The 57,547-nt window shown below is 68.7% G+C and carries 54 protein-coding genes and 2 riboswitches (2 of these 56 running past the window's edge); of the genes, 34 read left to right on the forward strand and 20 right to left on the reverse strand.

Annotated features, from left to right (window positions below; genetic code table 11):
• The 3 genes in view from GOALK_RS00545 to GOALK_RS00555 are tightly spaced (at most 25 nt apart) and all read right to left on the reverse strand, a layout consistent with a single transcriptional unit that may run on beyond the window.
• Positions 1-58: the 5' end (the start) of an adenosylcobinamide-GDP ribazoletransferase gene (locus GOALK_RS00545; protein WP_040003902.1), read on the reverse strand. The gene continues 728 nt to the left of window position 1, outside the view; only the first 58 of its 786 coding nucleotides appear in the window; it begins with the start codon at positions 56-58; its stop codon lies beyond the left edge, outside the window.
• Positions 59-83: 25 nt separating this feature from the next.
• Positions 84-1,862 (reverse strand): nicotinate-nucleotide--dimethylbenzimidazole phosphoribosyltransferase, encoded by a 1,779-nt coding sequence (gene cobT / locus GOALK_RS00550; RefSeq protein ID WP_006356825.1) that lies wholly within the window; start codon positions 1,860-1,862, stop codon positions 84-86.
• Between the two features lie 3 nt (positions 1,863-1,865).
• Positions 1,866-2,549, reverse strand: a complete 684-nt coding sequence (locus tag GOALK_RS00555) for a DUF3043 domain-containing protein (RefSeq protein WP_006356826.1) — start codon at positions 2,547-2,549, stop codon at positions 1,866-1,868.
• Between the two features lie 149 nt (positions 2,550-2,698).
• Here GOALK_RS00555 and GOALK_RS00560 point away from each other — a divergent pair, with 149 nt between their 5' ends.
• The 4 genes from GOALK_RS00560 (at position 2,699) to GOALK_RS00575 (ending at position 5,947) form a co-directional block, all read left to right on the forward strand.
• Positions 2,699-3,769 (forward strand): glycerate kinase family protein, encoded by a 1,071-nt coding sequence (locus GOALK_RS00560; RefSeq protein WP_006356827.1) that lies wholly within the window; start codon positions 2,699-2,701, stop codon positions 3,767-3,769.
• Between the two features lie 220 nt (positions 3,770-3,989).
• A complete protein-coding gene (locus tag GOALK_RS00565) occupies positions 3,990-4,343 on the forward strand; it encodes a HesB/IscA family protein (protein WP_006356828.1) in 354 nt (117 codons plus the stop codon).
• 121 nt (positions 4,344-4,464) lie between these two features.
• Entirely contained in the window at positions 4,465-5,436 is a 972-nt protein-coding gene (locus GOALK_RS00570; protein WP_187346541.1) for a carbohydrate kinase family protein, read from the forward strand.
• A 117-nt stretch (positions 5,437-5,553) separates the two neighbouring features.
• Positions 5,554-5,621: riboswitch (guanidine-III (ykkC-III) riboswitch) on the forward strand.
• Positions 5,622-5,632: 11 nt separating this feature from the next.
• Positions 5,633-5,947 (forward strand): DMT family transporter, encoded by a 315-nt coding sequence (locus GOALK_RS00575; RefSeq protein ID WP_035752779.1) that lies wholly within the window; start codon positions 5,633-5,635, stop codon positions 5,945-5,947.
• Positions 5,948-5,983: 36 nt separating this feature from the next.
• Here the strand turns inward: GOALK_RS00575 and asnB are convergent, their stop codons facing one another.
• On the reverse strand, positions 5,984-7,909 hold the full coding sequence (gene asnB, locus GOALK_RS00580) for an asparagine synthase (glutamine-hydrolyzing) (protein ID WP_006356831.1): 1,926 nt from the start codon (positions 7,907-7,909) through the stop codon (positions 5,984-5,986).
• A gap of 332 nt (positions 7,910-8,241) precedes the next feature.
• On the opposite strand from asnB, the gene ctaC reads away from it, so the two are divergent.
• Entirely contained in the window at positions 8,242-9,330 is a 1,089-nt protein-coding gene (ctaC, locus tag GOALK_RS00585; RefSeq protein WP_006356832.1) for an aa3-type cytochrome oxidase subunit II, read from the forward strand.
• Between the two features lie 2 nt (positions 9,331-9,332).
• A complete protein-coding gene (locus GOALK_RS00590) occupies positions 9,333-9,749 on the forward strand; it encodes a cytochrome c oxidase subunit 4 (RefSeq protein ID WP_005200127.1) in 417 nt (138 codons plus the stop codon).
• A gap of 66 nt (positions 9,750-9,815) precedes the next feature.
• Here GOALK_RS00590 and GOALK_RS00595 read toward each other — a convergent pair whose 3' ends face one another.
• The 5 genes from GOALK_RS00595 to ctaE form a co-directional block, all read right to left on the reverse strand.
• On the reverse strand, positions 9,816-11,330 hold the full coding sequence (locus GOALK_RS00595) for a bifunctional phosphatase PAP2/diacylglycerol kinase family protein (RefSeq protein ID WP_081474294.1): 1,515 nt from the start codon (positions 11,328-11,330) through the stop codon (positions 9,816-9,818).
• 135 nt (positions 11,331-11,465) lie between these two features.
• A complete protein-coding gene (gene qcrB / locus GOALK_RS00600) occupies positions 11,466-13,088 on the reverse strand; it encodes a cytochrome bc1 complex cytochrome b subunit (protein ID WP_006356834.1) in 1,623 nt (540 codons plus the stop codon).
• The gene (gene qcrA / locus GOALK_RS00605; protein WP_006356835.1) at positions 13,085-14,242 is read right to left on the reverse strand and encodes a cytochrome bc1 complex Rieske iron-sulfur subunit; all 1,158 of its coding nucleotides are present in this window, start codon (positions 14,240-14,242) and stop codon (positions 13,085-13,087) included. The genes qcrB and qcrA overlap by 4 nt, the downstream gene beginning before the upstream one ends.
• Positions 14,239-15,090 (reverse strand): cytochrome bc1 complex diheme cytochrome c subunit, encoded by an 852-nt coding sequence (gene qcrC / locus GOALK_RS00610; RefSeq protein WP_006356836.1) that lies wholly within the window; start codon positions 15,088-15,090, stop codon positions 14,239-14,241. The genes qcrA and qcrC overlap by 4 nt, the downstream gene beginning before the upstream one ends.
• A gap of 91 nt (positions 15,091-15,181) precedes the next feature.
• A complete protein-coding gene (gene ctaE / locus GOALK_RS00615) occupies positions 15,182-15,793 on the reverse strand; it encodes an aa3-type cytochrome oxidase subunit III (protein WP_075864057.1) in 612 nt (203 codons plus the stop codon).
• Positions 15,794-15,961: 168 nt separating this feature from the next.
• Here ctaE and GOALK_RS00620 point away from each other — a divergent pair, with 168 nt between their 5' ends.
• The gene (locus tag GOALK_RS00620; RefSeq protein WP_006356838.1) at positions 15,962-16,459 is read left to right on the forward strand and encodes a hypothetical protein; all 498 of its coding nucleotides are present in this window, start codon (positions 15,962-15,964) and stop codon (positions 16,457-16,459) included.
• Between the two features lie 11 nt (positions 16,460-16,470).
• The gene (gene trpD / locus GOALK_RS00625; RefSeq protein ID WP_006356839.1) at positions 16,471-17,547 is read left to right on the forward strand and encodes an anthranilate phosphoribosyltransferase; all 1,077 of its coding nucleotides are present in this window, start codon (positions 16,471-16,473) and stop codon (positions 17,545-17,547) included.
• Here the strand turns inward: trpD and GOALK_RS00630 are convergent.
• Complete coding sequence (locus GOALK_RS00630) at positions 17,544-17,822, reverse strand: Lrp/AsnC family transcriptional regulator (RefSeq protein ID WP_005200119.1); 279 nt, start codon at positions 17,820-17,822, stop codon at positions 17,544-17,546. The two genes, trpD and GOALK_RS00630, sit on opposite strands and share 4 nt — an antisense overlap.
• Positions 17,819-19,684, reverse strand: coding sequence for a DEDD exonuclease domain-containing protein (locus GOALK_RS00635; RefSeq protein WP_006356840.1), 1,866 nt, complete (start codon positions 19,682-19,684; stop codon positions 17,819-17,821). Before GOALK_RS00635 ends, GOALK_RS00630 begins: the two co-directional genes overlap by 4 nt.
• A 334-nt stretch (positions 19,685-20,018) precedes the next feature.
• On the opposite strand from GOALK_RS00635, the gene GOALK_RS23195 reads away from it, so the two are divergent.
• From GOALK_RS23195 to GOALK_RS00660, 6 genes are all read left to right on the forward strand, one after another.
• Positions 20,019-20,249 carry a hypothetical protein gene (locus tag GOALK_RS23195; protein ID WP_230461808.1) on the forward strand — a complete coding sequence of 77 codons (231 nt, stop codon included), beginning with the start codon at positions 20,019-20,021 and terminating at the stop codon, positions 20,247-20,249.
• 107 nt (positions 20,250-20,356) lie between these two features.
• A riboswitch (cyclic di-AMP (ydaO/yuaA leader) is annotated at positions 20,357-20,587 on the forward strand.
• 17 nt (positions 20,588-20,604) lie between these two features.
• Positions 20,605-21,285: a C40 family peptidase gene (locus GOALK_RS00640; RefSeq protein ID WP_006356842.1), complete on the forward strand. Its 681-nt coding sequence runs from the start codon at positions 20,605-20,607 to the stop codon at positions 21,283-21,285.
• Positions 21,286-21,452: 167 nt separating this feature from the next.
• Positions 21,453-22,502, forward strand: coding sequence for a C40 family peptidase (locus GOALK_RS00645; protein WP_040003903.1), 1,050 nt, complete (start codon positions 21,453-21,455; stop codon positions 22,500-22,502).
• 9 nt (positions 22,503-22,511) lie between these two features.
• Positions 22,512-23,912, forward strand: coding sequence for a gluzincin family metallopeptidase (locus tag GOALK_RS00650; protein WP_006356844.1), 1,401 nt, complete (start codon positions 22,512-22,514; stop codon positions 23,910-23,912).
• Entirely contained in the window at positions 23,912-25,036 is a 1,125-nt protein-coding gene (locus GOALK_RS00655) for a glycosyltransferase family 4 protein (RefSeq protein WP_006356845.1), read from the forward strand. The genes GOALK_RS00650 and GOALK_RS00655 overlap by 1 nt, the downstream gene beginning before the upstream one ends.
• 203 nt (positions 25,037-25,239) lie before the next feature.
• Positions 25,240-26,913, forward strand: a complete 1,674-nt coding sequence (locus GOALK_RS00660; RefSeq protein ID WP_006356846.1) for a transposase — start codon at positions 25,240-25,242, stop codon at positions 26,911-26,913.
• A gap of 207 nt (positions 26,914-27,120) precedes the next feature.
• Here GOALK_RS00660 and GOALK_RS00665 read toward each other — a convergent pair whose 3' ends face one another.
• Together GOALK_RS00665 and GOALK_RS00670 are read right to left on the reverse strand one after the other, a co-directional pair.
• The gene (locus GOALK_RS00665) at positions 27,121-28,068 is read right to left on the reverse strand and encodes an NADP-dependent oxidoreductase (RefSeq protein ID WP_006356847.1); all 948 of its coding nucleotides are present in this window, start codon (positions 28,066-28,068) and stop codon (positions 27,121-27,123) included.
• 71 nt (positions 28,069-28,139) lie between these two features.
• Positions 28,140-29,948 carry an AMP-dependent synthetase/ligase gene (locus tag GOALK_RS00670; protein ID WP_006356848.1) on the reverse strand — a complete coding sequence of 603 codons (1,809 nt, stop codon included), beginning with the start codon at positions 29,946-29,948 and terminating at the stop codon, positions 28,140-28,142.
• A 107-nt stretch (positions 29,949-30,055) separates the two neighbouring features.
• Here GOALK_RS00670 and GOALK_RS00675 point away from each other — a divergent pair, with 107 nt between their 5' ends.
• The 6 genes from GOALK_RS00675 to GOALK_RS00700 all read left to right on the forward strand — a co-directional run bounded on the left by GOALK_RS00675 (position 30,056) and on the right by GOALK_RS00700 (position 34,614).
• Positions 30,056-30,499 (forward strand): hypothetical protein, encoded by a 444-nt coding sequence (locus tag GOALK_RS00675; RefSeq protein WP_006356849.1) that lies wholly within the window; start codon positions 30,056-30,058, stop codon positions 30,497-30,499.
• Positions 30,499-30,936 (forward strand): SRPBCC family protein, encoded by a 438-nt coding sequence (locus GOALK_RS00680; RefSeq protein ID WP_006356850.1) that lies wholly within the window; start codon positions 30,499-30,501, stop codon positions 30,934-30,936. Before GOALK_RS00675 ends, GOALK_RS00680 begins: the two co-directional genes overlap by 1 nt.
• Before the next feature lie 20 nt (positions 30,937-30,956).
• Positions 30,957-32,150 carry an ArsA family ATPase gene (locus GOALK_RS00685; RefSeq protein ID WP_006356851.1) on the forward strand — a complete coding sequence of 398 codons (1,194 nt, stop codon included), beginning with the start codon at positions 30,957-30,959 and terminating at the stop codon, positions 32,148-32,150.
• Between the two features lie 180 nt (positions 32,151-32,330).
• Positions 32,331-32,765 (forward strand): hypothetical protein, encoded by a 435-nt coding sequence (locus tag GOALK_RS00690; protein WP_006356852.1) that lies wholly within the window; start codon positions 32,331-32,333, stop codon positions 32,763-32,765.
• The gene (locus GOALK_RS00695) at positions 32,765-33,769 is read left to right on the forward strand and encodes an ROK family protein (protein WP_006356853.1); all 1,005 of its coding nucleotides are present in this window, start codon (positions 32,765-32,767) and stop codon (positions 33,767-33,769) included. Before GOALK_RS00690 ends, GOALK_RS00695 begins: the two co-directional genes overlap by 1 nt.
• Before the next feature lie 137 nt (positions 33,770-33,906).
• Entirely contained in the window at positions 33,907-34,614 is a 708-nt protein-coding gene (locus tag GOALK_RS00700) for a lysophospholipid acyltransferase family protein (RefSeq protein ID WP_006356854.1), read from the forward strand.
• Between the two features lie 124 nt (positions 34,615-34,738).
• Here GOALK_RS00700 and GOALK_RS00705 read toward each other — a convergent pair whose 3' ends face one another.
• A complete protein-coding gene (locus GOALK_RS00705; protein ID WP_006356855.1) occupies positions 34,739-36,331 on the reverse strand; it encodes a glycosyltransferase 87 family protein in 1,593 nt (530 codons plus the stop codon).
• 135 nt (positions 36,332-36,466) lie between these two features.
• Here GOALK_RS00705 and GOALK_RS00710 point away from each other — a divergent pair, with 135 nt between their 5' ends.
• Both GOALK_RS00710 and GOALK_RS00715 read left to right on the forward strand, forming a co-directional pair.
• Positions 36,467-36,961, forward strand: a complete 495-nt coding sequence (locus GOALK_RS00710; RefSeq protein ID WP_006356856.1) for a polyadenylate-specific 3'-exoribonuclease AS — start codon at positions 36,467-36,469, stop codon at positions 36,959-36,961.
• A 41-nt stretch (positions 36,962-37,002) separates the two neighbouring features.
• A complete protein-coding gene (locus GOALK_RS00715; protein ID WP_006356857.1) occupies positions 37,003-38,400 on the forward strand; it encodes a class II 3-deoxy-7-phosphoheptulonate synthase in 1,398 nt (465 codons plus the stop codon).
• Positions 38,401-38,403: 3 nt separating this feature from the next.
• Here GOALK_RS00715 and GOALK_RS00720 read toward each other — a convergent pair whose 3' ends face one another.
• The gene (locus GOALK_RS00720) at positions 38,404-39,651 is read right to left on the reverse strand and encodes a protein kinase domain-containing protein (protein ID WP_006356858.1); all 1,248 of its coding nucleotides are present in this window, start codon (positions 39,649-39,651) and stop codon (positions 38,404-38,406) included.
• Between the two features lie 137 nt (positions 39,652-39,788).
• Here GOALK_RS00720 and GOALK_RS00725 point away from each other — a divergent pair, with 137 nt between their 5' ends.
• Positions 39,789-40,154 carry an Rv2175c family DNA-binding protein gene (locus GOALK_RS00725; protein ID WP_035752774.1) on the forward strand — a complete coding sequence of 122 codons (366 nt, stop codon included), beginning with the start codon at positions 39,789-39,791 and terminating at the stop codon, positions 40,152-40,154.
• Here the strand turns inward: GOALK_RS00725 and GOALK_RS00730 are convergent.
• Together GOALK_RS00730 and GOALK_RS00735 are read right to left on the reverse strand one after the other, a co-directional pair.
• Positions 40,123-41,709 (reverse strand): alpha-(1->6)-mannopyranosyltransferase A, encoded by a 1,587-nt coding sequence (locus tag GOALK_RS00730; protein WP_006356860.1) that lies wholly within the window; start codon positions 41,707-41,709, stop codon positions 40,123-40,125. The two genes, GOALK_RS00725 and GOALK_RS00730, sit on opposite strands and share 32 nt — an antisense overlap.
• Positions 41,706-42,854: a polyprenyl synthetase family protein gene (locus GOALK_RS00735; RefSeq protein WP_006356861.1), complete on the reverse strand. Its 1,149-nt coding sequence runs from the start codon at positions 42,852-42,854 to the stop codon at positions 41,706-41,708. Before GOALK_RS00735 ends, GOALK_RS00730 begins: the two co-directional genes overlap by 4 nt.
• 11 nt (positions 42,855-42,865) lie before the next feature.
• Here GOALK_RS00735 and GOALK_RS00740 point away from each other — a divergent pair, with 11 nt between their 5' ends.
• Complete coding sequence (locus tag GOALK_RS00740) at positions 42,866-43,843, forward strand: methylenetetrahydrofolate reductase (protein ID WP_035752683.1); 978 nt, start codon at positions 42,866-42,868, stop codon at positions 43,841-43,843.
• A gap of 24 nt (positions 43,844-43,867) precedes the next feature.
• On the opposite strand, the gene GOALK_RS00745 is transcribed toward GOALK_RS00740, so the two are convergent.
• Genes GOALK_RS00745 through GOALK_RS00755 form a run of 3 tightly spaced genes read right to left on the reverse strand, consistent with a single transcriptional unit; the run spans position 43,868 to position 47,108 of the window.
• The gene (locus tag GOALK_RS00745) at positions 43,868-44,764 is read right to left on the reverse strand and encodes an LppM family (lipo)protein (RefSeq protein WP_035752681.1); all 897 of its coding nucleotides are present in this window, start codon (positions 44,762-44,764) and stop codon (positions 43,868-43,870) included.
• 12 nt (positions 44,765-44,776) lie between these two features.
• Positions 44,777-46,390, reverse strand: coding sequence for a phytoene desaturase family protein (locus GOALK_RS00750; RefSeq protein ID WP_006356864.1), 1,614 nt, complete (start codon positions 46,388-46,390; stop codon positions 44,777-44,779).
• Positions 46,391-46,436: 46 nt separating this feature from the next.
• Positions 46,437-47,108, reverse strand: coding sequence for a GNAT family N-acetyltransferase (locus GOALK_RS00755; protein WP_006356865.1), 672 nt, complete (start codon positions 47,106-47,108; stop codon positions 46,437-46,439).
• A gap of 320 nt (positions 47,109-47,428) precedes the next feature.
• Between GOALK_RS00755 and GOALK_RS00760 the strand changes: the two genes are divergently transcribed.
• The 10 genes from GOALK_RS00760 to murD all read left to right on the forward strand — a co-directional run.
• Positions 47,429-47,893: an SAV_6107 family HEPN domain-containing protein gene (locus GOALK_RS00760; protein ID WP_006356866.1), complete on the forward strand. Its 465-nt coding sequence runs from the start codon at positions 47,429-47,431 to the stop codon at positions 47,891-47,893.
• Positions 47,894-48,070: 177 nt separating this feature from the next.
• Complete coding sequence (locus GOALK_RS00765) at positions 48,071-48,469, forward strand: SCO2097 family morphological protein (protein WP_006356867.1); 399 nt, start codon at positions 48,071-48,073, stop codon at positions 48,467-48,469.
• A gap of 431 nt (positions 48,470-48,900) precedes the next feature.
• Positions 48,901-49,341, forward strand: coding sequence for a division/cell wall cluster transcriptional repressor MraZ (gene mraZ, locus GOALK_RS00770; protein ID WP_006356868.1), 441 nt, complete (start codon positions 48,901-48,903; stop codon positions 49,339-49,341).
• Between the two features lie 244 nt (positions 49,342-49,585).
• Positions 49,586-50,572: a 16S rRNA (cytosine(1402)-N(4))-methyltransferase RsmH gene (rsmH, locus tag GOALK_RS00775; protein ID WP_035752675.1), complete on the forward strand. Its 987-nt coding sequence runs from the start codon at positions 49,586-49,588 to the stop codon at positions 50,570-50,572.
• A gap of 2 nt (positions 50,573-50,574) precedes the next feature.
• A complete protein-coding gene (gene ftsL / locus GOALK_RS00780) occupies positions 50,575-51,483 on the forward strand; it encodes a cell division protein FtsL (protein WP_006356870.1) in 909 nt (302 codons plus the stop codon).
• 103 nt (positions 51,484-51,586) lie between these two features.
• A complete protein-coding gene (locus GOALK_RS00785; protein WP_006356871.1) occupies positions 51,587-53,521 on the forward strand; it encodes a peptidoglycan D,D-transpeptidase FtsI family protein in 1,935 nt (644 codons plus the stop codon).
• Between the two features lie 170 nt (positions 53,522-53,691).
• Positions 53,692-55,377 carry a UDP-N-acetylmuramoyl-L-alanyl-D-glutamate--2,6-diaminopimelate ligase gene (locus tag GOALK_RS00790; RefSeq protein ID WP_006356872.1) on the forward strand — a complete coding sequence of 562 codons (1,686 nt, stop codon included), beginning with the start codon at positions 53,692-53,694 and terminating at the stop codon, positions 55,375-55,377.
• Positions 55,374-55,898, forward strand: coding sequence for a hypothetical protein (locus GOALK_RS00795; RefSeq protein ID WP_006356873.1), 525 nt, complete (start codon positions 55,374-55,376; stop codon positions 55,896-55,898). Before GOALK_RS00790 ends, GOALK_RS00795 begins: the two co-directional genes overlap by 4 nt.
• 94 nt (positions 55,899-55,992) lie before the next feature.
• Positions 55,993-57,090 (forward strand): phospho-N-acetylmuramoyl-pentapeptide-transferase, encoded by a 1,098-nt coding sequence (gene mraY / locus GOALK_RS00800; protein ID WP_006356874.1) that lies wholly within the window; start codon positions 55,993-55,995, stop codon positions 57,088-57,090.
• On the forward strand, positions 57,083-57,547 hold the 5' end (the start) of the coding sequence (murD, locus tag GOALK_RS00805; protein ID WP_006356875.1) for a UDP-N-acetylmuramoyl-L-alanine--D-glutamate ligase. 1,122 nt of this gene lie beyond the right edge of the window; the window shows 465 of its 1,587 coding nt (coding positions 1-465); its start codon is at positions 57,083-57,085; its stop codon lies beyond the right edge, outside the window. Before mraY ends, murD begins: the two co-directional genes overlap by 8 nt.

The following is a 57,547-nucleotide window of genomic DNA, read 5'->3' on the forward strand; positions in this document are numbered from 1 at the left end:
CGGGGAGGACGGTCATCCAGCTCAACGCGGTCCGGACCGCCCGCAGCGGCGACGTCATCGCGCGACCGGACATGTCGTGGGTGTCAGGACGACTCGGCGGCTTCGGGAACGGCCGCGTCGTCGCGGTCGGTCACCCCGGCCTCGGCGAAGGTCGCCATCGAGATGAGGATGTCGGCGGCCGACTGCACGACCGGCAGCGCCAGGACCGCGCCACTGCCCTCGCCGAGGCGCATCGACAGGTCGAGGACCGGTTCGAGATCGAGGTGATCGAGCGCGATCTGATGCGCGGGCTCCACCGAGCGGTGCCCGGCGATCCACCAGCGCATGGCGCCGGGTGCGAGTTCGTTGGCGACCATCGCGGCCGCGGTGATCACGACGCCGTCGAGGATGACGGGCGTGCGCCGGAGCGCGGCCTGCGCGAGGAAACCCGCGGTGGCCGTCAGGTCGGCGCCACCGACGGCGGCGAGGAGGGCGAGCGGGTCGTGCACGACCTTGCGGGCCCGGCGCATGCCGTCGCGGATCGCGGCGGTCTTCCGCATCCAGCCGTGGTCGTCGACACCTGTTCCGCGCCCGACGATCTCGACCGGCTCGCGTCGCGTGAGCGCACCGATCAGGACGGTTGCCGGGGTGGTGTTGCCGATGCCCATCTCGCCGGCGATCAGCAGGTCGCTGCCGGAGTCGATGAGCCGATCGGCGATCGCCCGGCCGGCGGCCAGCGCCGCGCGGGCCTCGGCGAGGGTGATCGAGTCGGTGGTGCGTAGATCCTCGCTGCTGCGGCGGACTTTGAACGTCGAGAGATGGGGAGATGTGTCGGCGTCGACGGACATGTCCACGACCATCACCGTGGCTCCGACACGAGCGGCCATCACGTTGACCGCGGCGCCACCCGAGGAGATGTTGGCGACCATCTGCGCGGTGACCTCGGGCGGGAACGCCGACACACCGCCGCGCGCGACGCCGTGATCGCCGGCGAAGACGGCGACGCTCGGCGAGGTGATCGGCGCGGGCGGGCACTGCCCCTGGCACGCGGAGATCCAGACCCCGATCTCCTCGAGGCGTCCCAGCGAACCCGGCGGCTTGGTCAGCGTCTTCTGGCGCTCGCGGGCCTCGAAGGCGACCGCCTCGCTCGGGGGCGTGATCGGTCCGAAGACCTCGGCGTCGGTGGGATCGGGGAGCTCGGCGGCGGTCGTGACGGGTGTGGGCTCGTCGACAGGTCCGGGCGTGACCGGGGCGGGAGTCGCCACCGGTGCCGTCGGGACCGGCGCGACGGCGGGTGCGGGTGCCGCGGAAACCGTTGCACCGGTGTGGTCTTCGGCAGACGGGTCGGCGGGCAGGTCGAGTACGCGGCCGGCGACCACGAGAGACACCCGGTCGCACGCCTGTGCCACCGCCGAGTTCAGAGTGCCCAGCAGGTCCTGGAACAACCGGCCCGCCGGCGTCGGGGGAACCAGCGAGAGCCCGACCTCGGAACTGATCAGCACCACGTCGGCGTTCATCGCCCGCAGCGAGTCGCAGAGTTCGGTGATGTCGGCGTCGAGGTCGATCCCCGAACCCGATTCCCAGCCGTCGACGGCGTCGATCCGCGCGGTGAGCCAGCTGCCGAGGTCGTCGACCAGGGCCGGGATGTCGGGTGCCGCGCGGAGGGCCTCGGCGAGGTCGGTGGTCTCGATTGTCGTGTAGCGGGCGTCCCGACGCTGCCTGTGCGTGTTGACCCGCGCCGTCCACTCGGCGTCGGACGTGGTCACCGGACCGGTGGCCAGGTACCGGATCTGCTGATGCGCGCGGAGCAGCGACTCGCCGTGGGCGGATTTACCCGAACGCACACCGCCCAGGACGAGTGTGCGCGTAGCGCGATCGGCCATCGATCAGACTTCGTCGCCGCGCGACACCGAGGGCTTGGGCGCACGCATCTTCCGGAGCTGCATCGCACGGGTGAACGCGTACCAGCCGAGCTTGAAACCGCCGTCCTGCGAGTCGGGATAGCGTTCGGCCACACGGCGATTCACCAGACGGCCCAGGATGAAGCCGTCGACGGCCATCAGGACGACGAAGGCGACGAGGATCAGGTTGGTGAGCGCGGCTGCCTGCGGAACCATGAACATCAGCACGATCAGCAGGATCGCGAACGGCATGAACAGGCCTGCGAAGTTGCGGCGCGCGTCGACGATGTCGCGGGTGTAACGACGGACCGGGCCCTTGTCGCGAGGCATGAGGTAGGCCTCGTCGCCCTCCATCATCCGCTCGCGCTGCTCGAGGCGCTTGGCGCGGCGCTCCGCGGCGAGCTGCTTCTTCTCGTCCTTGGAGAGCGTGTTCTTCAGTTCCTTCTTGCGCGCGCGGGCCTCGGACCGGGTGGTCGGCGGCGGCGCGACGGGCCCACGGCGCTTCTCGGCCTCACGACGCTTGGGGGTCGGGCGGCCCTTTCCGGGGGTGGTCTTGCTGCCCTTGGCCGGCGCGGAGTCCTCGGTGGCCGCGTCGTCGGCGGCGTACGTGGTCACCGTGCTCTCGCCGGATTCCTCCGACGTCTCGTCCTTCTTCCATGGCAGCTTCACGCCTACGAGGGTAGGTGATCGTGGTCGCGGTCGAAACGCGTGGTCGTCGCTTTTCGGTGGACCCTCGCGGGCGCCCGAATCGGTCACCCTGCCGGGTGGCCACGGCGCTCCTATACTTCGTGCTCATGACCCGGGACGGAAGTCGGCGTTTGCGCATCCTGATCGCGCCGGACTCCTTCGGCGACACCATGTCCGCCGTCGTGGCCGCGAACGCCATCTCCCGCGGCTGGGCGGCCGCCCGGCCCGACGACTCCCTCGTCCGCGCACCGCAATCCGACGGCGGTCCGGGGTTCGTCGACGTCCTGGCCTCGCGATTCGGCACCCTCGTCACCGAGGACGTGCACGGTCCGCTCGGCGCGGGCGTCACCGCGCGCTGGCTCTTCGACGCCGCGTCGTCGACCGCATACGTCGAATGCGCCCAGGCCTGCGGTCTTCATCAACTGGGCGGCCGGCCGACCCCGCGGACCGCGGTCGCCGCCACCACACACGGTGTCGGCGAACTCGTCGCGGCGGCCCTGGCGCGCGGCGCACGACGCCTCGTCGTCGGACTCGGCGGCAGCTCCACCACCGACGGCGGCGCGGGACTCGTCGACGCCCTCGGCGGCCCGGAAGCGGCGCGCGAGCGACTCACCGGGGTCGAGATCGTCGTGGCCTCGGATGTGGAGAATCCGCTGCTCGGTGCGCTGGGTGCGGCCACGGTGTTCGGGCCGCAGAAGGGCGCCGACCCCGAGACCGTCGAACTCCTCGAGAAGCGGCTCACCGAGTGGTCGGTCACACTGAACGAGCTCGCCGGACGGGACATCACCGCCGACGCCGGTGCGGGTGCCGCGGGCGGGCTCGGCGCCGCGCTTCTCGCCCTGGGCGGTGGTCGCGTGTCCGGGGCGACCGTCGTCGCCGACGCCACCGACCTGACCGACGACGTCGCGGCCGCCGACCTCGTCATCACCGGCGAGGGCAAGTTCGACGCCCAGACACTCCGCGGGAAGGTCGTATCGGCCCTGCACCACGCCGCGTCGACATCGGGCGCAGGGGGTGCCGGCGCGCGGACCCTGGTACTCGCGGGACAGGTCGCGCTGTCCCCGGCCGAGGTCGAGGAGGCCGGGATCGCGGGTGCGCACGCCATCGTCGACGTCGCCGGTTCGGTCGAGGTCGCGATGAGCGACGCCGAGAACCAGCTCGTGAAGCTTGCGGAGGCGGTTGCCGGCTCTTTCGCAAGGTGATTTTCTCCTGCCGGTCGGGCAGGCGACGAGCGTGCGACGAGCCGCATGGAAACCAGGTCCGAATAGGCGGGAATAGTCCTGGAAGGAGTACGGTTGTACGCACGGGCACAACCGGTCGACCTCCCGGCGAGCGGGGTGTTTCCCGATCATGCGCGGGCAGAGGGCTCCGCGACGTGATCGGACCACGTCACACCGGGACCACACCACTACAGGAGCATCAATGACCGTGCAGAACGAAACGAGCACTGCCACCGGCATCATCCTGAGCGACGCAGCCGCCGCCAAGGCCAAGGCACTGCTCGAGCAGGAAGGTCGCGACGACCTCGCGCTGCGCATCGCCGTGCAGCCGGGTGGATGCGCTGGTCTGCGCTACCAGCTCTTCTTCGACGATCGCACCCTCGACGGCGACATCACCTCGGACTTCGGCGGCGTCACGCTGGCCGTCGACCGCATGAGTGCTCCCTACGTCCAGGGCGCCACCATCGACTTCGTCGACACCATCGAGAAGCAGGGCTTCACCATCGACAACCCGAACGCCACCGGCAGCTGCGCCTGCGGTGACTCGTTCAACTGAGTCGAACACGTCTTCCGACACCGGCCGTATCCCGATTCGGGATGCGGCCGGTGTCGTGTGTCGGGGGAGTGGGTAGCGTGGACAGCTGTCCGACCAACCAACCGAAGGGCTGAGAACGCCAGTGGCAATCGTTGTATGCGGCTCCATCGCAACCGACCATCTGATGAAGTTCCCCGGAAAGTTCTCCGAGCAGCTGCTCGGCGATCACCTCGAGCACATCTCTCTCAGCTTCCTCGTGGAGGACCTCGTCGTCCGGCGCGGCGGCGTCGGGGGCAACATCTGCTACGCCATGGGCCAGCTCGGCGGTAACCCCGTGCTCGTCGGCGCGGTCGGCTCGGACTTCCACGACTACCGCAAGTGGCTCGAGTCCAACGGCGTCGACTGCCGTGGCGTCCGGGTCTCCGAGACCCATCACACCGCTCGCTTCATGTGCACCACCGACGAGACGATGGCGCAGCTCGCCACGTTCTACGCGGGCGCCATGAGTGAGAGTCGCGACATCTCGCTGGCCGACGTCATCGCCGAGACCGGGACGCCGGAACTCGTGCTGATCGGCGCCGACGACCCGGCGGGCATGCTCAGCCACACCGAGGCCTGCCGTGCCGCCGGTATCCCGTTCGCCGCCGATCCCAGCCAGCAGCTCGCCCGCCTCGACGGCGAACAGGCCCGGACGCTCATCGAAGGTGCCGACTACCTGTTCACCAACGAGTACGAGTGGGGCCTGCTGCGCCAGAAGACCGGCCTGTCCGAGACGCAGGTCGCCGAGATGGTCGGCGTGCGCGTCACCACCCTCGGCAAGGACGGCGTCGAGATCGTCGAGCGCGACGGTACGAGCATCCACGTCGGGGTGGTCCCGGAGACCGAGAAGGTCGACCCGACGGGCGTCGGCGACGGGTTCCGCGCCGGCTTCCTGTCCGCGCTGTCCAAGGGGCTCGGCTTCGAGCGCGCCGCTCAGGTCGGCTCGATGGTCGCCGTGCTGGTGCTCGAGACGGTGTCGACGCAGGACTGGTCCTGGGACATCGAGTCCGCACTCGCCCGTATCGAGGGTGCATACGGTGCCGAGGCCGCGGCGGAGATCAAAGCCGCCTTCTGAGAACCTCTTTCGGAACGGGTGGCGCGGGCTTCGGCCTGTGCCACCCGTTTTCGTCGTTTCCGCCGGCGGTGACCGGTCTGACATTGCCGTCGTGATCGACGGTGTGCCAACGTGGAGGCAGAGTCCGTTCTACTGGACTCCCGGACGAGGGGTGCTGTACCCGGTGTGCGACAAGACGGCCCGCAGGGAGGCTGTCATGTCATGGTTGATCCTGGTGCTGTCCGGTGTCTTCGAGGCCGTCTGGGCCACCGCGCTCGGCAAGTCCGAGGGATTCACCAAGCTCGCGCCGTCCGTGGTCTTCTTCGTGGCACTCGCCATCAGCATGGCCGGTCTGGCATACGCGATGCGCGACCTGCCGGTGGGTACCGCCTACGCGGTCTGGGTCGGCATCGGCGCGGTGCTGACCGTCGTCTACGCGATGTTGACCGGTGAGCAACCCGTTTCGCTGATTCAGGCGCTGTGCCTGGTGATGATCGTCGGTGGCGTGGTCGGCCTCAAACTGGCCCACTGACGCGTTCTCCGGGGCGCTTTTCGGCGAGGCGCGGTACTAGAGGCGGACCGGGTACGTGTGGTCGACGATGTCCGGCACGATCGTGCCCTCGACGAAGATCCCGTGCCAGATCATGAAGATCAGCACCGTCCACAGACGACGGCTGTTGTCCACCACGCCTTCCCGGTGCTCGTTGAGCATCGCGATGACCGCGTTCTTGTCGAAGATGTGGTCGGTCTGGCTCTTGACGATCGTGTCGTGGGCCCAGTCGTACATCTCGGTGCCGGCGAGCCAATGGCGGATCGGGACCGGGAAGCCGAGCTTCTTGCGGTGCAAGACGTGCGCCGGGACGATCTGCTCGAGCGCCTTGCGCAGGGCGTACTTGGTGGTGCCGTGCGCGATCTTCTCGTCGTGGGGGAGGCGCTCGGCGACCGCGAAGACCTCGGGGTCGAGGAACGGAACGCGGAGCTCGAGGGAGTTGGCCATCGTGATCTTGTCGGCCTTCACCAGGATGTCGCCGCGCAGCCACGTGAAGAGATCGAGGTGCTGCATGCGGGCCACCGGGTCCCAGCCCTCGCTCATCGCGTAGATCGGGGCGGTGACGTCGGTGTGGGTCCAATCGGGGCGGTAGTCGCGCAGCACCGCGCGGAGCCGCGCATCGTCGAAGCTGCGGGCGTTGCCGTAGTAGCGCTCCTCGAGGGTGAGCGAACCGCGGTGCAGCAGGCTCTTGCCGCGGGTGCCCTCCGGGATGCGGTCGGAGATCTTGCCGGCCGCCCGGCGCAGCGGGCGGGGGAGACGGTCGAACGCCGCGAGGGAGAGCGGTTCCTTGTAGATGGTGTAGCCGCCGAACAGTTCGTCGGCGCCCTCACCCGACAGCACGACCTTGACGTGCTTGCGTGCCTCGGCCGCGACGAAGTAGAGCGGGACCAGGGCGGGGTCGGCGACCGGGTCGTCGAGGTACCACACGATCGAGGGCAGCGCCTCGATGAACTCCGACGGTCCGACGACCTTCACCACGTGCTTCGCGCCGATCGCCTCCGCCGACTCGGCGGCGACGTCGACCTCCGAATAGCCCTCGCGCTCGAAGCCGGTGGTGAAGGTGATCAGGTCGGGGTTGTGGCGGATCGCCAGCGCGGCGATGGCCGTCGAGTCGATGCCGCCAGACAGGAACGAGCCGACGGTCACATCGGCACGCATGTGCTTGGCGACCGAGTCCGCCAGGACGTCGGCGATCTCGTCGTAGCGCTTCTGACGTGTGGCGTCGGTGAACGGCTTCACGCCGAACTGCGGCGTGAAGTAGCGGCGGATCGACAGCGGGCCGCCGGGGGAGGCGGTCGCGTGGCAACCCGACTCGAGCCGGCGGATCGACGCGTGAATGGTCTCGGGTTCGGGGACGTACTGCAGCACGGTGTAGTGCTCGACGGCCCGCGGGTCCAGGTCCTTCGACAGGCCCACGCGTTCGATGAGCTCGAGGAGTGACTTCTTCTCGCTGCCGAAGACGAGTCCGCCCGGACCCGACGCGACGAACAGCGGCTTGATGCCGAACGGATCACGCGCGAGGAACAGCGAGCGATTCTCGGTATCCCAGATGGCGAACGCGAACATGCCGCGGAGACGGCGCACGGCGTCGGGACCCCAGTGGTGAAAAGCTGCGACGATGGCTTCGCCGTCGCCCTCGGTGCGGAAGATCGCACCCTCGTCCTTGGTGAGCTCGGCGCGGATCTCCAGGTAGTTGTAGATCTCGCCGTTGAAGACCAGGGCGTACCGGTTCGGGTTCTCCGGCGGGCCCCAGCGCAGCGGCTGGTGGGAGTGCTCGATGTCGATGATCGACAGGCGGTTGAAGCCGAAGACGATGTTCTCGTCGTGCCAGGTGCCGGGCTCGTCGGGGCCGCGATGCCGCATGCAGTGCGAGGCCACCGCCACCGCGTCGACGACCTCGGCGGCCGTCCGGTCGGAAGTCAGAAGGCCGAGCAGACCACACACGTTGGCTTCTCCCCAATCTCGTCGCGAGCACAGGTCCCGACGGGCGTCGGGTCGCGTCCGAGTATGCCTGAGCCACCAGCGGGATTCCGACCTGGAGGGCTCGGACACGACCGGATCAAACCCCAATCACGAAAGCTTCTCCCGGTTGGTCTACGCTGCGTAGTACTAGGTGCAAGGCTCTCGTCGTGTGTCCACGGCGGGTACTTGCCCTTGCAGGTCATGTGGCATGCACTCACTGCGGCGCGAGGGCGCCGGTGAGCGAGCAGGAAGGCGTGAAATTGGCACACGGTGGACGGCCCCGAGCGCGGCGTGTCTCATCCGCGTCGCAGACGATGAAGCGACTGGGAATCGTCGTCGCTCTCGGACTCGGCGCACTGCTGATGTCGGGATGTGACGCCAATGAGGCGATGCGTTTCGGTTGGCCCGAGGGCGTCACGCCCCAGGGTAAGAAGATGGTCGATCTCTGGACCTGGTCCGTCATCGCCGCACTCGTGATGGGCATTCTGGTCTGGGCCCTGATCTTCTGGACGATCACGTTCCATCGTGCGAACGACGCCAAGAAGGGCGTCTTCCCGCGTCAGACGGCGTACAACGTCCCGTTGGAGCTCACCTATACGGCCATCCCGTTCGTCATCATCGCGGTGCTGTTCTACTTCACCGTGATCGTGCAGAACGACGTCGAGGGCAAGAACGACGACTCCAAGGTCGTGGTCGATGTCACGGCGTTCCAGTGGAACTGGAAGTTCGGTTACAACAAGGTCATCTTCAGCGACGGATCGACCTACGACGGCTTCGAGGCCGCGGGTAACCCGTTCCAGGTCCAGGAGCAGGCCGGCAAGGCCGTCGCCGAGCCCGAGGTCGAGGGTGAGCACGGTGGCGAGCTGCCCGGCCCCGCCGGCGGCCGTGACGACGACATCCGCGACTACCTGAAGTTCGACAAGATCGAGACCCTCGGATCGTCGACGGAGATCCCCGTCCTGGTGCTTCCGACCGGCAAGCGCATCGAGTTCAACATCGCCTCGGCCGACGTCGTCCACTCGTTCTGGGTACCGGAGTTCCTGTACAAGCGCGACGTGATGCCGTTCCCGAAGGAGAACTCGACCGACCCGATCTTCCAGATCGGCTCGATCGACCGGACCGGAGCATTCGTCGGTCGCTGCGCCGAGATGTGCGGCACCTACCACTCGATGATGAACTTCGAGGTCCGCGCGGTCTCTCCCGAGGACTTCGACAGCTACATCCGTTTCCGTCAGTCGAACCCCGAGGCCACCAACGCCGAGGCGCTCGCGTCGATCTGCCAGGCTCCGGAAGCCGTCACCACGGTTCCCTTCGACAGCCGCCGCAAGTCCGACGGTTCGGTGACCGCATCCGGCAACCCGGATGACCCGACCCTCGCCAACTGCACCAAGAAGGAGAGCTGACGATGAAGATCGAAGCCCGACTCTTCGAGATGTTGACAGCCTTCTTCGCGCTGACCGGTGTCGCGTACACCCTCTTCACCGCGTTCACCAGCAAGGGCATCGAGTGGGTCGGCGTCGTCGGCCTGTTCTTCGCAGCGGGCCTGACGCTCATCGCCGGCACGTTCTTCCGGTTCGTGTCGCGGCGCGTCGAGATCCGCCCCGAGGACTACGAAGATGCCGAGATCGAGGACGGCGCCGGCGAGCTGGGCTTCTTCAGCCCGCATTCCTGGTGGCCCATCCTGATCGCCCTCGGCGCCTCCACCTTCGCCGTCGGCTTCGCCTCCGGCAACTGGTGGCTCGCGATCTTCGCGGCCGTGGCGATCATGGGTGCTGCCGCCGGTCTCGTCTTCGAGTACCACGTCGGTCCCGAGAAGCACTGAGCGCTCGCAAGAACCAGTACAGACGACGCCCCACCTCCAGGGTGGGGCGTCGTCTTTTTGTCTGTGTCAGCGGCTTTGGGGGACCGTCGGATCATCGGCGCACGGGACGTACACCTTGAGTCTGCGGTAGTCCACACGAAAGTGGGCGTCGGTGAAGCTGTCCTCGACCTCACCGTCGTGGGACACGGCCACCGGGCCGCCGACGGCGGTGAACCGGAATTCGGGGACCTGCATCTCGTGGTACAGCCGGGAGCGCTCGAGACGGCCGGCAGCGAGAGATCCCAAGAGCCGCAGAGTCGCCCAGCGGTGACCGGTCTCCAGGATCCGGACGTCGAGCAGGCCGTCGTCGAGCCGTAGGCGCCGCGTGGGGAGGAATCCCGTGGGCTGGTAGATCGAGTTGCCGATCAGGAACAGGGAGACGTCGAGGATCCGTCCGTCGACCTCGATGCAGACGTGGGCGTCCTGGCGGATCACCCGGAAGATCGCGGTGGCGGTGGCGAGCGGACGGCTGATGCGATGCCGGAGACGCTCCCTGATTCGCACGAAATGCGGGTACGCGCCGATGCTCGCCGTGTTCAGGATCAGCCGGGAGTCGTTGAGCCACACCGCGTCGACCCGGGACACCGAACCGGTGGCGATGGCACCGACGGTGTCCTCGACCGTGCCACAACCGATGTCGCGCGCGAAGTGGTTGAAGGTACCGGCCGGGAACACCGCGAGCGGCAGGTCCGCGTCGATGGCCGCGCGCGCCGCACAGGCGGCCGTGCCGTCTCCGCCGGCGACGCCGAGGATCGACGCGTGCGCCGCGGCTTCGGCGAATACCGTTGCGACGTCGTCATCTTCGCCGAGCTCGACGATCTCGACCGCGGGAAGGGCGTCCCGGATGTCATCCAGAACCCGACGACCCCGTCCGTCCGACGAGGCAGGGTTCACGACCACGACGAGACCGGCGCCGTCCGGGCGCGGCTCCGCCTCGACGACCGTCGGGTCGGCGAGAGATATCGACGGGCGGGTGATCGGGGGTACGACCCGGGTTCCCAGTGTCGCGACCGTGGCACCGATTCCGAGCCCGACCACGACATCACCGGGGTAGTGGGCGCCGGTCGCGACGCGGGAGAGTCCGACGAGGCCGGCCAGCGCCGACAGCAGCAGACCTGCGGGCGGACTCTCGACAGCCACCCCCACCGCGAAGGCTGCGGCGCTGGCGGAGTGTCCGGAGGGAAACGAGCTCGACGTCGGTTGCCGACGTCCGCGACGAGGGACCGGAATGAGCCCCGGAGAAGGACGTGCACGGCGTCGAATCCGCTTGGCGCCCTGATTGGTCACGAGACTGGTGACGGCCAGCGAGGCCACTCCTCGGGCGGCTCCCCGCTGGAGTGACGGCCGGCCGGAGACGGCCAGACCGGCTGCGATCGCCATCCAGAGTTTCGAGTGGTCGGCAGCATGGGTCAGCACCGGCATCGTCTTGTCCAGCAGCGGGCTCGGCGACCGGGCGATCGTGTCGTAGATCTCGGCGTCGAGAGTGCCCATCCCGCGGGTGATCTGGGACAGGCCGGAACCACGATGTCGTAACCGGCGCATGGTGTCCACCGTGCCACATCCGCGCCGTGTCCGTCGGAGCCGACGGGCCCGGCATGGTGGGGGAGGGGAGCGGGACAAAACAGCGGGCCGCCGTGCACCTGATGGTGCGCGACGGCCCGCTGTCTCGTGTGGTTACTACTCGTCGAAGGGATTGCCACCCTTGGCCTGGAGATCGCGAAGAGCCTTGCGCTCCGCAGCCTCGAGCTCGTGCTCGACCTCGACGTGGCGCAACTGCTCCTCCGGCGGGTCGGCGGTCAGGATCGAACCCGTACCCGGGGCACCCGCGGAGCCGAGCTTGTTCATCCGCTTCGGCAGTGCGGCACCCTCGTAGGGGAGCGGGATCGGGTGACCGTGGCTGTCGACCGGGCCGAGCGGCTGGTGCAGCTCGATGTACTCACCCTGCGGCAGGCGCTTGATGATGCCGGTCTCGATGCCGTGTGCCAGGACCTCGCGGTCGCTGCGCTGCAGCGAGATCGCCCAGCGGTATGCGATGAAGTACACCAGCGGCGGCAGGATGATCAGACCGATTCGACCGATCCACGTCGTCGCGTTGAGCGAGATGTGGAACTTGAACGCGATGATGTCGTTCATGCACGCCAGCGTCAGCAGGATGTAGAACGAGAACGCCATCGCACCGATCGCGGTACGCACCGGGGTGTCACGCGGACGCTGCAGCAGGTTGTGGTGAGCGTCGTCGCCGGTGAGCCTCTTCTCGATCCACGGGTAGGCGAACATCAGACCGAACATGATGGTCATGATCAGGACGACCCAGTTCGACATCACCACGGTGTAGTTGCCGAGGTACAGCTCCCATGCCGGGAACAGACGGATCAAACCGTCGGTCCATTGCATGTAGATGTCCGGCTGCGAGCCTGCTGACACCTGTGCCGGGTTGTACGGGCCGATGTTCCAGACCGGGTTGATCTGGAATATGCCGGCCATGATGGCCAGCACACCGGTGACGAAGGCGAACATCGCGCCGGCCTTGGCCGCGAACACCGGCATGATCCGGACACCGACGACGTTCTTCTCGGTGCGGCCGGGGCCGGGGAACTGCGTGTGCTTCTGGTACCAGACGAGCGCCAGGTGAGCGCCGATCAGAGCCAGGATGATGCCCGGGAAGAGCAGGATGTGCAGCACGTACAGGCGCGGGATGATGATGTCGCCGGGGAAGTCCCCGCCGAACAGCGCCCAGTGAATCCAGGTACCGACGACCGGGATGCCGAGGACGATGCCGCTCATCGCGGCGCGGACGCCGGTGCCCGAGAGCAGGTCGTCGGGGAGCGAGTAGCCGAAGAAGCCCTCGAACATGGCCAGGATCAGCAGCAGGCAGCCGATGATCCAGTTGGCCTCACGCGGCCGGCGGAACGCACCGGTGAAGAAGATGCGCGCCATGTGGATGATGATCGACGCGGCGAACAGCAGTGCTGCCCAGTGGTGGATCTGGCGGACGAACAGGCCACCGCGAACCTCGAAGGAGAGGTCCAGGGTGGTCTCGTACGCCTTGGTCATCATGACGCCGTTGAGCGGCTGGTACGCGCCGTCGTAGACGACCTGCGTCATCGACGGATCGAAGAACAGCGAGAGATAGACACCCGAGATCAGCAGGATGATGAAGCTGTAGAGCGCGATCTCACCCAGCATGAACGACCAATGGGTGGGGAACACCTTGTTGATCTGGCGACGCATACCCGCGGCGAGGTGATACCGCGAGTCCACTTCCTCGGCTTGTGTGCCGAGACGGTCTGCGATGGTCATGACTTACGCTCCCAGAATGCCGGTCCGACGGGCTCGATGAAGTCGCCTGCCGCAACGAGGTAACCCTCGTTGTTCACCGTGATCGGCAGCTGTGCGAGAGCGCGGGCAGCCGGTCCGAAGATCGGCTTGGCGTACTCGAGCGCGTCGAACTGCGACTGGTGGCAGGGACACAGGATGCGATTGCTCCGCTGCTCGTACAGCGAGGCGGGGCAACCGAGGTGGCTGCAGACCTTGGTGAAGGCGAAGTAGTCACCGTAGTTGAAGCTCTCCTGACCCTGGCGCTTGATGGCGCGGGCCGCGTCCTCGGGACGCAGGCGGATGAGCATGACGGGGTTGCGGACCTCGTGCAGGCTCTCCATCAGCGCGTGACGGGAGTGCTCGGTCTCGCCGAACCCGTTGGAACGACGCCACGGGAAGACGGTCTCCATGCCGCCGGCGTCGAGATCCTCGGGACGGACCAGGGCGACCTGGTACGGATTGCCCGTGTCGCGACGCAGGTAGATCGTCTCGTTGGGGTCGGCCTTCGAGTTGTAGATCGGCGACCAGCCCGAGTGCCACAGGGGAGAGTTCTCCCGCTCGGCCCACGGGTTCTTGATGAAGCCACCGAGGAAGGCGACGAGACCGGTCAGCGCGAAGGCGCCCAGACCGAAACCGGCCGAACCGATGAGCATCTTGCGACGACCCAGGGTCGAGGTGGTGCCGGTGTCCTGCAGGAGTCCGACGATCGTCTTCTTGTCGATCTCGGCCGAACCGCCGTCGTGGCGGTCCTGGACGGAGATCTCCGACGGGATGAACTTCTTGGTGATCAGGATCATCGCGATGCCGATGGCGAGCACCGAGAGACCGAACGTCGCGCCGAGAAGCGGCGTGTTGAACGTGTACCACCAGTAGTTCGGGTCGTCCGGAAGGGCGAATTCCCAATGGTTGAACAGGAAGATGCCCAGGCAGGCGAGGGCGGAGATGCCGGCGATCGTGAACCAGATCGCGACCTGGCGCTCGGCGCGCTTCTCGACCTTCGTACCCGGCTCGGGGTACCGCTCGGCCCGATGGATGATCTCGACACCGTCGAGATTGGTACCGAGTTTGACGAGCTCCTCGGTGCTCATCTGCTCCAGTTCGTCCCTCGACGGGACGTCCTTGTCACTGCCGCTCATGCTCGAGATCCCATCCACATGGCGCCTGCGACGATGGCGATGACGCCGACAAACCACATCACCATGCCCTCGCTGACCGGCCCGAAGCCGCCCAGTCCGAGTCCGCCGCTGGGCTGGGCCTCGGTCACGTACTTGACGTAGGCGATGATGTCTTTCTTTTCCTCCGGATTCAGCTGCCGGTTCGAGAACTTGGGCATGTTCTGCGGGCCGGTCAGCATCGCGGTGTAGATCTGCGCCTCGTCGACTCCGTCGAGCACGGGTGCGTACTTACCCGAGGACAGGGCGCCGCCACGACCGGTGAAGTTGTGGCAGGACGCGCAGTTGAGGCGGAACAGCTCACTGCCTCGACCGATGCTGTCGCCGCGGAGTGAACTCGAGGCGACCTCGCCGTTGGCGTCACGCGGGACCTGCGGTCCGCCGCCCTCGGCCTGGATGAAGGCGCCGAGCTGGTCGATCTGTTCGGTGGTGAACTTGGCGGGCTTGCGCTGCGCCTGTGCCTCACCACGCGCGGCCGGCATACGGCCGGTCGACACCTGGAAGTACACGGCGGCATCGCCGACGCCGAGCAGTGCGGGACCACGATCGACGACACCTTGGAGGTTGGCGCCGTGACAGGTGATGCACGAGGTCTCGTAGAGCTTGCGGCCGTCGTTGATCATCGCGGCGTTGCTCTCGTCGGCCACCGCGACCTGGGGGTCGGGGGTGAGAACCGAGGCGAGCACACCGGCCATGACCAGACCGGCCAGCAGCACGATGGTACCGCTTGCGCGGCGACGGAGCTTGCGTCGGGCCTTGGCGCGGCGGGTGTCGGTGCCGCTGTCCGACGGTCGCGGTGGAGATGAACTCATCTGTGACTCTCTACTAAGCGGGACGGAGTGGAGATCTAGAGCGAGCTGCGCTCTGAGGTGGCGGATCGCGCGTCGCGCGGGGTCGACGGGGTCATCGGATGAAGTAGATCGTGACGAACAGTCCGATCCAGACGATGTCGACGAAGTGCCAGTAGTAGGAGACAACGATTGCGGCGGTTGCCTGCGCCGGGGTGAACTTCGAGAGCTTGGTGCGGATGAGCAGGTAGACGAAGGCGATCAGTCCGCCAATGACGTGGAGGCCGTGGAAGCCTGTCGTCATGTAGAAGACCGAGCCGTACGCATCCGAGGCCAGGGTCGTGCCGTGGCCGACGAGCACGGTGTACTCGTACGCCTGACCGAGGACGAAGATCGTGCCCATGATGAGGGTGATCACGTACCAGCGGCGGAGGCCGAAGACGTCACCGCGCTCAGCGGCGAAGACGCCCATCTGGCAGGTCACCGACGAGAGGATCAGCACCGTCGTCACCGGGATGGCGAGGGCGAGATTCAACTCGGTCGGTGGCGGCGGCCACCCGACGGCGGAGTTGGCCCGGGCGACGAAGTACATCGCGAAGAGGCCAGCGAAGAACATGAGCTCACTGGACAGCCAGACGATCGTGCCGACGCTGACCATGTTGGGCCGGTTCAGCGAGTGCACGCGCGAGGTTATCGCAGTCCCTGAGGTACCTACAGCGCTTGTCACATGTGAAGTATGACGGTTCGTAGTAAGCGGTGGCCACCCGGGTCGGATATTGGGTTCGCCTTTTTATTCCGCTGCAGGTCGGGGGCCATGTCATGTCGTCTCCGGCGTGTCCGCACACCCTCTCCGACGCTCTGTTCCCGTCCATGACGCGGTGGCTACGGTGAGTTCATGTCGAGTTCGGATTCCTCCGGTCCCCGCGACCTCAACGGGCGGGTCGTCGCCCGGGGTCGCCTGGCGCGCCTGCGATCCCGGCTGCGGGGCGGTGGCGGCACCGGCCCGCTCGGGCTCGCCGACGACGTGGTGGTCGTCGCCGGCTCGGACGACGACGCGATCGCCTCGTCGACGGCCCTCGACGCGTCGTCGTGGCGGGCCGAGGAAGAGGTCATCCTCCGCCACGATCTGGAGGTGCCCGCGGATCGGCTCGCCGACGCCGCCGCGGTGGCCGCTCTCGACGGGTACGAGGTGGTCGACGACGAGCGTTGGGGGCCGCGGCCGCAGACCGTCGACGATCGGCTCGAGGTTCTCGTCTTGGCGCGGGTCCAGTTGCTCGACGCCATGCATCTGTCCCAGGAACGGTCCCGGATGGCGAGTCTGGGCTCCCGCCACGGCGGAATCGCACGACGATGGTCCGTACTGCAGCGTCCGCCGGGCGGGGCGGGGCACTAGGCTCTCTGCCTGTGAGTACCGCACAGTCTGCCTTCACCTGGCCGCAGATCCTCGGCAAGATCACCGATCGCATCGACCTGTCCGCCGAAGAGGCGGGGTGGGCGATGAACGAGATCATGACCGACAGCGCCAGCGGCGCCCAGATCGCCGCCTTCGGTGTCGGCGTGAAGATGAAGGGCGCGGCGCCCGGCGAACTCGTCGGGCTGGCGCAGGCGATGCTCGACCATGCGACGCTCGTCGAGGTGAGCCGTCCGGCGGTCGACGTGGTCGGCACCGGCGGCGACCGGTCGCACACCGTCAACATCTCCACGATGACCTCGATCGTGATCGCGGCCGCCGGAGTCCCGGTCGTGAAGCACGGGAACCGCGCGGCGTCGTCGAAGAGCGGCGGTGCCGACGTACTCGAGGCGCTCGGGGTGGACATCACCCTGTCGGCCGACGCGGTCGCGCAGTGTGTGGAGGAACTGGGCATCGGGTTCTGCTTCGCGCCGGTGTTCCACCCGGCCTTCCGGTTCACGGGGCCGCCGCGCAAGGAGATCGGCATCCCGACCGTGTTCAACGTGCTCGGACCGCTGACGAATCCGGCCCGGCCCACCTCCGGCCTCATCGGCTGCGCCTTCGCCGACCTCGCCCCGGTTCTCGCCAGCGCGTTCGCCGATCGCGGCGGCTCGGCTCTGGTGGTGCGCGGCGACGACGGCCTCGACGAACTCACCACGACCACCACCTCGACGGTGTGGCAGGTCGTCGGCGGCCAGGTGTCCCAGCTCAGCATCGACCCGGCCGATCTCGGCATCGCTCGCGTGGAGCTGTCCGCGCTGCAGGGCGGCGATGCGGTCGCGAACGCTGCTATCGCGCGCGAATTGTTCTCGGGGACAACAGGTCCCGTACGCGACGCGGTGTTGCTGAACTCCGCCGGCGCGATCGTGGCGTTCGAACAGCAGGGCCCGATGACCTCGGTCGAGCTGACCGAGGCGCTCGGCGCCGCCAAGGATCGCGCCGCCGACGCCATCGACTCGGGTGCGGCGGCGGCGCTGCTCGACCGATGGGCCGCGCTCAGCACTCAGCTGGGGGCGGCCGCCCGCGGTTAGTTCTCGCCGATCGAGAAGCCACCCTCCACGTCCGAGCTGGAGTAGCTGCGGAACGCGATGTGGGTGGCGGACTTGAGCACTCCGGGCAGTCGGTTGATCTGCCCGGTCACCACGGATGCGATGTGCTCGTGATCGCGGACGCGGATCTTCGCGATGAGGTCGACGTCGCCCGCGCAGGAGTACACCTCTTCGACGCCGGCGATGTCGGCCACGGCCTGAGCGGTCTCCGGGATCTGGTGGATGTCGGCCTGGATGAGGACGATGGCAGTGATCATGGCGCAAGCCTAGTGGCCACGAGCTCGCGGATCGGCGAGTGCTGCGCCGCCCGTGGTGTCCGGTGCACAACGGCGCGGGCTACGGAGCGGGCGTCTCGCGCGGATTGTGACCAGCCGCGCCGGCGTTCGGCGCAACCCGCCGGGAGTGCCACGGGATCAGTGGTGGACACGATGCGGGCCCCGGGTTCGGTCATCCACCGATAGATCAGTGCGACCTCCTCGGCCGGGGCTCCGCGCAGCGGCCCGGGCTCGGGGATGACCGTCTCGGCGGCGGCGACGAGAGCGTCGACGACCGGCATGGGGGAGACGCCCCGCCGTGCACGCCCGGCCGCCGCGAGCCGTCCGTGACGGACGACGGCGAAATGCCAGCCGCGCTCCTCATCGGGACGGGCGACGACGATTTCGGCGATCGCGCACAGTGCGGCCAGCCGCTGACACCGCGCCAGGGCGTCGATGGTCAGCGCGAGCCGGTCGCGATGGCGGGCGGCGGTCTCGAACATCTGCGCCTCGGAGAGTTCGGCGAGGCGCGCGGTCAGCTCGTCGAGGAGGTCGTCGGTCTCCCCGCGCATCAGCCGGCGGGCCGCGGTCACGCGCGGCAGGTAATCCGGGACGGTCTGGGGTTGCGCCGCGGCGGCATGGCATCCCCCGGGCTGACGGACGCCATCGGGAGTGGGGCACCAGTGGTACCCGGTGGCGCCGAGGCGCTTGGTGCACGTGCGCAGTCCGGCGGCCGCGGCGATCACGTCGGCCACCGTCGCCGCGTTGTTGCGGTTGCCCACCGGACCGATGGATTCGTCGGTGGGCGTGCGGCTCACCTTGAGGCGCGGGAAGCGCTCCTCGGTGAGCGTCACCCACCATCCCTTGTGGGGCTGCGTCGAACGCCGGTTGTAGGCCGGCGCGTGGGCAGCGAGCAATCGCAGCTCGCGGACGGCCGCCTCGAGCGCGTGAGAACACTCGACGACGTCGACGCGCTCGGCCAGCAGGACCATCTCGGTGATGCGGCGTCGGGGATCGCTGCCGGAGAAATAGGAACGGACGCGGCGTCGGAGGTCCACCGCGGTGCCGACATAGAGGACCTCGTTCGACGGTCCGCGGAAGAGATAGACGCCCGGCCGCGCGGGCACACGGTCGGCCATCTGACGTTTGGCCCGCAGGCGCGGATCGGTGCGCGGCAGATAGGAGGTGAGTTCCCCGACCGTCGAGATGCCCTGATTCCCGACGCGCTCGAGGAGACGGTGGAAGACCTCGACGGTGGCGCGGGCGTCGTCCAGGGCCCGGTGGGTCGGACGGACCGAGACGTCGAAGAGTTCGGCGAGTGCGCTCAGCTTGACCGTGGGCGCCTCGTCGCGGGGCAGGATGCGACGGGCCATCGTCACGGTGCAGAGGCTGAGGCTGAACGGCCAGTCCAGGTGGAGCCGGAGGGCGTTCTGCCGCAGGAACCCCATGTCGAAGCGCGCGTTGTGGGCGACCAGGATCGCGCCGCGGGCGAACTCGAGGAACGAGGGCAGCACAGATTCGATCCGGGGGGCGTCGGTGACCATCGCCGTCGTGATCCCCGTGAGCGTGACGATCTGCGGAGGGATGGGCCGGCCGGGATCGACGAGGGTGGCGAACTCGCCGATCACCTCGCCGCCGCGGATCTTCACCGCGCCGATCTCGGTGATGCGGTCGCCTGCGGGATTCGAGCCGGTGGTCTCGAGGTCGACGACGACGAGCGTGGTGTCGAACAGAGCGCGATCGCTGAACTCGCTCGACATGGCGTCGCCGCCGGTGGCCTGGTCGGCGGCCTCGAGATCCGCGAAGGTCAGCTGTCCCGAGATCACCTGTCCTGCGGCTGCACCGCCACCATCCCTGCGCGTCACGAGGCGAACATTAGTTCGACGCACCGACACGGCGGATGTGACACCCCGATCGTTCGTTCCGTTTCGGTCCCGGGGCCGCGGCGCGGACGTACGCCGACGTCACCTGTTACTCGTGTGACGCATGTGTCGAACACTGTGCGAGCGAGTTTGTCGGTGGTGGTCCCTAGTCTCCATCTCGAAGTGAGAGATCGACGCCGACGGCGCCGAAATCGCCCGCCGTGACCCGCCCGATCCGGAGTTCAAAACGCCTCCGGCGGCCAGATGAGATGGAGATCACACGATGCATGTCGACTGCGCAACCTGCCCGGCCCGCCCCGTCGCCTGTGACGGGTGCATGATGACCGTGCTTTTCGGTGGCCCGAACTGGGACGATGCACCCGTTGAAGGTGGAGCTTCGGTAACGGTGCAGGCCCTCGACGACGATGCGGAACTGGACCTCGCGATCGATGTGTTGCAGTCGGCTGCAATGGTCACCAGTGCCGCTGCACGATCTGCAAGAACCGATAAAACTGCACGTCAGAAGCCATTTCGCGTCATCTCGTCGACCGAACTCCGGGCGGGCTGAGAAGCGGTGGCGAACTGCGTGTCCGGTGCCTAGTGGACACAGCGCCGACGATTTCGTAACCTTTCTGAGACCTTTGCGGAGCGTCCCGCTTCAACAGAAGTGGTCCGCACAAGTCACCGCTCAATCGCCCTCACGGGCGAACCGGGGAACCACTTACTTCGGGCAGCGCGGCCAGGGATGTCGGTACTGACACGACCAGCTGAGACTGTCCCGATCGGGGTGAATCGCGTCAACGCGCAAACGTGTCCTTCTGGGATACGGCTGTGCCGAAAACGCGTAGGGCCACTCTTCCGGCCCGAACCCGACAGCTAACTCGGTCGGCGGTACAGGGAGAAACTGAAGGAGAACTCGCTTCGTGGCCAAACATCGTTTGGAACAGCCCAATCGTGGGAGCACGGTTGCCAAGAAGGCGGTGATCGCTGGATCGATCACGCTCGGTTCGCTCGCTGCCGCGGCCGGCCCTGCTCTTGCAGCCCCGGTCCACACCCCGCTCGGTACCTTCGAGATCCCGGCACTGCCCGGTGAGCAGAAGGCCCCGGAAGCGGCCCCGGCACCCAAGCCCGTCGCGAAGTCGCCGGCTGCCACGGTCGAGATCCCCAACGTCGGCCAGTTCACCATCCCGGGTATCGGTCAGAACCAGATCCCGCAGCAGTTCCGTCCGCATGGTGGCGCCCCCCTCGGGCAGCCTCAGCTGACCGCCGGCCAGAAGGCCGTCAAGGCTGCGGAGAGCAAGATCGGCTCGCCGTACTCGTACGGTTCGGCCGGCCCCAACGCCTTCGACTGTTCGGGTCTCGTCTACTGGTCCTACAAGCAGGCCGGCAAGAACATCCCCCGTGACAGCTACGGCCAGCTCGGTGGCGGGCGCGCGGTCTCCTACAGCGAGGCCAAGCCGGGCGACGTGATGATCTTCAACGGTGGCGGCCATGCCGGCATCTACGTCGGAAACGGACAGTTCGTCCACTCCTCGACCTACGGCACGCCCGTGAAGCGTGACGCGGTCAAGGAATGGCAGCTCACCGGTATCCGGCGGTACTGAGACCAACTGAACAAGAGCATCAGGAGAGGGCGGGTCGCGAGCTTTGTGCGATCCGCCCGATCCAGTCTCGGGGGCCATCGGGGGAACTTAGGGTGGTCCGCGGGGGAGGAACGAAGCGGTAGAGGAGTGACTGGACCGTGCTTTCCGGGGAGGGACTAGTGAACGCGATGCGTCTGCGCGCTCGATCGGGCCCGATGATGCTCGCCTTGTGTCTGCTGGCGGCGATCGTGACCGTCGTCCCGCTGACGACCGGCGGCGTCGGGCAGGCCCAGGCCGCGCCCGCGCGATCGGCGGATCAGCTTCTCGATCGATACAAACAGCTCGGCACCGAGGCCGAGAAGACCACCGAGGCGATGCACAACGCCAAGATCGAGTACGACAAGCAGCGCTCGATCGTTGCGCAGGCCAAGCGGGCCGCGGCCGACGCCCAGCGCAAACTCGACATCAGCCGTGAGCAGCTCGCCTCCTACCAGGCCAGGGTCGACGCCATCGTGCGCGCCAGCTACCAGGGCGCCCGCGTCAGCGGTCTCTACGCGGTGATGGTCAGCGACTCGCCCCAGGCACTGCTCGACCAGATGTCGGGACTCGACATGATCTCGCGGCAGGCCGCTTCCGACCTGACCGCCATCAAGAAGGTCCGCGCCCGCACCGCGGCCGCCAAGAAGGACGCCGACCAGACCGCACTCGCGGCGTCGGAGGCCGTCTCGCGCGCCGAACGGGTCCGCGGAGACCTCCAGACCAAGCAGGCCGACCTGCAGATGCAGGCGATCCAGATCCGCGCGATCTACCAGTCGATGACCGGCAAGCAGCTCGCCGCCCTCCTCGGCCCGAAGTTCGACTTCGACCCGCGGATCGTCCCCAAGGGCACCGCCGCCGCACTCGTCGCGGTCCAAGCCGCGCTGACGCGCATCGGCGATCCCTACGTGTGGGGCGCGACCGGCCCGAGCTCGTTCGACTGCTCGGGTCTGATGGTGTGGGCCTACAAGCAGGCCGGCAAGACCCTCCCGCGGTCGAGTGAGGCGCAGTTGGCCGGCGGTCAGCCGGTGTCCCGCGAGGACCTCAAGGCCGGCGACCTGGTCATCTACTACCCGGACGCCCACCACGTCGGGATGTACGTCGGTGACGGATACGTCATCCACGCCTCGACCTTCGGTGTCCCGGTCAAGGTCGTCCCGCTCGACGAGGCCGGTCCGTTCAACTCCGGCCGTCGGTTCTAGACTCCACTGGTGGTTTCACTCCGCGGGCGTTGGCGCCCGACGCTCGCGTCCGCGGTCGTGCTGCTCATCGGTGTGACCACCGGATGCGGCGGCCAGGAGCCGTCCGCGGCCGACGGGTCGATCTCCCGTGGCAGCCCCTCGACGACGTCGACCCCGGCCAATCCCTACGAACAACAGCGTGCCGAGGGCGTGACGCGCCTGCTGGACGACCTCACCGCGACGATCACCTCCGGGGAGGTGCAGAAGATCGGGTCGCTGCTCGACGAGGCGGCGACCCCGGCGTTCGAGAATCGCTGGGTCACCGCGGCGGAGAACTTCCGTCCCCGGCAGTTTGTCCGCGGAGACTCCGACGGTCGGTTGCAGTTCGCCCGTTTCCGCTACCAGCTGGCCCCCACGGAGGAGGCCGAGGCACTGGTACCCGCCGAAGTCCAAGGCCTTCTCGACGCGAACGGCAGTTCGGACGCCTGGGTGGCGCCGGTGGAGCTGCGCTACGCCCTCGGTGGTGAACGCGCACCCGGTGTCGACGAACCCGAGGTCGTCGTGACGACCCAGTTCGTGGTCGCCCGCTACGGCGACGAGTGGAAGCTCGTCGGCGACACGGGGGCACTCGGCGGGGAGCCGACCCCGCCCCAGCTGTGGGAACTGCCCGGACTGTCTGTCTCCGACGCCGCCACCGCCGGCGGGACGTCGGTGATCGCCCGCTATCTCCGCACCAGCCCGGCTTCGGCGAACCTGCGCAAGCTGCTGCCCGACGCCGTCGACGCGGTGACCGCATTCTGGGGAGAGTCCTGGGATCGGCGCGCCGTGCTCGTGACCACCTCCGACCAGGACGAGTTCGCCGCCCTGGTCGGGCAAGGCGGCGCGATAGGTGCGGCGGCCGCGGCGACCGTCTACAGCCGGGTGGATTTCCCTCGGCGCACCGCCATCGGCCAGCGCGTGGTCTTCACCCCGGCCGCCGATGATCTGGCCCCGCCGACGCTCGCCGTCGTGTTGCGCCACGAACTCACGCATGTTGCGGCCCGCGCGCAAACGGCTCTCGACGCCCCCCTCTGGATCACCGAGGGAGTGGCCGAATATGTCGGCCGCAAGGGCACATATCGCCGCCTCGCGGACGCTGCGCCCGACCTGACCGAGACGGTCCGGGCGGGAAACACTCCCACCGCGCTGCCGGACGATGCTGCCTTCGCGATGGACGGCCCGACCTCGCAGCTCGCCTACCAGAGCGCATGGTCGATGGCCGCGTACGTCGCCGATCGTTACGGGGAGGAGCGCCTGAAGCGGTTCTATCTCGGGGTCTCGGCGACCGCCGACCCGGCTCGCCAGGATGCGGCCATCCGGGCCGCGCTCGGTGTCAGCCGCTACGAGCTGGTGACCGGGTGGGGCCGATGGCTCGAGGGACAGGTTCGCTGATGGCACGAACCCTGTTGATCACCAATGACTTTCCGCCCCGACCGGGTGGGATCCAGTCGTACCTGCAGAATCTGGTCGATCTGCTCCCGCCGGAGGACATCGTCGTGTACGCGCCGCGGTGGCGCGGCCGATCGCACATCGACTTCGACGCCGAGGTGCCCTACCGGGTATACCGCCATCGCACGACCCTGATGCTGCCGACCCCGTTCGTCGCCCGGCGCGCGGCGGAAATCATTCGGCGCGAACAGATCTCGACCGTCTGGTTCGGTGCGGCTGCGCCGCTCGCCGTCCTCGCACCTGCGATGCGGCGTGCCGGGGCACAACGCATCCTCGCGAGCACCCACGGTCACGAGGTCGGTTGGTCGATGCTCCCCGTCGCGCGTCAGGTGCTGCGGCACATCGGTCGCCACACCGACGTGATCACCTTCGTCAGCAGGTACACCCGCGGTCGATTCGCGTCGGCCTTCGGTGCGCACGCCGCACTGGAATACCTTCCGCCGGGCGTCGACGTCGCGCGGTTCTCGCCCGATCCTGTTCTGCGACAGGAGTTCCGGGACCGCCACGAGTTGGGCGACCGGCCGACGATCCTGTGCCTGTCGCGACTCGTGCCGCGCAAGGGTCAGGACGTGCTGATCCGGGCGCTGCCGCTGATCCGCCGAACGATTCCCGACGCCGTCCTCGTCATCGTGGGCGGAGGTCCGTACGCGGAGAAGCTGCACGCACTGGCGACCCGGACCGGCGTCGAGGATCACGTGATCTTCACCGGATCGGTCCCAGCCGAAGAACTCTCGGCGTATCACAACATCGCCGACGTCTTCGCGATGCCGTCCCGCACACGCGGGGGAGGGCTCGACGTCGAAGGGCTCGGGATCGTCTACCTCGAGGCGTCGGCCACGGGTGTACCGGTGGTTGCGGGTCTGTCCGGCGGAGCACCGGAGACGGTCGTCGAAGGGGTCACCGGCACGACGGTGGACGGCACCGATGTCGACGCCGTCGCCCTGGCGATCCTGTCGATCCTGGGCGACCGGGCCGCTGCGGCTGAGATGGGCGCTGCCGGACGGCGTTTCGTCGTCGACAACTGGCAGTGGAGTCAGATGGCCGCCCGGTTGCGGCAGTTGCTCTGAGGCTGCTGGCTCTCCGGGGCTGAAATGCGCCCCCTAAATCCACCCCTGAAATGCGCCCCTGCTTTCCGCCCAGCGCAGAAATGCGCCCCTGAAAAGCGCCCTCCACAGCGCCGCCGGCGACATATCGGGCTGTTGCGTAATTGGATGGGTCCGGTCCGGCCTGTCGTGGGTGGTTGGCGGCGGGCTCCGGCGATGATGTGTTGGTGGCCAAGGGTTATCGTCCGGTGCAGCGTGATCAACAGTTTCTGATGCCGCCGAGTATGCGGGAATGGCTGGCGGCTGATGATCCGGTGTGGCTGGTCATCGATACGGTCGCCTCGTTGGATACCTCGGCGGTGCAGGCGGTGCGCAAGACCGGCGGCGCCGGTCGCGCCGCCTATCACCCAGACATGTTGTTGACCCTGTTGATCTGGGGTTGGGCACAAGGTCAACGGTCCTCACGGCAGCTGGAACGGTTATGCCACCGCGACGTCGCCTACCGCATTATTTGCGCTGGTGACGTCCCTGATCACGTGACGATCTCCCGGTTCCGCGCCGACTGCGCACCCGCGATCGAGAACTTGTTCGTTCAAGTGTTGATGCTGTGCTCGCGGGTCGGGATGGGCCAGTTGGGAGTCGTTGCCCTTGACGGCGTCAAGATCGCCTCCAACGCGTCACTGAGCGCCAATCGGACCGAGCAAGGATTGCGCGCAGCGTTGGCCGCCGAGGCTGCTCGTGCCGCGGCCGAACACGAAGCGGCCGATGTCGCCGAGGATGATGCCCATGGTGATGACCGCGGCGATCAGCTTCCCCGGGAGCTCCACGATCCAGGGTCGCGTCACGCCCGGATCACTGAAGCGTTGGCTGACCTGGCTGTCCACAATGAGCAACTCAACGACGCCGAGTCGGCGGCCGCCCAGCGCAAGAACGACCGTGAACAGGCTGGTGAGAAGGCCCAGAAGGCCCGCGAGGAGACGGTACAGCGGGCGCGGGAACGACGGGCCTCTGGCGGGCCCGCCACGGGTAAGGGATCGTTGCCGGTCGAGATCGAGGTCGAGGTGTTGACCGAGTCGTTGGCGCGAGCGATCGCCGTTCACCAGGACAAGATCGACCGCTATCGGCCCGGGCAGCGGGGCCGTAAACCCGGACCGGTCGAGACGAACTACTACGTGCTGCGCGCCCAACGAGCACTCCAGCGGGCACTGGACCGTCAACAGCAGCGCCACGCCAAATCCGCGCCTGACTCAACTCCCACCCCGCCTGCCACCACGACTGCGGCAACGACGTCACGGGCGCCACGGCGCAACATCACCGACCCGCAATCGCGGATGATGCCGTTGCGTGGCGGTGGTTGGCTCCAAGGGTTCAACTGTCAGGCTGTGACCAGCGACGACGGGCTGATCATCGCCACCGGTGTGGGCAACAGTCCCGCCGATGCCCCCACCTTCACCACGATGCTCGACAAAGCCGTCACTGCCGCAACACTCATCGACACCCATCGACCCCACCCGCCGGCGACGACCGGCATCGGGGTGGTCTTGGCCGATGCCGGATATCTATCCGAACACAACCTCACCACCCCCGGACCCGACCGGCTCATCGCGACCGGCAAAAGCCGAGCAGTTTCAGAAGCCGCGCAACACACTCCGACCCACGGGCCACCGCCACCAGACGCCTCGCCGATCGAAGCGATGGCCCACCGGTTGGCCACACCAGAAGGGCATGCGCTTTACCGTCAACGCGCCCACATCGCTGAAACTCCGTTCGGCCACGCCAAACACAACCTCGGATTCCGCCGCTTCACCAGCCGCGGACTCGATAGAGCAGCAGCGGAATTCAGCTTCCACGCCCTCGTCCACAACCTGTTCAAAGCCATCGGAAACCCCGCCCTCACCTGACACACCGCCCGGCCAGCCACTGGCCAACCCGACCCGAACCCGACCCCCACACCAATTACGCAACAGCCCGATATCGCTCGCGGTGCTGCGCTGGGGGGTCGTTCCCAGGGGCGCTTTTCGGACCGGGGCGCAAACCAGGGGCGGATCTCAGGGGCGCTTTTCAGCGGGACCGACGCCCCGGCCCAGCGGCTGGCGGGCGGGCGGTGCCTACGCCTCGGCCGACACCCGTACGACGATCTTCCCGCGCACGTGCCCGGACTGGCTGCGTTCGTGGGCGGCGGAGGCGTCAGGCAGGTCGAAGACCTCGGCGATCTCCGGCTTGAGGTCGCCGGCGTCGCCGAGTCGGCCCAGTTCGGCGAGGTCCGCGGCGTCGGGACGAACCCACACGTACTCGCCCCCGAACTCGTCACGAGCGCGTGCATCGATGATCGAGGCGACCGTGCCGCCGTCGCGGAGAACGTCCGGCACCGAGTCGATTGCGTCACCGCCGACGTAGTCGAGGACGACGTCGACGCCGTCGGGCGCGAGTTCGCGTACCCGGTCGGCGAGACCGTCGCCGTACGTGGTCGGTTCGGCGCCGAGGCTGCGCAGGTAGTCGTGATTGGACTCGGAAGCAGTGCCGATGACCCGGGCGCCCAGCGACTTCGCGATCTGGACCGCGAACGATCCGACGCCGCCGGCGGCGGCATGGACCAGCACGGTGTGGCCCGACTGCACGCCTGCCCGGCGGATGGTCTGGTACGCCGTCAGTCCGGCGAGCGGCACGGCGGCAGCTTCTTCAAACGACCAGCCGGCCGGCTTGTGGGCGAGTGTCCGGACCGGTGCGACGACCAGATCGGCGAACGTACCGCCGGCGACCTCGCCACCGACGAGGTCCTTACGGACGTAACCGAACACCTCGTCGCCGACCTGGAACTCGGGTGTGTCCAGGCCGACCTGTTCGACGACGCCCGCGACATCCCAACCCGGAACCACCGGGAACACGGTGTCCATCACCTCGGCGAGGTGACCTTGGCGGATCTTCCAGTCCACCGGGTTGACGCTGGTGGCGCGCACTCGGACCAGGACTGAGTCCGGTCCGACCTTGGGCGTGGGGAGGTCGGTGAGCTCCAGGACATCGGGGCCGCCGAAGCGGCTGTAGGTGATTGCTCGCATTCAGGCACCAACGGGTGCCCGGGCGGAATCATTCCACCGATGCCGCCGCATGTCCGTCCGGCGGCACCGTCTCACCGCTGGTAGATCGCCTCGATGTCGCCCGAGAACTTCTCGACCACCACGTTGCGCCTGACCTTGAGGGTCGGCGTCATCTCGCCGGTTTCCTCGGTGAAGTCCGACGGTAGGATGCGGAACTTCTTGATGCCCTCCGCGCTCGACACGGTCTTGTTGGCGGCGTCGATCGCCGACTGGACCTCGGCGAGGAGATCGGCGTCGTCGATGAGATCGGCGACCGAGGCCGACTCCGGCTTGCCGTTGCGTTCCTTCCACGCCGGGAAGGCCTCGGGATCGATGGTGATGAGCGCGGCCACGAACGGCTTTGCATCGCCGACGACCATCGCCTGGGAGATGAGGGCGTTGGCGCGGATGACGTCCTCGAGGCCGGCGGGGGAGACGTTCTTGCCGCCCGCGGTCACGATGAGTTCCTTCTTACGGCCGGTGATGGTGATGAAGCCATCGGCGTCGACGGTGCCGAGGTCACCGGTGTGGAACCAGCCGTCGACGATCCCGGAGGCCGTCGCCTCCGGGTTCTGCCAGTACTCGGAGAACACGACGCCGCCCTTGAGGAGGATCTCCCCATCCTCGCCGAGCCGGACGGTATTGCCCGACAACGGCTTTCCGACGGTGCCGATCTTCCACGCCGACGGGGTGTTCACGCTGAACGCGGCCGTCGTCTCGGTCAGGCCGTAGCCCTCGAAGACCGGGATGCCGACGCCGGAGAAGAAATGGCCCAGACGTGCACCGAGCGGGCCGCCGCCCGAGATCGCCATCCCACACTCGCCGCCGAGGGCGGTACGGAGCTTCTTGTAGACCAGCGCGTCGAACAGCGTGTGCTTGAGCTTGAGGCCCAGACCGATCTGGCCCACCTCGCGGGCCTCGGAGTATGCGACCGCGGTCTCGGCCGCGGCGTCGAAGATCTTGCCCTTGCCCCCATCGTGGGCCTTCTGACGCGCAGAGTTGTAGACCTTCTCGAACACTCGCGGCACGGAGAGGATCAGAGACGGTTTGAAAACCGCGAACTCGTCCACGAGGGTCTTGATGTCACTGGTGTGCCCGACCTCGAAGCCGGCCTCGATCGCGACGAGGGTTATCGCGCGGGCGAGCACGTGCGCGAGCGGCAGGAACATCAGCAGGCGCTTCTGGTCGAGCTTGATGAGGTCGTCGAGGAGGTCGCCGGCGAGGACGGCACGCACCTCGGAGAGCATGTTCGCGTGGGTCAGCTCGCATCCCTTGGGGCGGCCGGTGGTGCCCGAGGTGTAGATCAGGGTGGCCGGGTCGCCGGAGCCGAGGGTCGAACGGCGCTTGATGACCTCGTCGTCGTGGACCTCGGCACCGGCGGCGACGAGTTCGTCGAGCGCGCCGGGCGCGTCGGAGCGGTCGATTTGGAAGACCGTGACCGGCTCGGTGAGCGAGTCGATGGATTCGAAGGCGGCACGGTGGCCGTCGTCCTCGAGGATGATCGCGACGGCGCCGGAATCGCGCACGATCCACTCGATCTGGCTCGCCGAGGACGAGTCGTAGATCGGCACGGTGATCGCGCCGGCCGACCAGATGGCGAAGTCGAAGAGATTCCACTCGAGGCGGGTGCGGGAGAGGAGGGCGACGCGGTCGCCCGGGTTGACGCCGGAGGCGATCAGACCCTTGGCGATCGACGAGATGCGTGCTGCGGCATCGGCAGCGGTGATGGGCGTCCACTCGCCGCCCTGCTTCTGGCGGAACACGACGTGCTGAGGTGATCGCTGTGCCAGGTCGAAAATGATGTTCGTGCAGTTCTCGTCATCGGCGATCGAGAACTTCGCAGGCACGCTGTACTCACTCATCGTGGTTACCCTCCAGTAGATGCCGTTCAACCGATCGTATCCCTGCAGCAAATCGCAACGATCACCCACTGCCGTTCGGGTGCACTACCCTGCGCCGACGCGAGTATGTGAAGCTAGTGGGCGTGACGAGCATCCAGGTGGCCGACGAGGTTTTCGTCGCCGCGGCACCACGTCTGGCCGCTGCCGTGGTCGGCGACCCCGCCAACTGGCGGCGATGGTGGCCAGACCTGCGTCTGGCGGTCACCGAAGACCGTGCGGAGCAAGGGGTCCGGTGGCGGGTCGACGGGCCGGTGGCCGGGACGATGGAGATCTGGAACGAAGCGGTCCTCGACGGCTTCATCCTCCATTACTTCCTCCACGCCGAACCGGCAGGCCCTCTGCCCGGTGAACGGGGAGACGACCCTCGCGCCCGTGCCGATGCGCTGGCCGAGGAGAACAAGCGCCGTCGGGTCGCGGGCAAGGACATGTCCTTCGAGGTGAAGCAGCTCCTCGAGGCAGGTCGGCACGTCGGCGGTCCGGCCGCCGGTGCCGAGACCGCGGAGGCCGTGTGATGGCCGATCACACCGAACGCGACATCGTCATCGGCGCCGACGCCGAGGACATTCTCGCCGTCATCTCTGATTTCGAGCACTACCCGGACTGGGTCACCGCGGCGCGCGAGGTCGAGGTGCTGCGCACCGACGACGCCGGGCGCGCGCTCGAGGTGCGGTTCGTGCTCGACGCGGGTGTCCTGCAGGACACGTATGTACTTTCCTACGAGTGGGATCCGGAGGGGACCTCGGTCTCGTGGCGGCTGGTCTCCAGTGATCTGCAGAAGGACCAGCGCGGCCGCTACATCCTGACCCAGCAGGTCCCGGGCTCGACCAAGGTCTCCTATGAGCTCATGGTCGATCTGCAGGTGCCGATGATCGGACAGCTGAAACGCCGTGCGGAGAAGGCGATCACCGATGCCGCGCTGCACGACCTGAAGAAGAGGGTCGAAGGCTGATCGATCTCACACCCATACATGTGGTGCTCGGTCCGGGAGGCTCCGGTGTCTCCGCTGTCGCCGCCGCGGCGGCCTCCCAACGGCCCAGCACGCCTCGGGATTCCCGTCATGCCGTCACCCGGCCGGAGCAGCACACGCTGCTCATCACCATCGACCGCTGGTCGCCGGTACACGACTGGGCCCGGGTCTACCGGCAGCCCGGTGAGCCGGTGGCGGTGTCGAAGTTCCTGCACCTGCTGACCCTCGACCGACTGGATCTGACCGAGCGCACCTGGTCGGCGTTCGTCGACCTCCTCGAGCACACCGCGGGCCGCAGCAAGGCCGTCCTGCCCGGGGTAGGAACCCTCTCCGGCATCGACGCCGCGGAGCTCACCTCGCTCCCGGGTATCGACGACTTCCTGCTGCTGCGTCGTATCCGCGACGAGGCGACGAGCGGGCGGTGGCAACGGATCATCGTCGACTGCTCGGGATGCGGCGACCCGTTGCAGTTCCTGCGCGGGGGATCGGTGCTGAGCCAGGCGCTCAGCCGCTTCTGGCCGCGGCACCGACGCCTCGCGACGGCGTCCGAGCGGCCGGTGATGGCCCCGCTGACCGCCGCCGTCGACGCCATCGACCGCGACTGTGCCGATGTCGCAGAGCTGTTCGCCGACGCGCATGCGGTTGCCGTCCATCTGGTGCTCGGCTCCGACGACCGTGCCCGCCGCCTCGCGGATCACTATCTCGCCGGGGCCGACGTCATGGGACTGCCGCTGACGTCGGTCCAGGTGAACCGTGGCGTGGGTGCGGAGTCCCCCGAGGACCTCGCCGCACACGTCGAGGCGTTGCTCGACGGCCCCGACGGTTGCCGCGGCGTAAGGGTGGCCCTGGTGGACAGGTCCGCCGAGACGATCGATCGCATGGCCCGGCTGCGCAAGCTCGCGGTCCGGCTGCCCGATCCGCACGGCATCGCACGCGGCTCGGCCGCGTCGGTCGTGGAGACCGTCGCCGGGACCGAGACCGCCTTCCGGTTGTCGTGGCCGCAACGCCTGCCCGAACCGGATTCGCTGGCCCTCGGGCGCAGCGGCGACGACCTGCTCGTGACGATCTCCGGCTTCCGCCATCCGGTGCGTCTGCCGTCGGTGTTGCGCCGGTGCACCGTCGTCGACGCGGCGTGGGAGGACGGGCGGTTGACCGTCGGCTTCGTCCCCGACCCCGCGGTCTGGCCGCGCCGGTAGTCGGCGTCGCACGGCCACCGGGTAGGTTCGAAGACCGCCCGGCTCGTGGAGAACACAGACTCGTGGAGATCACACGGTCGGCGGCCACACGGTACGGTGCTGGGACGCCCGTCCACCCAGGGTGGCGGGAGCCAGCGGCATGAGGCCTCCGGGTACCAGCGGCGAGGGGAGAGAACGCGAATGGGCACGGACGAGGGGACGTCACGGGGTGACGGGCCCGGTCGTGACGACCGCGGTGCTGCGCAGGGCGATCCGGTCCGGGACCTCTTACTCGGGTTGGCCGGTCAGATCGACGCGCTGGCAGCTCTCTTCGCAGGTGGTCGGCAGGAAGCGACCGCCGCGGCCTCCGGGTATGCCGCCGCGTTCGGCACCGACGGACCCGTCGGTCATGCGCTGGCCGGTGCGTCGGGGGAGATCAGCACGCTGCTGAGTGAGATCGGTGACCTCGTCGCCCGGCTCCTCGCGGCGGTCATCACCGTCCTCGAGGCCATCGCCGAAGCATTGCGGTCAGCCCCCAGCATGGTCTCCGAACCCCGGCACTACGAGCCGATCGCGGTCCGGATCGGCACCTCCCGACGCTCCGACGCACACAGCGGACCCGACGAGGAGCAGTGATGGGTGAGCTGACGATCGGGATCGACATCGGCGGCACCAGCGTGCGGGCGTCGGTGGTCGACGACCGCGGCACGATGCTCGACACCCTGCGCGCCCAGACCCCGTCGACGGTCGAGGCCCTCGAACACTGTCTGGACCGTCTCGTCGGCGAGCTGACCTCGCGCTGGGACGCGAAGGCCGTCGGGCTCGCGATCGCCGGCTTCCTCACCACCGACCGCAGCATCGTCCGGTTCGCACCCCACCTGCCGTGGCGTGAGGCCCCCGTGGCCGAGGACATGACCCGACGCGTCGGCATCCCGGTGTTCGCCGAACACGACGCCAACGCGGCGGCCGTCGCGGAGGTGCGGTTCGGTGCCGCCGCCCGCGGGCACAACACCGTGGTGCTGGCCATCGGTACCGGTATCGGCGCCGGGTTCGTGATCGACGGCGAGATCTACCGCGGGAGCTACGGCGTCGCACCGGAACTCGGACATCTCACGATCGTCCCCGACGGGCGCGCCTGCGCCTGCGGCAAACGCGGTTGCTGGGAACGGTATTGCAGCGGAACGGCTCTGGTCGACACGGTGGTCGAACTGCTGGCCGACGGTGCGCCCGTGAACGGCGACTGGGGACGCAGCCAACTCGCCGCCGACGTGGCCGCCGACCCCGGTTCACTGACCGGACGCCGGGTCGCGGGTGCGGCCGCCGACGGCGACGCGGTGGCCCTGGCGGCCTTCGCCCGCTTCGCGACCTCCCTGGGGCAGGGGCTGGCGATGATCGCCGACATCTTCGACCCCGACCTGATCGTGCTGGCCGGTGGCGTCGGCGCGGCGTCGGGTCTGTTCCTCGACGAGGCCCGCGAACACTACGCGCGTCAGGTCACCGGTGCCGGCCACCGTCAGCTCGCCCGCATCCGCGGCACCCAGCTCGGCGAGACGGCCGGCGTCGTCGGCGCGGCCGAGGTTGCGCGCCAAGGACTTCGGGCTGCGACGAGTCAGTCTGCGCCGCCGTCGGCCGCCCGCTGACCAAACCGGAGAGGTCGGTACGGTCCGACGCAGGTATGGTCTTGATGTCGGGACCAAGGGGTGAGGGGTTCGGGCAGTGGGGGTCCGATGTCGACAGCGACGTCGGGTCGAGTTCGTGGCGCGGCGAGGAGAGTCTCATGTGGTACTGGGCGTTCAAGTACATCTTCCTGGGACCGATCCTCCGTGTCCTCGGTCGCCCGACCATCGAAGGGCATGAGAACATCCCGACCGACGGGCCCGCGATCCTCGCGAGCAACCACCTGGCGGTGATGGACAGCTTCTTCCTGCCGCTGATGGTCGACCGCCGCATCTACTTCCTCGCCAAGAGCGAATACTTCACCGGCACCGGACTCAAGGGTGCATTCCAGCGGTGGTTCTTCACCGCGGTCGGACAGATCCCCATCGACCGGTCGGGCGCTGCCGCCGCCGAGGGCGCCCTCACCGCAGCCCGCCGCCAGCTCGACAGCGGCAAGCTGATGGGCATGTACCCGGAGGGCACCCGCTCACCCGACGGCCGCCTGTACAAGGGCAAGACCGGGCTCGCACGTCTGGCCATGGACACCGGCGTGCCGGTCATCCCGGTCGCCATGATCGACACCCACAAGTTCAACCCGCCCGGGTCCGTCCTCCCGCGCCCCACCAAGGTGACCGTGCGCATCGGCAAGCCCCTCGACTTCTCCCGCTTCGAGGGCATGGAGGGCAACCGCTACATCGAGCGCGCCGTCACCGACGAGATCATGTACGAGCTCATGCAGCTCTCCGGCCAGCAGTACGTCGACGTCTACGCCGCGAGCCTCAAGAACAAGGCGCCGGCGGTCGAGTCGCCGGCCGCCGACGCTGCCTGAGCAGGGATACGGTTCGGCCCTGCGAGGCTCGCTGCGCTCGCACCTCAGGGAGCGAGGGGGGCGCTGCGCTCGCACCTCAGGGAGCGAGGGGCGCTCGCGCTGAGGGAACAACAGAGCGAGCCGGCTATCCCGCTTCGCCCACGCGCGCCTCGTCGAGGACGACGCACAGCTCGGGAATCCAGTCGCGATCGGCGGGGACGACGTCGTCGAGGTCGAGCCGGCGCAGTTCGTCGGCCGTGAACCACTGCATGTCAAGGTGTTCCAGCGCGACCGGGGTGCCGCCGCGGAGGTGTGCCCGGTAGGCGTGCAGGACGAGGCCGTTGGGCAGGGTCACCGGCTTCCCGACACCGTCGCCCGCCTCGACCTCGGCGCCGAGCTCTTCACGAATCTCCCGGGCGAGGGCGGCCGCGTGGGTCTCGCCCGATTCGACTCGGCCGCCGGGCAGTTCCCACTTGCCGGCGAGGTCGGCCGGATGGGCGCGCTGGGCGAGCAGCACCCGACCGCCGTCGACGATGGCCGCGGCCACCACGTCCTTCGGACGGTCGTCGGTCTCCGCGGCGCCGCGCGCGGAACGGGTCGCGATCAACCAACCCATCGTGACGAACGTGGCGATCGTCCAGGCCGCGCCGAACACGGCCTCGACGGCGGCAGGCGGCACGGGGCCGTATTCGATGAGGACGCGCAGGATCCACGGGATGCCGAGGCCGGCGACCACGAGCCACAGACCGAGGATCGCGCGGGCACCGGGGCGTCGGGCGCCTGCACCGTGCACCAGCCAGATGCCCAGCGGAACGACCCAGACCCAGTGGTGGACCCAGGAGATGGGCGAGATCAGCAGTCCGAAGAACTGCACGACGAGCAGGACGCCGAGCGCGTCGGACACCGCGCGCCAGGTGAACACGACCACCACGGTGGCGACCAGGACACCGAGGAACCAGATCCAGCCGGTACCGACGTCGAAGCCGACGAACCGCGACAGCGTCCCGCGCAGACTCTGGTTGATGACCGCCTCGACGGGGCCGATCCGTTCGGCGTCCCCGAAGAGGGTGCCGTAGTAGGTCCGGGTGACCTCCGGGAAGAGCAGCAGACAGCCGAGGACGGTGAAGACGAAGGCGAACGCCGCCGACAGCGCGCCCCACGGCTTGCGGACGACGAGGTACCAGAGGCCGCTGATCGCCGGGGTGAGCTTGATGCCGGCCATCAGACCGATCAGCGCTCCACCCGCGAGCACACCGCGTTCGCTCGGGGTCCCGTCGGCGCGGCGTGCCCAGGAGATCGCCAGCAGGGTGCCGAGCATGAGGAAGACGTTGATCTGGCCGTAGTCCAGGGTCACCCGGACCGGTTCGCACCAGATGGCCGGTGCGGTCCACAGCGCGGCGAGCGCGTGGACGTCGGTGGTGCGGCCGCAGAGTCGGAGCGAGAGGACCACGCACGCGTAGAGGGCCGCGAAGGTCGCGAGCTGCCAGCCGATCGCCACGACGTCCCACGGGATCAGCGACAGGGGATAGAGGACCACCGCGGCGAACGGCGGATAGGTGAAGGGGAGCGCGAAGTCCGTCTCACCGGAATAGGTGAACAAATAGAGCGACCCGTCGGCGAGACCCGCCGAACCGTCGCGGTAAACGTGCAGGTCCACGAAGTTCCTGCCGTTCACGGTCAGCGTGTCCCAGACGAGCCGCGCGATGATCGACGCCGCCAGGAGAGCGGTCGCCAGCACAGACCTGGAGCGCACGAATTACCAGGGTAGCCAGCAAAGGACGGCAATGGCGAAACGTGACTCGTCCGGGCGCGTATCCGCGCCCCATCTCGCCGCGCGTCGAGGCCGTCCGGGGCGGGTGTGAATACTGTCCCCATGCGGTTCTTCTACGACTCGGAGTTCATCGAAGACGGAAACACCATCGAGCTGGTCTCGATCGGGGTCGTCGGCGAGGACGGCCGTGAGTTCTACGCGGTGTCCACCGAGTTCGACCCCGGCCGCGCGGGCGACTGGGTGCGCGCCAACGTGCTGCCCAAGCTGCCGTCCCCGTCGTCGCCGGTCTGGAAGGGCCGTCGACGCATCCGCGAGGACCTCCTCGAGTTCCTCACCGCGGACGGGACCGACATCGAACTGTGGGCGTGGATCGGTGCCTACGACCACGTCGTCATGTGCCAGATGTGGGGTCCGATGACCGCGCTGCCCCGTCCCATCCCGCGTTTCACCCGCGAACTCCGCCAGCACTGGGAGGCCGCCGGACGTCCCGCACTCCCGCCGGCGCCGTCCGACGCCCACGACGCACTGAGCGACGCGCGACACAACCTGCGGCGCTGGGAGGCGATCGAGAAGGCCCGTCTCGACCCGCGTGGCTGACCCCGCGTAAATCGCCGGGGAGCCTGCTTTACGCTGGAACAGTGGTGAACTGGACCGTAGACGTTCCTATCGACGAACTCCCCGAACTGCCGCCGCTGCCCGGTGGCCTCCAGGAGCGTTTCGACGACGCGATGAGCCGCCCCGCGCTGCAACAGCCGAGCTGGCCCGCCGAGGAAGCACGCAAGATCCGCACCGTCCTGGAGTCGGTGCCGCCGATCTGCATGCCCGCCGAGGTCCAGTCGCTGTCGTCGCAGCTGGCCGACGTGGCCGAGGGACGCGCCTTCCTGCTGCAGGGCGGTGACTGTGCGGAGACCTTCGCCGACAACACCGAACCCCACATCAAGGCCAACATCCGGACGCTGCTGCAGATGGCCGTCGTCCTCACCTACGGCGCGAGCATGCCGGTGGTCAAGGTCGCGCGTATCGCCGGTCAGTACGCCAAGCCGCGGTCGTCGAACGTCGACGCCCTGGGCCTGCCGTCCTACCGCGGCGACATGGTCAACGGGTTCCCGGCCGACGAGGCCGTGCGCCAGCACGATCCGTCGCGTCTGGTGCGCGCCTATGCGAATGCGGCCGCGGCCATGAACCTGGTCCGGGCACTCACCCAGGCCGAGGCCGACCTGCACCGCGTCCACGACTGGAACCGCGAGTTCGTACGGACCTCGCCCGCCGGCGCCCGCTACGAGGCACTGGCCTCGGAGATCGACCGCGGCCTGCGGTTCATGGACGCCTGTGGCGTCACCGACTCGAGCCTCCACTCCGCGTCGATCTTCGCCTCGCACGAGGCGCTCGTCCTCGACTACGAGCGCGCCATGCTGCGCCTCGCCGACGCCCCGGACAAGGACGCGCAGGAAAAGGTCCTCTACGACCTGTCCGCACACTTCCTGTGGATCGGTGAGCGCACCCGCCAGCTCGACGGCGCGCACATCGCCTTCGCCGAACTGATCAACAACCCGATCGGTGTGAAGATCGGTCCGACGACGACGCCCGAGCAGGCCGTCGAATACGTCGAGCGTCTCGATCCGCACAACGTCCCCGGCCGCCTGACCCTCGTGGCCCGCATGGGCAACGGCAAGGTGCGCGAGGTGCTCCCGGCGATCGTCGCCGCCGTCGAGGCGACCGGACACAAGGTCATCTGGCAGTGCGACCCCATGCACGGAAACACCCACGAAGCGTCGACCGGCTTCAAGACGCGTCACTTCGACCGCATCGTCGACGAGGTGCAGGGCTTCTTCGAGGTCCACCGCGCGCTCGGCAGCCACCCCGGTGGCGTGCACGTCGAGCTGACCGGTGAGGACGTCACCGAATGTCTCGGTGGCGCACAGGAGATCTCGGATCTCGACCTCGCCGGCCGCTACGAGACCGCCTGCGACCCGCGCCTCAACACCCAGCAGTCGCTGGAGCTGGCATTCCTCGTCGCGGAGATGCTGCGCGGCTGAGGTTCAGCCGATCGTGAGATAGGTGCTGCCGACCCAGAACCCGGCAGCACCGAGGCCCACGGCGAGCAACAGCACCAGGAGAATCCACAGGAACGCGCCCAGTCGCCCGCCTCCGCTCAGGTCGGGTTCGAGCGGGTCCTGGTCGCGCGCGGCGACGACGCCTCGGCCCCGTGAATCCGCCCGGTTCTCGCGCCCACGCGCGGGCGCGGGCCGATCATCCGCGTCGCCGACCCCGGCGACCGGGCGGACCGGTGCCGCGGGGGAATCCGGCGACGACGATCCGGGCTCGTAGGGCCCCGGAGCCGACTGGACCCGGGTGTCGTGGCCGACCGCACCGGCTGCGTGGTAGCGCGACTTCATCTCTCGCTCACGGGACCGCTTCGGTGCGGGCACCGTGAAGGGCGGCAGGTCGAGGTCGTCGGCGGCCGCGAGCAGCGCATGCTGCATCTCGAAACCGTCGGCGAAGCGGTCGGCCGGATTGCGTTCCGTCGCGCGCAGCACGATCTCGTCGAACTCCGCGGGGACGCCGGCGATCACGTCACCCGGGGCGGGGACGTCGTAGGTGAGTCGCTGGTAGGCCAGTGACAGCGGCGAGTCCCCGTGGAAAGGGGTTCGGCCGGTGAGCAATTCGAACATCATCACGCCCATGGAGTAGACGTCGCTACGGGCGTCGGCGTGGGTGGACTCGACCTGTTCGGGGGACAGGTAGGCGGCGGTGCCGAGGATGACGCTGGCCGAGGTGACCCCTGCCTCGGCGACGGCGCGTACGAGACCGAAGTCGGCGACCTTGACCTCGCCGGCGTCGGAGATCAGCACGTTCTCCGGCTTGACGTCGCGGTGAACGAGGCCCGCGGCATGCGCCGTCCCGAGGCCGCCGAGCACGGGTTCGGCGACGGCGACCACCGCATGCGGCGGCATCGGACCTCGTTCGCGGAGGAGCTCACGAAGGCTGCCGCCGTCGACGAGTTCCATGACCAGGAAGGCGATGCCGTTGTCGATGCCCTGGTCGTAGACCGCGACGAGACCCGGGTGTTTGAGGCCGGCGACCGCACGCGCCTCGAACTCGAAGCGGCGCAGGAACTGCGGGTCGCCCGAGTACCGGGAGTCCATCACCTTGACCGCGACCTCGCGTCCGAGCCGGAGGTCGACACCGAGGTAGACCGCCGACATTCCGCCCCGCGCGATGGGGGCGTCGATGCGATACCGGTCCTCGAGGACGGTCCCGAGCATCGGGTCGACGGGGGAGTTCACCCCGCTGAATCTACCTGCAGGACCAGACCGTCGGCGTCATCACCGCGTGTGACCCACCCCGGGTGTCGGCGGTCGCGACACCGCGCGCGGAGATCGACGGTTTCATCGTGCCCGGATGTACGGCTACGCTTCTCCCCGTGGGTTCCATTCCGTTGTCGCCTGACACCCTGTCCGCTGATGTCGAGATGCTGTCGGTCGACGAGGTCGCCGACCGGCTCGCGGTGTCAACCAACCGGGTGCGCACACTCATCCGCGACCACAACCTGCTCGCCGTCTCCCGCGGTGGGCATCCGGTCATTCCGGCGGTGTTCTTCGACGACGAGGGCGTCGTCAAACACTTCTACGGTCTCGTCGGGGTCCTGCTCGACGGCGGTTTCACCCGCGACGAGGCGATGAACTGGTTGTTCACCGTGCACGAAGACCTCGACCTGTATCCGGCCGCGGCGCTGCACACCGACTCCGCCCGCGAGGTCATCCGCCGGGCGCAGGCTCAGGCTTTCTGACCTCGCCGGCCGCTGGTTCCTCCGGTGCGCCGGTCCGGTCCGCGCCCCACGCCCATCGGCCGAACCGGCCGAGCCGCAAGGGGTCCGGACGCAGCAGCGACCAGGCGGCGAGTCCCGCGAGCAGGAACGCCAGCGTGAGTTCGAAGGGCTTGTAGAAGACGATCGCGTCGTCCGGCTGGAACACGATGAGCATGAACGTCGACGCCCCGACCACGGTCGCGCGCGCCCACGGCGGGAGGGTGAACGCCACCGCGATCGCCAGCGCCCACGTGTAATACCAGGGGAGCGTGGACGGCTCGAGCAGGAGCACGGCCAGCATCGCCCACGCCATCCCGGCGACCGCATCCCTCTCGTTGCGCCGGTGACGCCACCACAGGGCGACGAGGGTGACCGCGAGGACCACGGACCCGATCGCGCGCGTGATCTCCAGCACCGGTTGCAGATTGAGTGCGACGAACGGTGCGGCGACCAGCGTGACGAGATGCGCGACGAAGGTCGGGATGGTGAACCAGTTGATGATCACGTCGGCCCAGCCCAGTCCCGTCAGCCAGCCCAATCCCAGGCCCACCAGCAGGGTCCAGAGTCCGAACACCGCAACCGAGATGCCGACGATCGCGGCGAAGACGCCGACGACGTCGCGGGCGGTCACCTGCCGGCGGGAGCGTATGTGGGACAGCCAGATCCAGAGCACGAACGGCACCGCGATCCCGGCGGTGATCTTGATCGACACGGCGAGCGCGAGGACCGCGGTGCCGGCGACGTGCCGTCCACTGACGACCAGGACGACACCGGTGGTCAGCACGCCGGCCATCAGGAGTTCGACGTGGGGTCCCGCGACGAGATGGATGAGGACCATCGGATTGAACAGCGCCAGCCACAGTCCCGCCTGCGGCGAGGCGCCGAAATGGCGTGCGAGTCGCGGGATCGCCCACAGCGACAAGAACAGTCCGGGTAGGAGGACGAGTCGCACCGCGAGGATGCCCGCGACGACGTGGTCGCCGGTCACCTCGGTGACGACGCGCAGCAGACCCATGGTGAACGGCCCGTACGGCGCCGTGGTGGTGGCCCAGACCGTGGCCATGCTGTCGACGAGCGGGCCCGGATGGTGGGCCGGACCGTCGGCGTAGGGGTTGAACCCGGCACCGAACACCGCCCCCTGCGCGAGGTAGGCGTAGACGTCGCGGCTGTAGACCGGCACGGCCACGAGCAGCGGCGCCGCCCAGACGAGCAGCCATCGCTGCAGGGTCCTGACGGACGGGGAGTCCGCGGCCCCCCGGGCGGTCCGACGGCCGAGCCGGACCCAGGCGAACACCATGAGGAAGACGCCGAGCCAGAAGAAGGTACCGAAGAGGTTCTTGCCGTGACCGTAAGTGATCCAGCTGAGTCCCAGGTCGGCGAGTGTCGTCGTGTTGCGGGGCGGGTCGCCGACGCCGAAACTGCCCACGCACACCAGAATCGCGCCGATTGCGCCGGTGATCAGATCGCCGCGTGCGGTCCGGTCAGCGACGTCCGGGCGAGTGGGCGTCGGAGTCGATGCCTTCACGCGGGAGTTCACGCCTCGCGATGCGCGGTCCGGTGGGCGACCGCGGTGAGTTCGCTGCGGATGTCGTCGCCGATGTCGGCGGTGTCCAGTGCGCCGAGGGCGGCGCCGAGGAGGTCGTCGATCTGGCCCTCCATCTCGGCGACCGCGCCGACGTCGACGAGAAGCGCTCGCGCGGAGCCGAGTTCGTCCTCGTCGAGCGGGCGACCGATGAAGTCCCGCAAGCGGTTCCCGAGGGCGGGGTCGGAGTCGTCGGCGCGTCGTAGGGCGGTGGCCAGGAGAGCCGTGCGCTTGCCCGAGACCAGGTCGTCACCCGACGGCTTGCCGGTCCGCTCGGGGTTGCCGAAGACGCCGAGCTGATCGTCGCGCAACTGGAAGGCGATACCGAGGTCGTGCCCGATCTTCCGCAGCGTCGCGACCAGAATCTCCGACGCCCCGGCGAGACGTGCCCCGAGCTCGAGCGGGCGGGCCACCGTATAGGCGGCGGTCTTGAACTCCATCACGCGATACGCGGCGGCTGCCGAGTCGTCGCCGCTGGCCTCGTTCACGATGTCGAGGAACTGGCCGCCGAGCACCTCGGTGCGCATCGCCGCCCAGGTGGCGCCGACGGCCGGCGGGAGAGCGCGGTACCGGGAGGTGTCCGAAACCCCCGGCCGATGATCGTGCACGAGGTCGTCGGCCCACGCGAGCGCGAGGTCTCCGGCCAGGATCGCCGCGGCCACCCCGTGGCCGGCGGCGTCGCCGGCCCAGGAGGCGGCGGCATGCCGCGACTGGAAGACACGGTGCAGCGTCGGGTGCCCGCGCCGGGTGTCGGACTGATCGATGATGTCGTCGTGGATCAGGGCGCACGCCTGCACGAGTTCGAGGGCCGCACCCACCCGCAGGGCGTCGCTGGCCTCACGGCCGACGCTCGACGCCGCGTCGGAGTCGGCGCGACCCGATTCGGTCATACCGCACCGCCATCCGGCGAAGGCGAAGACCGGCCGGATGCGCTTGCCGCCCTGCAGGACGAAGTCGCGGACCAGTTCGGCCGCGGTGCCGACCACCGGGGCGATCTCGGCCGCGGCGGGGACCGCGACGTCGAAGAAACTGCGCAATTCGGTCTCGACGGCCGCCGGGACCGCATCGAGCGAGGTCGGCGTGGGGGAGGCGGAGGTCACCCTGCCAGGCTATGCGAATCGCTATCTACACTGTTCGGGTGACCCCAACCGCTCCGGCACCCTCGATCGTCGAACGCCTGTCCGCCCCGCACCGTGGACCGGTGCCGTTCTCCGTCGAGTTCATGCCCCCGCGCGACGCCGAAGGCGAAGCCCGGCTGTGGCGCGCGGTGCGGATCTTCGAGCGGTTGTCCCCGGCCTTCGTGTCGATGACCTACGGTGCCGGCGGTTCGACGCGCGACCGCACGGTCCGCATCACCGGCGAGCTCGCCGCCCAGACCACCCTGCTGCCGGTGGCGCACCTGACCGCGGTCAACCACAGTATCGCCGAACTGCGCGCACTCGTCGGCGCGTACGCCGATCAGGGCATCGCGAACATCCTCGCGTTGCGCGGCGACCCGCCGGGCGATCCGCTCGGCGAGTGGATCGCCCATCCCGAGGGCGTCGAATACGCCGAGGAGCTGGTCCATCTCATCGACACCCTCGGCGACTTCCACGTCGGGGTGGCGTCGTTCCCGGAGGGCCATCACCGTGCCCCCGACCTCGAGCACGACACCCGCAACCTGGTGAACAAGCTCCGCGCGGGTGCCGAGTACTCGATCACCCAGATGTTCTTCGACGTCGAGGACTACCTGCGTCTGCGCGACCGGGTGCAGGCCGCCGACCCCGAGCAGGGTGCCAAGCCGATCATCCCGGGCATCATGCCGGTGACGTCGCTGGCCAGCATCAAGCGCATGGCCGAGCTGTCCGGTTCGGTGATCCCGCCGAAGGTGGTGGAGCGATTCACCAAGGCCGCGGGCGATGGTCCCGAGGAGGATCGTGCGACGGTTCGCGCCGTCGGCATCGACTTCGCCACCGAGACCGCGGAACGGCTCATCGCCGAGGGCGCACCGTGCCTGCACTTCTGCAGCCTCAACTTCGCCAAGGCGACTTCAGAGGTACTCGGCCGCCTCGGCGTGGACGTCGACGCCGCGCTCCACGTCCCCGCCTGACCCTGGAACCTGGCTGTTCGGGTCCTAACTCTTCTCGGGCGCTGTCGAGGCCTTCGGGTCAGCGGCCGCCGAGAGTCCCTCACCCGACAGGGTCGACGGTGCGGTGTTGGTGGCGACCGGTCGTCCCGGGCGCGGGCCGCGGTACCGCTTCGCATAGGCGAGCCGCGCGATGATCAGCACCGCGATGAGACACACGATGGCGACGAACCAGGACCAGCTGCTGACCGCGGCGGTCGCGGGATCCGGGTAGGTGGCATCGGCGGTGAAGTCCGACGGCTCGCCCGGAGCCGGGGTCCAGGTGACCGTCGACTCGCCGACCTGGTCGCCGTTGGTCGCCGTCACCGGCCCGCCGAAGGTGACCGTCAGCTGGACGAAGTCGCGACCCGGGATGAGTTCGGACAGGTCGGTGTCACCGCGGAAACGAACCACCTCGCCGCTGCGCTTGGCGGTGAGGTCCATCGTCAGCGAGGTGTCGCCGTAGGCGTCGGCGATGATGTCGCCGAGCTGGCCGAACTGGCCGGCGGTGAGATCGGAGAAACTCGCGCGGCTGCCCACGCGGGTGACCGCCTCCTCGCCGTTCCCGGCGTCCCCGCTGCGGTCATCGCGGTCGGCGGACCCCGATGGGGCAGCCGACTCCTCGGGTGTCTCCTTGTACTCGGTCACCGAGACCTGCCCCATCATCGACTCGGGGAGATCCAGCTGCGGAGCGCCACGGGGATTGTCCGGTGACGTCGCGACGATGACACTGCCCGAATACCGATCGCCCACCGTCGTCGAACGCTCCAGGCAGCCGGCCATCAGCGGCGACAGAAGGAGAGTCACGACCGCCACCGCCAGCGGCATCAGCCGGCGGGGTCGGGACTGACCGCGGGAGGACTTCGGTGCACCCTGCTCGGGAATCGACAATCGCACGCTGCTCATCGTGCCAGACACTCAGCTGAACAAACGTCTCCTACGCAGTGCGGCGTGCCCGGCGATGTAACCGCTCGCGCCCGTCACCCCGCCGCCCGGGTGGGTCGACGCCCCGGCCAGGAACAGTCCGTCGGCGCCGGGGACGCGATGGCCCGCCAGGTCGGGGGTCGGTCGCCACATGAACATCTGGTCGATCGACATCTCGACATGCATGATGTTGCCGCCGATCAGGCCCAGCTCGGACTCGAGATCCTCGGGGGTCTGGATGTACCGGTGTGCGATGGACTCCGCGAAACCCGGTGCATGACGGTCGACTTCGTCGCAGACCGCGGCCGCCGCCTGTGCCCCCAGCGTCGACCAGTCGCCCCCGGCGAGCCGATAGGGGTGCCACTGTGCCCACAGGTTGATCGCGTGCCTGCCCTCCGGGGCGAGGGTGGGGTCGATCGCCGAGAAGCTCATCGCCACCACCGCGGGCCGCGGCGGTAGTGCACCGACCGCCGCAGCGGCGTGCGCACGGATCAGGTGCGCACGGTCGGTGACCAGCAGGCCGAGTGCCGAGTGGACGCCGTGGACGGGCAGGTCGTCGGGGAGGTCGCGGTAGACGGGCAGCGCGGTCGTGCCGAGACGCACCGCCATCCCGATCCCGCTGCCGACGACGATGTCGCGTCGCCAGCGGTCGATGGTCCCGGCGTCGAAACCGCCCGCCGCCAGCAGGTCCAGGGTCGCCAGCACGTGGCAGGCGTTGATCACGGTCGGTGTGCACCGACGCTCGCCGGATTCGGTCTGCACCCGCCAGTGGTCACCGCACCGGGTGATCGAGACGGCCGGGTCCCCGCACACGATCCGGCCGCCGTCGGCGCCGATGCGGTGGACGAGCGCATCGGTCAGCGCACCGCTGCCGCCGATCGCGCGGCCGGGCGGGATGAGATGCATCAGGGCGGCGAACCCGACCATCGGCGCGGTGCCGGGTGCGTTCATCGGCGGTCCCGACTGCGCACCGAACCAGGCGAGCCCGGCCTTGAGCTGTTCGGAGTCGAAGTATCGGTCGAGGAGCGAGTCGCCGGACGCCATGAGTTCGGCGGTGAGATTCAGCATCGCGCCGCTGCGGCGTCCGATCAGGCCGGTGCGTTCGGTGGTGGCCGTCGAACCGAGACCGGCGAACGCCCGCCCGAACTGTCCCATCGACGCGGGTCGGTAGAAGACGTCCATGACGGCCCGCGCGCGCGGCGTCCAGGTCTCGACGAACTGCCGGTATGCCGCGGCATCCTTTGCGCCGCAAGATCGTTCGATGGAGACGCACGTGGCGTCGAGATCGGTGCGGAAAACGATCGCCGGGGCCGTGTCGGTCGCCGGCACGAAGGCCCAGGGGTCGCAGTCGACGTACCGGAGTCCGTGCGAGGCGAGGTCGAGGTCGTCGAGAACGGGGGAGTGCCGGATCATCAGGTGCGCCGAGGAACCGCGATCGATGCGGTGCCCCGGGAAACGTTCGACGGTCGACACCGCCCCGCCGGGGATGTCGTCGCGTTCGAAGACCTCGACGTCGCGACCGGCCTTCGCGAGGTAGGCCGCGGCGATCAGGCCGTTGTGGCCGCCGCCGACGACCACCGCGTCGCGCCGCTCCCCGTGCCCGCTCATGCGTGTTCCGTGCCGTGCGCTGTCGTCTTTGTCTGTGCCATGCCCTCTATCTTCCGGATGGTGGGGGACCGGGGGGCGGCGGTTGCAGATTCAGCGGCAACGGACGGCCGAGGAACGCGAACGGACGGGGGTCGCCGGTGAAGGTGAAATGCCGGAGCACGTCCGTGAAGCCCATCCGCCGGTACAGCGACCACGCCCGGTTCTGTTCGGCGGGGATCTCCGGCGTAGACAGGAGGACATGACGTTCGGGCCGCTCGGCGAGGAGCCGTGCCAGCAGCAACTGTCCGATGCCGCGTCCCTGTGCGGTGGGATGAACGTGGAGCTCGGTCAGCTCGAAGTAGTCCCGGGCGATCATCTCGATGTCCGCGGGCGAGCGTCCGGTCTGCCGCAGCCCGAGCCGGAGCTGCTGATTCCACCACTGTCCGGTCGCGCCGGTGTAGCCGTACGCGATGCCGACCAGGACGTCGTCGGGACCCGTACCCACCGGCGGTCCGACCCGGCGACGGGACGTCGGCATCGACTGCACCTCGTGCGGGGGCAGGGTGGCGACCGCGCCGATCGCGCGCCAGCCCGGCCGGGCGATGTGCTCGCGCCACAGGGACGCTCGATGCATCTCGGTCCCGCGGGGATATCCCATCGCGGTCACGTAGACGTCGAGAGCGGGCTCCAGCCACACGCGGGAGTCCTGACCACTGAGGTTCACCAGCCGGAGCGTCAACGTCGGGTCGCTTCCGGGTTCACCGAGCGGGCCCGCACCGCCCCGGCCATGCGTTCTCCGACCATCTGGCGTGACTGTCCTCTCGGTACGGCGGACTCCGCGGAATCGGGTCGCGGGACCCGGTGTTGAAGAAGGATGCGGGCGCGGACCCACGCCTTGAAGAGACGCGCGCCGCTAGCTATATTGAACGTGTCGAACGGGTGTTCGATGAATGTGCCTCCGCAAGCTGTTCGCGTTCATCCCGACGACATGACGGTCCGGTGGCGGACGAGGGAAGCGTCTGCCACCGGACACCGTCGCCAGCGAGTGAGGAGGATGCCATGCCCGGACGGCCCACATCCCGCCGGTCCGCCCCCGTCGACCCGGTGATGGTCGGACGTGCGCGCGACCTCCTCCAGCGCGCCCATCTCCTCCTCGACAACGCCGACGGCGTCTCCGACGACGCCGAGCGATTTCGGCAGTTCTATCTCGTCGCCCTCCGTGCGGCAGGCGCCGCGCTCGCGATCGGCGAGCCGGCCGGCCCCGCCCGTCGCAAGACGTCGAACGCCTGGACCCGCATCGGAGTTGTCGCTCCCGACCTCGCCCCGCTGGCCGCGCGCTTCGCCACGCTGTCGCCCGTCCGGATGAAGATCGAGTCGGGGATCATCCGAACACTCGACCCCGACAGTGTCGCCGGCATGCGACTCCTCGTCCTTGATTTCCTCCGCCGGGTCGAGACCTTGGTCATTGCTTACGAGCAAGGCAAATTCGGGACAGAGGAGCCCCAAATCGGGCGAACTGCGTGAGGCCGGACACACATTCGGCGTTCCGTTGTCGTTCCGGTATGTGCATCCGGACCAACAACAGCGAGTAATGGTGGTCGCGGCTGATTTCACCTCGTATCATGGGAGAATAAGGCGCAGACGCCTCACCGGTCGCGGTTGACCGTCGTCGGCGTCGCGGATCAGGGAGAAGGAGGGTCGGTGCCACTTTCGGAGCACGAGCAACGCATGCTCGAACAGATCGAGAGCGCTCTGTACGCGGAAGACCCCAAGTTTGCGTCCAGTGTCAAGCGTCGTCGGCTGGGTAAGTCGAGTGGCCGTCGTCGCCTACAGGCGGTGGCCATCTTCGTCGTCGGCCTCGTGATGCTCGTCGGCGGTCTCATCGTCAAGATCGACATCGGGGGATTCCCGATCGTCAGCCTCCTCGGCTTCCTGGTGATGTTCGGCGCCGGTCTCTTCGCCCTCTGGGGTGACGACCTCGCCGACTCCGCGACGTCCGCGCCGCGTGCCGGAGGCAAGAAGCAGTCCGGGTCCGGCTCCAAGCGCAAGCTGTCGGAGCGGATGGAAGAACGATTCAACCGTCGGTTCGAGCAGGAGTAGATCCCCGGCCGGCCTGAAGGCCACGACTCATCCGGAGCCGCGCACCCCAGTGGGTGCGCGGCTCTTTCGTATGCGCGATCCAGCGCGCTCCCGGCCGTGCGCCCCACGCGCCCCACCGTCACCCACTCCCGGGCCCCACCTTCCCCCACCGGGGGTCCCCACTTTGCCCCACTTATGACGGAACTGCTGGTCGCACGGGTATCGGGCACCTCAGGAAACACGTCTGCCACACGGCTCCGGGAGGTGTAGACGCGCGTTTGCGCACGGGACACGCACGAAGTTCCACACATTTTGCCCGCTTGAACTGGGGATTTGCTGAACGTGGGAGATCGTGTGGGCCTCTGGGGTGGAAAGTGGAGGAAAGTGGGGTACTGTGGCAGCACTGGGTGAGGCGATCCGGAGCGCGGAACCCAGGGGCGGGAGGTGTCGACATGTCTGTGCGATTCGTCGGCACCTACACGCCCAAATTGGACGACAAAGGGCGACTCACGTTGCCCGCGAAGTTCCGCGATGCACTGGCAGGAGGGGTAGTGGTCACCAAAGGCCAAGACCACAGCTTGTCGGTGTATCGGACCGAAGAGTTCGATGCGATCGCGGCGAGGATCGTCGAGGCGTCACGCAACGACCCTGACCTGCGTGCGTTTCAGAGGACCTTCTTCGCCGGTTCGGAAGAACAGCGACCGGACGGCCAGGGCAGGATCAGCCTGTCCTCCGACCATCGCATCTATGCGGGACTGTCCAAGGAGTGCGTGGTGTTCGGCAGCTTCGATCACCTCGAGATCTGGGATTCGGCCGCATGGGACGAGTACCAGACGCAGCACGAGGAGAACTTCTCGGCAGCCAACTCGGCCGCGTTGAACGCGGTCTTGTAGCCGAGAGGGGACGGGGCTGAGCGGTACTCGGGCTTCGGGTGGCACGAGGCCCCGATCCGGTCCGACCCTGGCGTACTTCCCCAACGCCAGGTACGGAATCGGATCGGGACCTCGCTCCATCCGGGGCGCGGCCCGACGGTGATCCGCCGTCCCGCCCGCGACATGACACTCCTCCGACAAGTCCTTCGCACCGAAACGCCGACTCTGCCGACCGACATGGCCGACACGCCGATGGGGGCCCTCCGTGGATGACACTGGTGACGACACTCGCCGCTCGGGCGAGTTCGGCCACATCCCGGTCATGGGCCGGCGGATCGTCGAATTGCTCACCCCGGCACTGGAATCAGAAGACCGGCGGGTGTTCCTGGATGCGACGCTCGGCGCCGGTGGGCACAGCGAACTCATCCTGAACACATTCCCCAACGTGCACCTCGTCGGCATCGACCGCGACGCCTCCGCCCTGGACATCGCGCGACGCAGGCTCGCGCCGCACGCGGACCGGATATCCCTGCACCAGGCCACCTTCCACGAGATCGCCGACGTCCTCGACGACGCCGGTGAGGAATCCATCGACGCCGCGCTGTTCGACCTCGGCGTCTCGTCGATGCAGCTCGACCAGGCCGGCCGGGGATTCGCCTACTCGGTCGACGCGCCCCTGGACATGCGGATGAACTCCGACGACCCCCTCACCGCGGCGGACGTCCTCAACACCTACGGTCACGGCGAGTTGGCCCGTGTGCTCTCCGAATACGGGGAGGAGCGCTTCGCCGGCAAGATCGCCTCGGCGGTCCTGCGTGAGCGCGAGAAAGAACCCTTCACGACGAGTGCGCGCCTCGTCGAACTGCTCTACGCCACCATCCCGGCGGCGACACGGCGTACCGGCGGCCACCCGGCCAAGCGAACATTCCAGGCCCTGCGTATCGAGGTCAACCACGAACTCGACGTCCTCCGTGAGGCGTTGCCGACCGCGCTGTCGGTGCTCACGGTCGGCGGTCGTGTCGCGGTGATGAGCTACCAGTCGCTCGAGGACCGGATCGTCAAGCGGGAGTTCGCAGCTCGTACGACCTCGACCTCCCCGCCCGGCCTGCCCGTCGAGTTGCCGGGCACCGCCGCGGAGTTCCGCCTCGTGACCCGTGGCGCCGAGCGTCCCGACGACGAGGAACTGTCCATCAATCCGCGATCGGCACCGGTGCGAGTCCGGGCGGTCGAACGAGTCGAGAAGAAGGGCTGATCATGACGATCCTGCACGACGCCCCTCGTCGTCCCGGCTCCGGCCGTTCCGACGACAAGCGTTCCGGCACAGCCCGTTCCGGAGCAACCCGCTCCGACGCCGGGCGGTCGGATGCCGAGCGTGACAGTCGGCGGTCGCGGCGTGCACGCATCGAATCCGAACGCGCGACCCGTTCGCGGGCTGCCCAACGCGCGCTGGACCGGCGCCACAAGCGCATGGCCACCGGTGCGAGCGCACCACGCGCGGCCCGCGGCGGGTTGTCGATGTCCGGTGTCTCGCTCCGGGAACGGTTGCAGCACACACCTTTCGTGGTCCCGGTCATCGCGCTGCTGGTCCTGGGCCTCGGTCTGAGCCTGTGGCTGTCGACCAAGTCGGCCCAGGACTCCTACAAGCTCGGCATCGAGCGGACGGAGAACCAGTCGCTCATCGACCAGCGCGACGCGCTCAAGCGGACCTACGAATCCGGCAACTCGGCGCCGGAACTGTCCCGTGAGGCAACTCGTCTGGGCATGATCCCGTCGGACAATCCGGCACGGATGATCGTCGACGACCCGCGCCGGCCCCGAATCGTCGGGAAACCCGCACCGGCATCGGGGAAGCCGATGGCCGACCTCAACCCCGAACTGAAACCCGACCCCACCGAGACCATCGACCCGCGCAAGGTGGACGATTCGATCGGGCTGGGCGGTGGCGCCGCCGGTGCCCCCGACCAGCCGGCCGAGCAGACCCCGGGCCAGCAGGCCCCGGCCCCCTCGGCCCCGGGACAGTCCGCGCCGTCTCCGCAACCCGTTCCGGCTCAACCCGATCCGGCCCCCGGGCAGGGGGAGGGTTCGTCGGCGCCGACCGAGTCGGGGTCCACACCCCAGCCCTCGACCCCGGTCCCGGCGCCGAATGTCGTGCCCCGGACGTGAGGTGCCCGCGGGTCGTGGGGACTGTCACAGTGCGCCCACCGATCTGCAACCCGCCGACGCCAAATCCCTGTCACGACCTTGAAGCGGTGAACAATTGACGACCATGACACGTGCGACCTTCGAGCGACTCGGCCACGCGCCGTCTCGCCCGGGACGTCGCCCGGGCCAGGGATCCCGCGCGACCGCAGGCGGCCCGGGTGGCCGCGGACCGGGTAAGGGCGGCCCGCGGAACAGCGGGGGACTGCACAGCTTCGGTTTCCGGACCAAGGTGTTCGGTGTCGTCGTGCTGCTCGTGGTCCTCGCGGTCGCGGGGAGGATGATCGTCGTCCACACCATCCAGGCCGGGTCCATCTCGGCCGAGGCCGCCCAGCAGCGCGAGTACACCCAGGTCCTGACGGCCAAGCGTGGTTCCATCCTCGACCGCAACGGTCGCCCGCTGGCCTACACCGACGAAGCCCGGTCACTGACGTTCCTGCCCAAGGCGGTTCGCAAGTCGATCGACGAGGAGCACCGCAAGAACGACGAACTGCCCGGCGTCGACGAGCGGCTCAAGGAGATCGCCAAGGGTGTGTCGGTCGCACTCGGCGGCTCGATCAGCGAAGAAGACCTCCTCGAGAAGATCACCGGTGACGAACCCTTCGTGTACCTCGCCCGGGCGGTCAGCCCCGACGTCGCCAAGCGCATCACCGAGGAGTTCCCCGAGGTCGGCGCCGACCCGGAGAGCATCCGGCTCTATCCCGGTGGTTCGCTGGCGGCCAACGTCATCGGCGACGTCAACTACGACGGCAACGGTCTCATCGGTCTGGAGGCCTCGCTCGACGCGATCCTGTCCGGTACCGACGGTTCCCGTACCTACGACCGCGGATCGGACGGCGCGATCATCCCGGGCAGCACCCGCAACGTGCACCCGGCGATCAACGGTTCCACCGTCCGCCTGACCCTCGACTCCGACACCCAGTGGTTCGTCCAGAGCCAGGTCATGAAGGCCAAACAGGCATCCGGCGCGCGGGGCGCCTCGGCCGTGGTACTCGACGCCAGGACCGGCGAGGTACTGGCGATGGCGAACGACGGCACCTTCAACGCCTCGCTCCCACTGTCGGATCAGCCGAAGGCCGAGCTCGGCAATCCGTCGGTCACCTCACCGTTCGAGCCCGGCTCGGTCAACAAGCTCGTCGCGGCGTCCGCCGCCATCGAATACGGCCTCACCCGGCCGGACACGGTCCACCGGGTGCCCGGCAGCATCCAGATGTCCGGCGTCACCGTCCGCGACGCCTGGGAGCACGGCGTCGAGCCGTACACGACCACCGGCATCTTCGGTAAGTCGTCGAACGTGGGCACGCTGATGCTCGCCAAGCGCATCGGCGAGGAACGCTTCGCCGACATGCTCAAGCGTTTCGGGCTCGGCCAGCGCACCGGCGTCGGACTCCCGGCCGAGAGTGCCGGCGAGGTGCCGGCACTGAGCCAGTGGTCGGGCGGTTCATTCGCCAACCTGCCCATCGGACAGGGTCTTTCGATGACGCTGCTGCAGATGACCGCGATGTACCAGGCGATCGCCAACGACGGTCTGCGCATCCCGCCGCGCATCCTCGCCGGCGAGGAGCGCGACGGCAGCACCCCGGAGGGACGCGCTCGTCCCGAACCGGTCCGCGTCGTCAGCGAGGAGACCGCCCGGACGGTCCGCGACATGTTCCGGTCGGTGGTGCAGGACGATCCGATGGGCGTGCAGATGGGTACCGGCACCAAGGCCGCCGTCAGCGGCTACCAGGTCTCCGGAAAGACGGGTACCGCCCAGCAGGTCGACCCGTCGTGTGGCTGCTACTCGAACTCGCGCTACAACATCACCTTCGCCGGGATCGCCCCGGCCGACGCGCCGCGCTACGTCATCGGGATCATGCTCGATAACCCACGTCGCAGCTCCGACGGCACCGGAGGCCAGTCCGCCGGACCGCTCTTCTCGACCATCGCGTCGTGGATGCTGCAGCGCGCCCAGGTCCCGCTGTCCCCGCCGACGCCGAGGTTGACCCTCACCGCGAACTGATCACGACCGGAGGGGTCGGCGCACCGCATCCCGGACGCCGATCCCGGGGTCGGTATCGTGAGTGCAATTCTGCGCCGAACACGAACCCAGGCCCCGGTAACCAGACCGCAGGTATCCAGACCACCAGCACCACCAGCACACCGACCGAGAACACCCGAGGAGGCGAACACATGACGTCTCGTGGTTCCTCGCACAAGGGATCGGCCGGCAGGCGCAAGGGCAGGAAGGTCGCCGGTCGTCCGCGCGAGATCGCGCCGACGTCCGTGACGGTCCTGTCGACGGCCACCGGCGCCCGGCTCGACCTCGTCGGCGGCGCCGATCGCGACACCAGCGTCCAGGGCGTGACCCTGCGTGCCCAGGACGTACAGCCCGGCGATCTGTTCGCGGCCCTGCCCGGTGCGGCCACCCACGGTGCGCGGTTCGCCGACCAGGCGGTCGCCGCCGGGGCGACCGCGATCCTGACCGATCCGGCCGGCCGCGCCGAACTCAGCCGCGTCCTGCCGCCCGAGACCGCCGTCGCGGTCCTCATCCACCCCGCCCCGCGGACCGTGCTGGGCAGCGTCAGTGCCCGTGTCTACGGCAACCCTTCGCAGCGGCTGAAGCTGATCGGGATCACCGGCACGTCGGGCAAGACCACGACGTCGTATCTCGTCGAGGCCGCCCTGCTCGCCGCCGGGCACTCGGTGGGGCTCATCGGAACCGTCGAGACCCGCGTCAACGGCGTCGCGCAGCCGAGCTCGCTGACGACACCGGAGGCCCCGACCCTGCAGGCGCTGCTGGCGTCGATGCTCGAGGACGGCGTCGACGTCGTCGTCATGGAGGTGTCCAGCCACGCGCTGTCGCTGGGGCGCGTCGACGGCGCGCACTTCGCTATCGGTGCCTTCACGAACCTCTCGCAGGACCATCTGGACTTCCACCAGACGATGCGCGCCTACTTCGACGCCAAAGCGCAGCTGTTCGTGCCGTCGTCGCCGAACCACGCGGTACGCGCCGTGGTGTGCGTCGACGACGAGTGGGGGCAGCGGATGGCCGATCTCGCCCGCCGGCCCGGCGAGGCGGCGCACCTGCAGCCGGTGACGGTGTCGACCGGTCCGACGCCCGCACACTGGCACGCGGGACCGTCGGATCTCACCGGCGAAGGCACCTCCCACACGCCGATCACCGAACCCGACGGCGACCACGTCCTCGTCATGCCTCTCCCGGGCCGCTACAACGTGGCCAACGGCCTGCTGGCGGTCGCCGTGGCCCATGCCGCGGGTGTGCCGATCTCCACCGCACTCGACGCGGTCGCGTCGGTGAGCGTGCCGGGACGTCTGCAGCGGGTCGATCGCGGACAGCCGTTCCTCGCGCTGGTCGACTACGCCCACAAACCCGGTGCCGTCGAGGCCGTGCTCGCGACCCTGCGCGGGCAGCTCGGCGAGGGACCCGGCCGCGTGGCCATCGTGGTCGGTGCCGGCGGCGACCGTGATGCCGGCAAGCGTCCGCTGATGGGGGAGGCCGCCGCACGCGGTGCCGAACTCGTCATCGTCACCGACGACAACCCGAGGTCGGAGGAACCGGCCGCCATCCGGTCCGAGGTTCTCGCCGGCGCCCGCGGCGTCGACGCCGCCGAACGCCCGGCAGGTGCCGAGCCGGTGCGCGAGGTCGGGGACCGCGCGGCCGCGATCGCCGAGGCCGTCGCGTGGGCGCGGCCCGGCGACATCGTGCTGGTCGCGGGCAAGGGACATGAGGCCGGGCAGGAGATCAACGGCGTGAAGCATCCGTTCGACGACCGTGACGTCGTCGCACAAGCGCTGGAGTCGTCGACCCCACGGAGCGCATCCACCGATTCGGTGGCCGCGGAGGGTGATCGATGACCGGACCGTTCGTCACGGTGATCCGCGGGGATGCGCCGGTGACGGTCGACGACGCACGTCTGCTCATCCGCCGACTCGCCGAGCACGCCGGAGCGATGCGTGGCAGCGCCGCGGTGGATCGGCCGCGGACCTGGGCCATCTTCGCCGAGGTCGCCACCCCCGAGGGGACGCCGGAGAACCAGCGTGTCGTCGAACACGATCTCCTCGGACGTCTGGCCGTCCGGTTGGCCGTCGACAAGACTCTCTGCGTGGGCGACTCCAGATCTGTCCACGCCCTGCACCAGGGCGCCGTCATGGAGGGGTCGTGGGGCGACGAGGCGCGCATCGTCGACTCGGTCGAAGCCGCCGCGGCACTCGTCGACACCGACCCGGACTGGCGGCCCGCCGCCGGCGATGTCATCCTCCTCGCGGCCGCGAGCGCCGACCTCGACTCGGTGGTCACGACGTGGGGTGCGGGCTGCGGCTGGCAGATCCGCGAGGAGACGGACGCCGGTCCCGGCGACGAGGGGACCGCATCATGAGGGCGCGCGGCGAGGCGCGCCGGCCGAGAACACCGAACAGAGTCGGAGACAACAGCGTGGCGGGGAACGGACGAGCGAACACGAGGACAGCACGATGACCCAGATCCTCCTCGCGGGTGCGATCGCGATCGCGGTGTCGATCCTGCTGACCCCCGTGCTCATCAAGGTGTTCTCCCGTCAGGGATTCGGCCAGGAGATCCGGGTCGAGGGCCCCGAGAGCCACCAGACAAAGCGCGGCACACCGTCGATGGGCGGCGTCGCGATCCTCGCCGCACTGTGGGCGGGCTACTTCGGTTCGCACCTGGTGGGCCTGTTCACCGACGGCGGCAACGGACCCACCGCGTCGGGTCTGCTCGTGTTGGGTCTCGCGACGGCGCTCGGCATCGTCGGCTTCCTCGACGACATCATCAAGATCCGCAAGCACCGCAACCTGGGACTGAACAAGACCGCGAAGTCGATCGGGCAGTTCATCGCCGCGATCCTGTTCGGCATCCTCGTGCTGCAGTTCCGCAACGACTACGGCCTCACCCCGGCCAGCACCCACCTCAGCTATGTGCGCGACATCGACGCCATCGGCCTGGGCGCGGTGGTCTTCGTGGTGTTCTGCTGGCTGGTGGTCGCCGCCTGGTCCAACGCGGTGAACTTCACCGACGGACTCGACGGTCTGGCCGCCGGCTCGATGGCGATGGTCCTCGGGTCCTACGTCCTCGTGACGTTCTTCCAGTTCGTCAACGCCTGCGCCGGCGGTGCCAAGCCGCCCAGCGACATCCCGACCGGGTGCTACCAGGTCCGCGATCCCCTCGACCTCGCGATCATCGCGGTGGCCGGCGGCGGTGCCTGCCTCGGCTTCCTGTGGTGGAACGCCGCACCGGCGAAGATCTTCATGGGTGACACCGGCTCGCTGGCGCTCGGCGGCATGCTCGCCGGCCTGTCCATCACGACCCGTACCGAACTCCTCGCGGTTGTCATCGGCGCGTTGTTCGTCGCCGAGATCATGTCGGTGGTCATCCAGATCGCCTTCTTCCGGACCACCGGCCGCCGTGTGTTCCGAATGGCGCCCTTCCACCACCACTTCGAACTGGGCGGGTGGGCCGAGACGACGGTGATCATCAGGTTCTGGCTGCTCACGGCCATCGCCTGTGCGCTGGGACTGTCGCTCTTCTACGGTGAGTTCCTGGCCACCAATGGCTGATCCGCTCGCCGAGAGCCCCGCGTCTGCCGGCGATTCGCTGGGGTTGACCGGGGAGACCGTGGTGATCGGCGGTGCGGGCACCGCCGGGATGTCGGCGGCGCGGTATCTCATCACCCGCGACGTCCGCATCCTGCTCGCCGACGACCGGTTCGCTGCACGCGATGCCGACGCCGCCGGCCGGGAGGCGGCGATCGCCGCCGTCCCCGGGGTCGCGGACTTGATCGCGCAGGGCGCGGAGGCGGTCGCGATCCCCGATCTGCTCGCCGACCCGTCGTGGACCGGCGACACCGCGGTCGTGATCGTCTCGCCCGGATTCGCACCCACCCACGACCTCGTCGCGCAGGCCGCGGCGGGCGGTGTGCCGGTGTGGGGTGAGGTCGAGTTGGCCTGGCGGGTCGACGCCGCTGGTCTGCTCGGTGAGCCGCGCACCTGGCTGGTCGTCACCGGCACCAACGGC

Source organism: Gordonia alkanivorans NBRC 16433, assembly GCF_000225505.1.
Classification (GTDB): Bacteria; Actinomycetota; Actinomycetes; order Mycobacteriales; family Mycobacteriaceae; genus Gordonia; species Gordonia alkanivorans.

Coding starts and splice junctions, on each gene's coding strand:
- GOALK_RS00595 (WP_081474294.1), bottom strand. CDS start 11,330: ATGCGCCGGTTACGACATCGTGGTTCCGGCCTGTCCCAGATCACCCGC.
- GOALK_RS00795 (WP_006356873.1), top strand. CDS start 55,374: ATGACCGGACCGTTCGTCACGGTGATCCGCGGGGATGCGCCGGTGACG.
- GOALK_RS00740 (WP_035752683.1), top strand. CDS start 42,866: ATGCGAATCGCTATCTACACTGTTCGGGTGACCCCAACCGCTCCGGCA.
- GOALK_RS00710 (WP_006356856.1), top strand. CDS start 36,467: ATGCGGTTCTTCTACGACTCGGAGTTCATCGAAGACGGAAACACCATC.
- GOALK_RS00700 (WP_006356854.1), top strand. CDS start 33,907: ATGTGGTACTGGGCGTTCAAGTACATCTTCCTGGGACCGATCCTCCGT.
- qcrA (WP_006356835.1), bottom strand. CDS start 14,242: ATGAGCGGCAGTGACAAGGACGTCCCGTCGAGGGACGAACTGGAGCAG.
- GOALK_RS00575 (WP_035752779.1), top strand. CDS start 5,633: ATGTCATGGTTGATCCTGGTGCTGTCCGGTGTCTTCGAGGCCGTCTGG.
- qcrC (WP_006356836.1), bottom strand. CDS start 15,090: ATGAGTTCATCTCCACCGCGACCGTCGGACAGCGGCACCGACACCCGC.
- GOALK_RS00665 (WP_006356847.1), bottom strand. CDS start 28,068: ATGCGAGCAATCACCTACAGCCGCTTCGGCGGCCCCGATGTCCTGGAG.
- GOALK_RS00590 (WP_005200127.1), top strand. CDS start 9,333: ATGAAGATCGAAGCCCGACTCTTCGAGATGTTGACAGCCTTCTTCGCG.
- mraZ (WP_006356868.1), top strand. CDS start 48,901: ATGTCTGTGCGATTCGTCGGCACCTACACGCCCAAATTGGACGACAAA.
- GOALK_RS00670 (WP_006356848.1), bottom strand. CDS start 29,948: ATGAGTGAGTACAGCGTGCCTGCGAAGTTCTCGATCGCCGATGACGAG.
- GOALK_RS00680 (WP_006356850.1), top strand. CDS start 30,499: ATGGCCGATCACACCGAACGCGACATCGTCATCGGCGCCGACGCCGAG.
- ftsL (WP_006356870.1), top strand. CDS start 50,575: ATGACGATCCTGCACGACGCCCCTCGTCGTCCCGGCTCCGGCCGTTCC.
- ctaC (WP_006356832.1), top strand. CDS start 8,242: ATGAAGCGACTGGGAATCGTCGTCGCTCTCGGACTCGGCGCACTGCTG.
- cobT (WP_006356825.1), bottom strand. CDS start 1,862: ATGGCCGATCGCGCTACGCGCACACTCGTCCTGGGCGGTGTGCGTTCG.
- GOALK_RS00790 (WP_006356872.1), top strand. CDS start 53,692: ATGACGTCTCGTGGTTCCTCGCACAAGGGATCGGCCGGCAGGCGCAAG.
- mraY (WP_006356874.1), top strand. CDS start 55,993: ATGACCCAGATCCTCCTCGCGGGTGCGATCGCGATCGCGGTGTCGATC.
- GOALK_RS00760 (WP_006356866.1), top strand. CDS start 47,429: ATGCCCGGACGGCCCACATCCCGCCGGTCCGCCCCCGTCGACCCGGTG.
- GOALK_RS00645 (WP_040003903.1), top strand. CDS start 21,453: ATGCGTCTGCGCGCTCGATCGGGCCCGATGATGCTCGCCTTGTGTCTG.
- GOALK_RS00785 (WP_006356871.1), top strand. CDS start 51,587: ATGACACGTGCGACCTTCGAGCGACTCGGCCACGCGCCGTCTCGCCCG.
- GOALK_RS23195 (WP_230461808.1), top strand. CDS start 20,019: ATGATGACCGTGCTTTTCGGTGGCCCGAACTGGGACGATGCACCCGTT.
- GOALK_RS00620 (WP_006356838.1), top strand. CDS start 15,962: ATGTCGAGTTCGGATTCCTCCGGTCCCCGCGACCTCAACGGGCGGGTC.
- GOALK_RS00630 (WP_005200119.1), bottom strand. CDS start 17,822: ATGATCACTGCCATCGTCCTCATCCAGGCCGACATCCACCAGATCCCG.
- GOALK_RS00655 (WP_006356845.1), top strand. CDS start 23,912: ATGGCACGAACCCTGTTGATCACCAATGACTTTCCGCCCCGACCGGGT.
- GOALK_RS00695 (WP_006356853.1), top strand. CDS start 32,765: ATGGGTGAGCTGACGATCGGGATCGACATCGGCGGCACCAGCGTGCGG.
- GOALK_RS00690 (WP_006356852.1), top strand. CDS start 32,331: ATGGGCACGGACGAGGGGACGTCACGGGGTGACGGGCCCGGTCGTGAC.
- GOALK_RS00750 (WP_006356864.1), bottom strand. CDS start 46,390: ATGAGCGGGCACGGGGAGCGGCGCGACGCGGTGGTCGTCGGCGGCGGC.
- GOALK_RS00745 (WP_035752681.1), bottom strand. CDS start 44,764: ATGAGCAGCGTGCGATTGTCGATTCCCGAGCAGGGTGCACCGAAGTCC.
- qcrB (WP_006356834.1), bottom strand. CDS start 13,088: ATGACCATCGCAGACCGTCTCGGCACACAAGCCGAGGAAGTGGACTCG.
- GOALK_RS00565 (WP_006356828.1), top strand. CDS start 3,990: ATGACCGTGCAGAACGAAACGAGCACTGCCACCGGCATCATCCTGAGC.